The sequence below is a fragment of the Arthrobacter sp. TMT4-20 genome (assembly GCF_054510775.1).
This window is the reverse complement of record NZ_JBTNDW010000007.1, coordinates 111,134-168,804: the sequence shown is the minus strand read 5'-3', so window position 1 is coordinate 168,804 and position 57,671 is coordinate 111,134. Positions and strand designations below refer to the sequence as shown.

Sequence of the window (57,671 nt, the reverse complement as noted above, 5' to 3'; positions counted from 1 at the left end):
GCACGGTTCCCTCCGGACGAGGGTTCCTAGGTTCCACTACTGACCAGGCCTCCCGGCACCACCTGGAACTGGTGTCCAACTAGGGATTCGGGAATATCATCGCTGACAGCAGCAGTAACCAGGACCTGTTCAGCTCCACCGACGATTGCCGCAAGTTTCTTCCGCCTACTGGCGTCCAACTCAGCGAACACATCGTCGAGAATGAGTACGGGGGTTGCTCCGGGGGTGTGGTCATCCTCAATCAAGAGATAATACGACCCCAGTCTGAGGGCGAGAGCCAGCGACCAGGTTTCACCATGTGAGGCATACCCCTTGGCAACGGTCCCACCGAGCACGAGGTCGACATCATCCCGATGGGGTCCAACGAGCGATATCCCGCGGTCAAGCTCCTTCTTCCGGTGGACCAGAAGCACTGCGATAAATTTCTCAGTCAGTTCTTCCACACTTAATGAACTCAAGGTGTCATCTTCGTTGGCACCCCCGCCGTCGTCGTCGGCTCCCGACAGGGACGACCGGTACGTCGCTACCGCAACCTTGGATCCGTCGGTGAGCTGGTGATATGCCCGCTCCAGATGCGGCTTTAGCTGACCCAGCACGACGAGTCGGGCATGCAATAACCTGGCGCCAGCTTCCGCGAGGTGCTGATCCCATACATCGAGCGTCGCTTCATGGGAGGCAGTGAACTTTCCGCTGGCCCGTGCCGATTTCAGCAATGCATTCCGCTGTTTGAGGACCCGCTCATAATCGGCGCTGATTCCCGCCCGGTGTGGGAGCAGAGTCACCATCAGATCATCCAGAAATCGCCGCCGGTTGGAAGGATCACCTTTCACCAGTGCAAGGTCTTCCGGCGCAAAAAGTACAGTACGGAGGATGCCAGCCGCGTCGCTCGCCCTGACCGGGTTCGCACGATTTATCCGTGCGCGGTTACTCCGATCAGCGTTGATCTCAACCTCGACGCTGGTGGTTTGGGTTCCGCGAACCAGTCTTCCCCTGACCAGAGCACGCTCCGCGTTGAACGCGATCAGGGGTTTGTCTGAGCTCACCCGGTGCGAGGAAAGGGAAGCGAGATAGCCGATGGCCTCGACGATATTTGTCTTGCCCACGCCGTTGGGACCTACAAAGACTGTTACTCCCGCTTCCAGCGGCACTTCAACCTGGCTGTAGGTGCGGAAGTCCGTCAGGGACAGATGCTGAACGTACATGATGACCCACTCACGCGGATTCCTTGGGGGTGCGTACTGCATGTCCACCAAATTGGTTTCGGAGTGCAGCCACCATCTTCATCGCGGGGGCATCATCCTGGCGGGAGGAAAATCGTGCAAACAGCGCCGCAGTGATGGCGGGAACCGGAATTTCGCTGGCGATAGCTTCCTCTACAGTCCATCGTCCTTCGCCGGAATCCTCAACATAACCGGCGATCTTACTCAGCTCCGGATCCTCGTCGAGCGCCTTGACCAGCAGGTCAAGCAACCACGATCGGACGACCGTTCCATGTTGCCAGGCCTGGAAGGTGCCATGAACATCCTTGATGATGTCTTTCGCTGCCAACAGTTCATAACCCTCCGCATAAGACTGCATCAGGCCGTATTCGATCCCGTTGTGAACCATTTTTGCGTAGTGCCCAGCGCCTACGTCACCGACGTGCACAAAGCTTTCTTCCCGGAGGCCATCCGGACGTAAGGCGTCGAAGACAGGGAGAGCCCGCTGCACATCGGCGTCGGCTCCGCCCACCATCAGCCCATAGCCATTTTCGAGGCCCCAAACGCCACCGGAAACACCACAGTCGACGAAAGCAATATTCTTTTTCGCAAGCAACGCCGCGTTCTCTTGGTCATCGGTGAAGCGTGAGTTGCCGCCATCAATCACCAGGTCCCCAGGTTCCAGCAGCTCGGCGAGATCGCGGATCACAGATTTGGTGATCTCTCCAGCGGGGACCATCACCCAGATCACGCGCGGTGTCTGGACCGCAGATACCAGACCGTCGAGAGAACCGACGTCTGAAAGATCTGGGTTTCTATCGAATCCGGTAACGGTCAGCCCTTTTCGGCGAAGCCTTTCCCGCATGTTGAAACCCATTTTGCCGAGTCCGATGAGGCCAATGTGCATTTCCGCTTCGCTTCCTGAGGACGGGGACTGGGACCTACCCGACGTTTCTGTGTCGCTGGTGAACTTATCAATTGGCCATTCGGACCGGCATCAGCAGGTATCGGTAGTCCGTACGGTCTTCCCCGGTCGCGTCTTCCTGTGCGGAGATGACCACGGGCTTCGGGGGTGTGGTGAAGGAGAACCGAACAAATTTGCTGTTGAAGGCGCCCAGGCCCTCGCTGAGATAATGCGGGTTGAAAGCGACCGTGATGTCGTCCCCATCCAAGGTGGCCTCGATTGCTTCAGAGGCCTGGGCGTCTTCGCCCGTACCCGCATCGAGCGTCACCTGTCCTGCGCTGAAGGCCATGCGGACAGCGGTATTTCGTTCGGCAACCAGCGAGACCCTGCGAACTGCCTCGACCAGCACACCGGTCTCGACAGTCGCGTGGATGGGTGTGCTTTCCGGGAACAACGCCCGAATCTTGGGGTAGTCGCCATCGACCAAGAGCGATGTAGTTCGGCGTCCCCCGCTTTCAAAGCCGATCAATTCCCGGTCGTTTGAAAGGGCAATGCTCAGATCGCCGGCACTTCCAAGGGTTTTCGCTACTTCGTTGAGTGTTTTGGCCTTTACCAGTGCGCTAGTGGAGATTCCGGGCGTTCTGGGTTTCCAGGACACTTCGCGCAGCGCGAGCCGGTATCGGTCTGTGGCAAGGAGGGTAATCAGGTCATCTTCAATTTCCATCCGCACACCCGTGAGGATGGGCAGTGTGTCATCCCGGCTTGCAGCGATGATGACCTGGGAGACGGCTTGTGAGAAAGCGTCTCCGTCGACAACTCCGCTTACTTCTGGCGGGGTCGGAAGTTCGGGATACTCACCCTCCGGCATTGTTGCCAGGTTGAATCGGCTATTGCGGCAAGTCAACGTCACCTTGGTGCCTTCAGTTTCCACCTCGACAGGGGCCGAAGGAAGGCTACGGCAGATGTCAGCCAAGAGACGCCCGGACACCAGAATGGTCCCCTCTTCAGCTACATCAGCTGGGATCTCGAGCCGCGCAGAAATTTCGTAGTCGAAACTGGCAAGGCTAAGTGTTCCACCGGCTGCCTTAATCAAGAGACCCGACAGCACCGGCACAGGCGGACGGGGGGACAAGGAACGCGCCGTCCAGGTTACGGCCTCAGCTAGAACATCCCGCTCGACTCTGAATTTCACTGAAGGGTGCCGCCTTTCTCAACATAATTCTCGGGAAGATTGCTTGGCCAACGGGGGAAAGGACTCAGCCGGAGGGCAAGGAACTACATTACTCACAGAAAGCTTAGCCTGACTGCCGCCGGGCGGTTTTCGGGAGCTCCGGGTTTGTTTGGCCGGGATCGGAGCGTGGGTGGGTGAGCGGGAAAATGTTATTTGGAAGAACCCTTGGATTTAAGGTTCGTAGTCGTAGTAACACCTGTTGAAACTGTGGATAACTGCCTCACACTACGCAGGTACAGGCAACAGCCTGTTGAGAAGTTGTGTATAGAGAAGCCTTGGAGGCGCGGGGGGTTGTGGGGAAAATCCTTGAAAGTTAGCGGGTCCACAGGCTCTGGGGGGTTGTCCTCATTAACATCGCTGTTGTTCGACCAGTTATCCACAGTTCTATCCACACCTGTTAATACCACTTGTGTAGTTAGGCGTCTTTCCGGCGATGTTTGATCCTGTTGGTCAGTTCGGTGACCTGATTGAAGATTGCGCGGCGTTCGGCCATGAGTTCACGGATCTTCCGGTCGGCGTGGATCACTGTGGTGTGATCGCGACCTCCCAGCTCCTGGCCAATCTTTGGGAGTGACATGTCGGTGAGCTCCCTGCAGAGATACATTGCGATCTGCCGCGCGGTCACGAGAGTCCGGGTACGGGATTTACTGCAGAGCTCCTCCATGCTGATCTGAAAGTAGTCGGCAGTTTGGGCCATGATCACGGCGGAGGTGATCTCTTGAGCGCCGTCGTCGGTGATGAGATCTTTGAGAACCACCTCAGCGAGTGTCACGTCCACTGGTTGACGATTCAGGCTGGCGAAGGCCGTGACGCGAATAAGCGCCCCCTCAAGTTCCCGGATATTGGTGGAGATTTTTGATGCGATGTACTCGAGCACATCGTCTGGAGCGCTCATTCCCTCACTGATCGCCTTCTTTCGGAGAATGGCGATTCTGGTTTCCAACTCCGGTGGCTGAATGTCGGTCAACAGACCCCACTCAAACCGTGATCTCATCCGTTCCTCGAACCCTGAGAGCTGTTTTGGGGGTAGATCTGAGGTGATGACCACTTGCTTGTTGTGATTGTGGAGGGCATTGAAGGTGTGGAAGAACTCTTCCTGGGTGCGGTCCTTACCGGAGAGGAACTGGATGTCGTCAATAAGGAGGATGTCGACGTTCCGGTAAGTCTGTTTGAAGCTTGTGCCCTCGTCATCGCGGATCGAGTTGATGAAGTCGTTGGTGAACTCCTCCGAATTGACGTAGCGCACCCGAATTCCTGTGTAGAGATGCCGGGCGTAATGACCGATGGCATGCAGGAGATGGGTTTTACCGAGCCCTGAGTCGCCGTAGATGAACAAGGGGTTGTAGGCCTTGGCGGGCGCCTCCGCAACAGCTACCGCTGCTGCATGGGCAAACCGGTTGGACGAACCGATCACGAAGGTATCGAAGACATACTTCGGGTTGAGACGACCGAACTCGTGAGAGTTGCTCGGCAGGGTTGGCGCGGGCTTGGCCTCTTCCCTGGCTGGTTCTGCGGTCTGTACTGGCTCGCTCTCGTCAACCTCGACCGGTGTGAGTTCGGGGTCGATAACGAAAGCGCACTGCAAATCCTCACGGAACACTTCCCGCAGCGCCTCGTCCAGGGCAGCCTTCAGGTGAGTCTGGAGAACCTCACGGGTCAGTTCGTTCGGGACTGCGACCAGGAGGGTAGTCCCGATCAACCCTTGAGCCTGGGCCAGTACAACGAATCCTCGCTGTCTGGGCGTGACCCTCTCATCGTGTTCCAGGGTGCGAATGACCTTGCGCCAGGAACTCCCTACATCATTAATCTCGTCCGGGCCCACAAATACCTCTCCACCATGTCCATCGAAAACGGCCCTCATCCACAGAGTTATGCACAGCTGGTGGATAAACGACCCTTGGGCAAGACTAGAGGATGGGTACTGGAGAAGATAGCTGGTCTACGGGGCTGAGCGGGTGTGCTTTAGGGCCCTCGCCGGCCCGTGAGATGGGGCCTTAACCAAGGTTGTCCACAGATTTGTGGATTTAGCCCTCGACCTCTCCCTGCCGCTCGGTTTGACTGGCCTGTGTGCAGTCGCCTAACGTTATGTAGTCCTATATGTCTGCATTCTGCATGCCTGCGAATTGATCGACGATCAAACAAACCCGCTGGCCTCTGCATCAGCCGCAGATATCAAAACGTCGAATCGCCAGTCTGTTCTTCCCCCTTGTAGCAACGGACCGGACGCATCCTAAGATTGTCTTGGAGTAAATACAGTGAGCAAGCGGACCTTTCAGCCGAATAACCGCCGCCGGGCTAAGAAGCACGGTTTTCGCCTTCGGATGCGCACACGCGCCGGCCGAGCCATCCTTTCAGCGCGCCGCGGCAAAGGCCGCACCGAGCTGTCAGCATAAGCAGCCCCAGCTAGCTTGAAGACGTGGGTTCGCCAGGCGATACATAACGCCACGGCAACCCGGCCGGTTCGGACACTTTGACATGTTGACTCGAATCAACAGGGTCCGAACGGCCTCCGACTTCACCTATACCGTACGTTCCGGCTCCCGCTCTGGGCGCCGGAACTTGGTGTTATATGCGGTAACTACCTCCGCAGATGAACCCAGCAGGTTCGGGTTCATCGTCTCAAAGGGCGTGGGGAACGCAGTGACACGAAACCTCGTTAAGAGGAGACTAAGACAAATGGCTGCGTCAGCCTTATCCCGGCATTCCAGTGGATTGGCGGTGGTGGTTCGAGCGCTGCCGCCTGCCGCTGATGCAACCTGGAGTCAGCTCGCTAGTGACTTCGACCGGGCACTTGATTCGGCATCCAGCAGGAAGAGAGGCAGCACATGACCACGGCTGCCTCTGGCGTTTCGCTGCTCCGTGAATTCCCCGGGAACGCGATGATCGCTGTTTTGAAGGCTTATCGGGTGGTTATTTCCCCGCTATATGGCCAGGTCTGTAGATTTTTCCCCTCCTGCTCCGCCTACGCGCTGGAAGCAGTGACGGTCCATGGAGCGGTCAAGGGCGGCAGTCTTGCCGTTCGTCGGATCTGCCGCTGCCATCCCTGGAACGACGGCGGGGTGGATCACGTGCCTGCCGGCGGAAGATCGTTCCCGGACGGAAAAATACCCAAAATTGTTGTGCTGAATCATCCTGTGATTCCCGCTGATGACGAAAGCCGCTCGGCGGCCTGAGGAGCAAATAGCTATGGACTTCTTCAATACGATCCTCTTCCCGTTCCAGTGGTTGGTGTCGTGGATCATGACGTTCTTCCACGACGGCTTCACCTTCCTCGGCATGGACGCGGCGTCTGGCTGGACCTGGACCCTGTCCATCGTGGGTCTCGTGGTGGTGATCCGTGCGGCCCTCATCCCAGTTTTCGTCAAACAGATTAAAGCTCAGCGCGGCATGCAGGCACTCCAGCCTGATCTGAGGAAACTGCAGAAGAAATACAAGGGTAAAACAGACCAGCTGTCGCGGCAGGCGATGACCCAAGAGCAGATGGCGCTGTATAAGAAGCATGGCACCAACCCGTTCGCGGCCTGTCTCCCCATCCTGATCCAGATGCCGTTCTTCTTTGCACTTTTCACGGTGCTCAACGGTGTGTCCAAGGCATCCGAGACTGGGGAAACAATCGGTGCCATGACCACCGAAGAAGTCCGGCAGTTCGATGACGCATCAATATTCGGCGCACCTCTTTCGTCCACGTTCCTGGGCAGCTTTGGGGACAACGCGAACGTCAGCGTGATCATTCTGTCGGTGATCATGATTTTGGCGATGACCGGGTCACAGTTCATAACGCAGAAACAGATCATGGCGAAGAACATGTCTGAAGAGGCAATGCAAAGCCCCTTTATGCGTCAGCAAAAGCTCATGCTGTACATCCTGCCTTTGGTGTTTGGTATTGGCGGTATCAACTTTCCGATTGGCGTGCTTATTTACTGGACCACGACCAACATCTGGACGATGGCTCAGCAGTTCTATGTGATCCGAAAAATGCCCACTCCAGGGTCGCCTGCGGCGAAGGCGCTTGCCGAGCGACGTGCGAAGAAGGGGCTTCCGATGACCCCCCTGCTTGGCGAGAAGAACGCCGATCCAGCGTCTGAAGAGGTCATTGAGACCAAGGGTCAGCGCACACAGCCCCAGCGTAAGAACAGGAAGAAAAAATGACAGCTGAGAGTGCACCGGCGGACGGCGTGGAAGAAGTGGTCGACTCAGCTGGCGAGGCCGGTGATTCATCGGCAACTATCAGTCGGCTCGAGGATGAGGGTGATGTTGCAGCGGATTACCTGGAGGAGCTACTGGACATCGCCGATATCGACGGAGATATCGACATTGAGGTTCGGAACGGGCGTACCTACATCTCGATCGTCTCCGAGGATCCAGACGGTGGCGCACTAAGCGGTTTGGTTGGAAAAGATGGTGAGGTGTTGGAGGCTCTGCAGGAACTGGCTCGGCTCTCGGTTCTCACATCGACGGACAACCGGTCACGACTGGTGCTCGATATTGACGGGTTCCGTGAGGTGCGGGGCAAAGAGCTACGCACCATTGCGGTGGATGCGGTGAACAAGGCCAAGGAATCGGGCGAGGAGGTCGCCCTGGAGCCTATGTCTGCATATGAGCGCAAGATCGTTCATGATGTGGTCGCGGAGCTCGGCTCGATCAGCGAGTCGGAAGGTGAAGGGTCCGGGCGGCATATCGTTGTCTCACCGGCGGATTCCTAGGAATCCGGGAGTCGAGGCATACCTGATGGTGGAAATTAGTGAATCAGAACTTGCAGCTGCCCGATCAATCTTCGGTGACCGCCTCGGCTTGGCTGAGCGCTTCGTAGAGCATCTGGCGACGACCGGTATTGAACGTGGTCTGCTGGGACCGCGAGAGGTTCCACGGTTATGGAGCCGCCACGTCTTGAATTGTGCAGTGACTGCCGAACTGTTCCCAGCAGGGGCTGTGGTGGCAGATGTCGGCAGCGGTGCCGGATTGCCTGGCATAGCGTTGGCTATCGCCCGCCCCGACTTGTCCTTCACCCTTATCGAGCCACTCGAGCGTCGTGTCACCTGGCTCAATGAGGTAGTCGCCGATCTAGGTCTTGACAATGTCAAGGTGTTTCGCGGACGCGCGGAGGAGGCTGTAGGGAAGGTCTCGGCAACCGTCGTTACTGCTCGGGCCGTATCCGCGCTGGGGGGCCTTGCGACAATGACGATTCCCATTCTGGCTGGAAGCGGTCAGGTGTTGGCGATCAAGGGACAAAGTGCTGCTGAGGAAGTCAAAAAGGCCGCGAAACTGATCCGGAAGCTTGGTGGCCGGAATACCTCTGTAGTACAGGTCGGTGCCGGAGTATTGGACCAACCAACTACGGTCGTCCGTATCACCGTTGGGTAGTCTGCTTACAGCCCCTTCGAATCTTCACCAATAGCGCTTGTCCCGAGGTTCGTTCGAGCCAGTGACCGGTACTCTAGAAGTAGGACCGACCCCGGAATGCTGAAAGCGAGTTATCCTGCGTGACAACAAAAGACGCTGCGAAGCGAAGTCAATCCTTGCTATCAGCAGGGTCGCAGTTAGCTGTCACTCTTGGCGAAATACAACCAGAAGTGTTTGCTGATCCGGCAAATATGGGAATTGTTTCACGTGAAACCACTTTTATGGTGTCCAGTTCCCAGGCGGCACCGGTTCCTGCCCAAACGATTACCCCTAGCGCATCACCAAGGAATGTTATGGACGCGATGGACGACAGCACACCCCTGGCACGGGAGTTGGCCAGCGAGAACCGTCGCAGGGAAAAACTGAGCGGGCGTAGCCTTCCCAAACCTAGTGCTACCCGCACGTTGACGGTGAGCAATCAAAAAGGTGGCGTGGGGAAAACCACGACCACTGTCAACATTGCCGCAGCACTCGCGGCAGCGGGCCTGAATGTGCTGGTCATCGATATCGACCCTCAGGGCAATGCATCCACGGCCCTGGGGATTCCGCACCATGCAGAAGTCGACAGTATCTATGACGTGCTCATCGATGACCTCCCCCTCGGGGAAGTCGTAGTCCCGTGTCCTGATGTTCCGAAGCTCCTTTGTGCTCCTGCAACCATCCATCTTGCCGGCGCGGAGATCGAACTGGTATCGCTGGTGGCCAGGGAGCAGCGCCTGCGCCGGGCCATTGACCTCTACTCTCAGGAGCGCGAAGACCGTGGTGACGAACGGTTGGACTATGTCTTTATTGACTGTCCCCCAAGCCTGGGCCTCCTCACGGTAAACGCCTTTGTGGCCGCGAAGGAGGTTCTGATACCAATCCAGTGCGAATATTATGCATTGGAGGGTCTCAGTCAACTGCTGAAGAATATTGAGATGATCCAAAAGCACCTCAATGCTGAGTTAGTGGTATCTACAATCCTGCTGACAATGTATGACGGTAGGACAAACCTTGCAGCGCAGGTGGCTGCGGAGGTGCGAGAGCACTTTCCCAAACAGGTTTTGAAGGCCGTCGTACCGCGTTCGGTCAGGATCTCTGAGGCGCCGAGTTACCAACAGACGGTGATTACTTACGACCCGTCCTCGAGCGGTGCTCTGTCCTACCTTGAAGCAGCTTCGGAAATCGCCCTGCGCGGATAGCTAGCCTCAAGCCGTTTCACCACTTCCCGCAGTAGTGTGGGTATCAATAATCACCCGATGCGGATTGCTCTGCACTTTTGAAGGGACCTTGTCATGGCCGAAAAGCGACGCGGATTGGGACGTGGACTGGGAGCTCTCATTCCAAGCGCCCCGTCGAACGAAGAGACCTCGGGGATAGACTCTGTGACGCCGCGCAGCGGGCGGCCGGCTGATCTGTTTTTCCCATCAGCACCGCCCAGGGAGGAGGCGGAGGATTCCGTCTCGGGGTCTGCGCGTTCACAGCGACCCGCTTCTGGAATCAACAAGGATGCGCTTACGGCCTCTACCCGGGGCTCCAAACGAACGCCTGTGAAGAAAGCCACGCGGGTTCCCAAAAGGGTTGCCAGCGAAAGCGCAGCCGAGGAATCCGGAGAAGATACAGCGGTTGAGGTGCCCCCCGCGGTCGTCGAGTCTACTCCCACCTCGTCTAATCTCACGACCGAAAACATTCCCACTGTCGGTGAACCCTCCGGCCCGCTGGAAGATCAGGTGGTGGAGGTGGAGGACGCTAGCCCTTCTGTAGAGGCGGATTCAGACCGCACTCCGGAGAACGTTTCACGTGAAACAGCACCGCAGCCAGCAGACCCGAATTTGGTCGCGGTGCCTGGCGCGACATTTGCCGAGATCCCCGTGAACCTCATCCACGCGAATCGGAAACAGCCTCGAAGTGTCTTTGACGACGACGAGATGGCCGAACTTGTTAACTCAATTCGCGAAATCGGAGTGCTCCAGCCCATTGTTGTCCGCCCTTCGACGGAGGGTGGGGAACAGCCCTACGAGCTCGTCATGGGTGAACGGCGCTGGCGCGCAACCAGAGAAGCTGGCCTTGCAGTGGTGCCGGCAATCATCCGCTCGACGACCGACGACGATCTCCTCAGGGATGCCCTCCTGGAGAACTTGCACCGTAGTCAACTCAATCCACTTGAAGAAGCCGCAGCATATCAGCAATTGCTGGACGATTTTGGTTGTTCTCATGACGAACTCGCAGAACGCATTGGTCGCTCGCGCCCGCAAATATCGAACACCCTCCGTCTGCTGAAGTTGCCACCGCTAGTCCAGAGGCGCCTTGCTGCTGGCGTTATCTCGGCCGGACATGCGCGGGCCTTGCTTGGATTAGGCGATCAGATTGAGATGGAAAAGCTGGCTCAGAAGATCGTCGCTGAGGGATTGTCAGTGCGCACCACGGAAGAGCTCGTCTCAATGAACGATGGGCTGCGCCGCCCGGTGAAGCCGAACACGCCACGCGCCGGAGCTCGGCATGAACGGCTGGATTATCTAGCATCCTCCCTCTCAGACCGTCTTGACACCAGCGTCAAGATCACCCTGGGCGCCCGTAAGGGGAAGGTCAGCATCGAATTCGCCAGCGTCGACGACCTCAACCGCATTATGGGAGTTCTCGGTACCTCGGGGGCCTCCTAGGCCTAGATATCCGGGCTAGATATGCGCTGTTTCACGTGAAACATGTCAGCAAGGCGGTAAAGGTTGCCCAAAAGAGTTGGATGTTTCGGGTAGTGCCTTGGGAATTGGGTTAGAAATTTCAAGAGATCTCCATCTGGGGGGCAAGACTCTGTGTGTCGGTGCCAATTTGCCCCCGGAATGTAGCCAGGACTTTCAGATATCAGGCGTGACGGGCCCCCTTTTGTGCAGTGAACCTCATGGACGGGGCTGGATACATAGATCCGTAGGGCGGCAGGTTTCACGTGAAACAGGTCAGATAACCATGGTTGCCGTGTGCTGTCCATAACCTTGCTGAATCGGTAGCACTTTGCCCCTATTGTGAGCGCTGTTGTACAACGTTGCTGGTCCGGGGCAGGAATCTTCGGTTTCACGTGAAACAGCCGTCCTTTAGTCACCGATAGGCTGCACATTCGGCAGCTTCTCCCGGACTGAGACACAGAACATGAGGGTGTTCTTGTTGTGTTCGAAGCTGCCCTAGTCCAATTCGATCCACAACCAGCCGAATAGTGGGCAATGGTCGTCATACGACAACTTCACGCCTCATCTCTGGCCGCGTTCGCATTCGCCGACAGTTCTTCCGCCCTGATGCAGCGTCTAGCGTTTCTGAATTGACTCCCGGTCACTTCGCTCCGAGCGCTCTGGAGTACCAAGGCGCCGCACGGTGTCGTTTCACGTGAAACGACCGTCCCCTCCGACGTTTCACGTGGACGGCAGCTAGCGAGAAGTGAGGTCTAGACGAGAAGCCCTAGAGGGTCCTTCCCCAGGGGGGAAACACAACTGTCGTAAGGGTCCCTAATATTGCCCTGCGGTTCTCCCCACACCTGACGGGATTGTTGTACCTACCCGGTGCACTGGGTGCCGCGCAGGCCGAAAGTTGCCTATCAGCGACACCAGGGGTCGCCACGCTAGCGGGAGTTCCACCATGGCTAGGGTTTCTGGCGATTTCTGGCAGCTGGCGCCCCTTTGACTCCTATTTGGCCTGTAGCTGGCAGAGAAGATGTTTCACGTGGAACAAGTGTCTTCCGGCCTGGGATGCGCAGGCTGGGTCACAACTTCGAATACGAACCAACTCAGGGACGACTGGTAGCGAGGTTTCCATGGTCGGAGGTTCTCACCCCGCGTGGGAAGACATACTCGGATCTCATCGGTTCCTTCGTGATCTTTGCAGTCTTAGGAGAGCGGCGAACTCGACTTGAGCGTCCCCGCGTCAGTATCCATCCGTATTCCACCAAAAGACGGTTATTCAGCAACATTCAGTCCACTTGAGGGCGCCGCGCTAGCTATAAAGGTCGATCTACGGGTATCCGGTCGTTGCTGCACTAGCAACGACGCTTTCCGGCGTCCCGTGTGGGCCCGCCTTTCCGATGCACGGGACCGGACTGGATCCTGGCAGCTGGCATCCACTTATGCGGCATGACACGAGGCCTTCCACAGAACCGAACGTTTCATGTGGAACATTGTGGACGCCACCAAAGAATCCCGAGCCGTGACTAGTATCTGTGGTGACCTGAGTGAAGCTAGCAGTCAGCTGAAAGGTCACGGAGTCAGGTTGGAGATGTCACCCCGCGAGGCCGGAGATGTTGTGCAGGAGGCGGGGCCTGAGGTGTTTAGTTCCAGTGCCACGCGCGGGTCTAAGAGACCGGTCGATGCGAACCCGTTTGTCTCCACGGGACGCGGAGTGAGATTTCGCGCGACGGCGCGGCACGGATCCGTTGATAGCATCTTTTGGCTACGAGAAGTCATGGGGTGGAAGGATGCCGGTCTACTTCGCAGCTGCAAGTACATTTCCTACGGGCTGCACCATATTGATTATCACGCAGCGTCCTTCAGGGTCGGCCATGTCAGTCCGACCACGTGGCGTGCCTCGGCTGAAAGTCCTGCCAAGATGAGGCTATGGCTCCGGGGTCCAATTCAGTTTCACGTGAAACAGTCAGCAGGCGTGAAAAGGGCCACCACTTCGTACAGAAGTGATGGCCCCTGGAAAGAGGTGCAGGCTCGAAACGCTTCCTACTTCAGGAAGTCAGCGAATTCCTGCTCCAAAACCTGCTTTGGCTTAGCACCGATGGATTGTGCTGCAACTACGCCGTCCTTGAACACATAGACGGCCGGGATCGAAGTGATTCCATACTTCGCAGCGGTAGCCGGATTATCATCGACGTTGAGTTTGACGACATCAACCTTTTCCGAATGTTCTCCGGCAATTTCGTCGAGAATAGGCGACAACTTACGGCACGGTCCACACCATTCGGCCCAGAAGTCGACGAGCACTGGCTTTGTTGATTTCAATACATCGGCGTCGAAGGACGCGTCGGTGACTTCTCTTGCAGTCATAGCTACTCTCCTTGGGTGGTGCTGGATACGTGGGCATCTTCAGAGACCTGTTCGGCTGGCGGTGTTGGTACTTCCGCCGCCGTCTCAACCGAGTCCCCGAGGTCAGCGAGGTAATGCTCTACGTCAATTGCCGCAACACATCCTGAACCGGAGGCAGTGATGGCTTGGCGGTAGGTAGGGTCGATCACGTCGCCCGCGGCAAATACCCCGGGTATGGAGGTCTTGGATGTGCGGCCCTGGACAGCGATGGTGCCTTCTGTCGTGAGCTCGAGCACTCCCCGTACCAGGTCCACCCTAGGGTCGTTGCCGATAGCAACGAAAACCCCGGTGACCGGGAGATGCTGGGTTGAGTTGTCTACAGTGCTAGCCAGGCGCAAACCCGTTACCTTGGAGTCGCCGTCGATCCCCACAACCTCGGAGTTCCAGATGAAGCGGATCTTCTCGTGGCTCAATGCCCGGTCCTGCATGATCTTGGATGCACGAAGCGAGTCTCGCCTGTGGACCACTGTGACGGAGCGAGCAAATTTCGTCAGGAAAAGGGCTTCCTCCATTGCGGAGTCACCCCCGCCAATCACTGCAATGTCCTGGTCCCTGAAGAAGAACCCGTCACAGGTTGCACACCAGCTGACGCCGTGTCCTGAAAGACGCTTCTCGTCCTCAAGCCCGAGTTCACGATACTCGGAACCGGTAGACACAATGATGGATCGCGCGCTGAAAGTCTCACCTGTGCCGATGGTGACCGTCTTGACCGCGCCGGAGAGCTCAAGCGACGTCACATCTTCGAACAGTATCTCTGTGCCGAACCGTACGGCCTGCTTTTCGAACTGCTCCATCAGATCCGGTCCCATGACACCTTCAGGGAAGCCGGGATAGTTTTCCACATCCGTGGTGTTCATCAGTTCACCGCCGGCTTTGACGGAACTAGCAATCATCAGAGGCGCCAGATTCGCCCGGGCGGTGTACACGGCGGCTGTGTATCCGGCCGGTCCTGAGCCCACAATGATCACATCGTGGATCTTCTGTGGATCGGTGCTGCTGGTTCCGGTTGTGCCGGTTTCTATAGTCACGGGTTTGGTAGACCTTCCTTTGTTGACACCACTACAGGAGCCTGGGGCCCGGCTGAGCGGTCATTTATAAGAACCGCGTCAGGGTCAAGCTTATTCCGTCCGCGAAGCGCACCGCTCAACAAAAGGTGAAGTTTAGGAGACGCTGATCTCCGCTATCCGGACGCCCCAGGGGAAGATGGCCTGAACGTTGGTCAAACGCGGAAGCTGGGTGAGGTTGACAATGACGTACTGAGCGGTGGCGGGCTCGCCCTCCGCGCCTGGTGGGACAGGGATGTTGATTGTCGGCCCGGTGAAGGAGCTCTGCGCAATCTGATCTGCGCCGTCGAGGGTCGGCTCATCATTGAGGAGGACAGTGAAACTGCCACCGGAGCCGTTGAGTTGCTCGATCTGGATCTGGCTGATGGTCGACTCCTCCTCGAGTTCGACGACAAGAGCCATGCTCTGGGCCAAGCCGCCAAAAGTCTCGTTCGCGAAGACGAGGGAGCCCCAGAAACTGCCAGGATTACCATCGATAATCAGGGGAAGGTCCGCGTCAGTCTCGGCGTTCAACTCTGCATTATCGGGGACGAGGCGTGTCACATTCGCGGGGACTGGCTCAACTGCTTCCACCGTTGGTTCTGGAGTTTCCTCAGGGCCTTCGGCAGGGGTGGTTGCGACGTCGTCGGTCGGTTCCTCTTCCACCTGAGCGGTGGTGGTCTCGGCGCCCGCTAGGGGGTCAGGCGAAAAGTAGTTGCTGAGCTGGTTGACGGCCAGGGCAACGACGGTCACCAGGATGATCGCGAGCACCACTCCGACGAGGACCCGGGTGTACTTCGGGTTGTTTCCCTCGTCATCGTCCTCAGCTGTGTCGTATTCGTCGTAATCTTCAGGTGCTCCGCCACCGGAGGCGGCTGCAGCAGGAAAGTGTGACGCGGCCCGGCCGGAATCGTCTGTCCGCTTTGCATCGGCGTCGTAGTCGCTTTCTGACCAGAGGGACACCTTGGGCTGGTCGCTGCCACGGGGCGCAGATGCCGGCGGCGGAGGAACCGCTGACGAAGCGGACGCCGGGTTGGCTGAGGCGGGGGTGGCAGCGTCAGCGCCGGAGGCTCCCGCAGTGACACCCGCAGCGCCAGCAGCCGCGGCACCCTTGCCGAACTTCGGCAGCCGGGCCTTCGGCAGGCGGGACTTCTTTTCGGGCTGGTCGTCGTCGTAGTAGTCGTAATCGTCGTCGTCATCGTAAGTCTCGGGTTCGGTGGAGCGGGGGCCGCCGAAGATTTCCGATCCAAGGGTATCGGTGAAAAATGGTTCGACAAACGGTGCATCCTGAGGGACAACGAGATCCAACAAGTCGGCTGGGGAGGCACGGTTAGTGACCAGATAGGTGCTCTCGTCGGTGACGCCCAGATCAAGGACCTGGATGTTCCCCGCCCGTTCACCAGTGGCCACTTCACGGGCGGTAGCGGCTATTTGGCTGGCGTTGGAAGCTGAAGCGACCAGGATGCTGACTGGCCGATTCAATACCTGGTCCATACCGTCGAGCACGAGGTCCCGGTCAGCAGAAGCCAGTACGTAGGCGGTGACCTTGTAGCGGCCTCCCAATACTGATCCGACGTCTACTGGTTGTGGCACGTGTTCCTCCCGTGGAATGAATGGATTCTCGGGCGACGAACAGCATCCTGTTCAGCGCGTGAAGTCAATTGCAGATGATTCCCACCAATGCTACCGGTCAGTACCGTGGATCCGCGGGTTTTCGGCTCGCATGCCGGTGCCGAGTTCACTTGGTGCGAGTGAATCGGGACAAGAGGGGAGCCAGGAAGTCATCCAGCTCCCTAATGCGCAGAACCTTGAGCATGAGCAGGTAGACAAGCGCCATCAGCGTGCCACAAACGGCGAGCACGCTGAAGGCGGCCAGGACCGATTGCCAGACAAAGCCTTCGATGCTGTAGCCACCGAAAAGCCAGAGCGCCCCGGTACCAACTGCAGCGGACGCCATCCCGGCGAGGACAAGCCGAACATGGACATCGTAGACGCGGCCCGCACCGTAAGAGCCGATCTTGCGCACCAGGAACGTGTGGCTGACGACGACGGCGATGATGTTGCCCAGCGAGTAGCTGACAGCCAGCAGTGGGACAATGTATTCCGGCGCAAAAGTCCCGGATATCAGTGCCAACGCCACCCCGATTACAGACAGGATGAGCTGGATGCGTAGCGGAGTCACGGCGTCCTCGGCCGCGTAGAAGACCCGGTTCAGGAAGAAGTTGGCACTGAGGAAAGGTGCCCCGATGGCCAGCAGGGAAATGAGCACGGCGTTGAGTGCTCCGTCCGGTCGGATCCCACCCGAGAACAGCATCCCCAGTGGTACTGCCAGCGCCAGGAGAACTGCCGCACCGAAAACTGTTGCTACCCCCATAATGCGAAGGCCACGTGACAGTGTCTCCTTGATTAAGGCCAAATCGTTGCGACTATGGGCCGCCGCCAGCTGATTGAACATCACCGTGGCGATAGAGAGGGCGATCACGGAATGGGGCAGGACGTACACCATTGTTCCGATGTCAAGGTTGAAGGGTCCCGCAATCTGCTGCGGCGGCACCCTGGCGAGATAGTCCGGCCGTGCTTCGGCCGCAATTGAGGCAACACGGATGTTGACCAGGTACAAGCCGTTGCCTACCAGCATGGTGATGATGGTGATGGAAGCCAGTTTGCCGGTGCGACCCAATCCCACCCCCCGCCACCCGAATGTTGGCTTGAGGCCCAGCCCGAGCCTCTTCAGCGGCCAGAAGAGAACCAATGCCTGAATGATGATCCCGAGGGTGGTACCTCCCGCGAGCAGCAGTGTCTGGGACGAGGTCCACGAGTCCGGTGTGTGCGAGCTGTCGAGTTGCGAGCCCATCAAAAAAATGAAAGACACCAGCGCAGCAATTGACACGATATTGTTTGCGACCGGTGCCCACATATAGGGGCCAAAGGAGCCATTGGCGTTGAGGACCTGACCGATAATCGCGTAGAGGCCATAGAAAAAAATCTGTGGGAGGCACCAATACGCAAAAATGGTGGCTAGCGCCAGACGCTCACCCGAAAAGTCGGTGACCAGGGTCATGATCAGGGGTGCGGCGAGAGTGACCAAAGCAGTCAGGACCAGGAGGACTATGACAGCGAGGGTAATGAGGCGACTGATGAAGTCGGCTCCCCGATCAGGGTTTTGCGTAGCTTTAATAATCTGCGGCACCAGGACGGCGTTGAACACCCCGCCGGCAACCATGAGATAGATGAAATTCGGCAGGCTATTGGCTATGGAGAATGCATCCACCACCCCGCCGGAGGCGCCGAGCGCCGTCGCAAGGAGGGCCACCCGGACCAGTCCGAGCACTCGGGACACAAGGGTTCCCGCCGCCATGATGGCGCTCGAGCGCGCTGTTGTATCCGGGGCTTCAGTGGAAGAGTGCGCGCCGTCGTCGGCTGAGGTGGCAGCAGTGTCGCCAGATTGACTTGCGCGGCGGCTGGGCAGTACCCCAGCGTCCTGCACGGGGAGGGAGGCTGTGTTTGAGTCCGACATCGTTGTCTATCGTCTCACCACTGGCCCCGTGGCGATAACGCGGACTTACAGGTAGTCCGGGAGGACTTCCCGGGCCAGGTCAGCGATGCGGCGCTCATTGGGGAAGGAGAGCTTCTTTCCCAGCTCAGCCAGGGGAACCCACGCCACATCGACTGCTTCGTGGTCCGGGTCATTCTCGATGGTGAGCCGGCCACCAGTGGAGATCAGGAGATAGTGGTGAACTGTTTTATGAACGCGGTGCCCACTGACGGTGAACCAGTAATCGATACTGCCCAAGGCAGTAAGAATGCGGCCCTTGATGCCGGTTTCTTCCTCGATTTCCCGCACCGCAGCTTCGGAATTGTTTTCTCTACCTTCGGGATGACCTTTCGGAAGGCACCACTCGAGTCGGCCGCCACGGTTCAGCCGGGCAATGATCGCTACGTTGAGCTGGTCATCGGAGGTATCGACCACTATGCCGCCTGCTGACACTTCCTCGACGGTCGGCAGCGACTGGTGGACCTGGGGCGCGCCAGCACTGCCCATTGACACTGTCAACGGGGTCCGCTTGGGTGCGCTTGGAACAGGACGGTCCATGCAGTCCACTCTAACGATCTTTCGCTTCGGTTGATGACGATCCATAAGCTCCGCCGTCCTGCTGGGCCGGTACCCGCGTGTCGGCCGTCCCCGGCCCCGGCCGCCCCCATAGTGGAATTTGCCGTGGCATCTGGCACCCTTTAAGCACTATGGTGCACCTGTTAGACAACTCAACCCTTACCGCTCCGCTCCCCCCGGTTGTTACCGAATTGGGACGGCTCTTCGTTGCCGCCGGACATGAACTGTCGCTGGTGGGCGGGCCTGTCCGCGACCTCTTCCTGCACCGAACCTCCCCGGATCTCGACTTCACCAGTAACGCCACACCGGACCAGACCCTGAATGTCATCCGCGGGTGGGCCGATTCCTACTGGGAGATCGGCAGAGATTTCGGCACTATCGGACTCCGTAAGGGCGGCTTCATGATCGAGGTGACCACCTATCGGGCGGAGGCTTACGACCCCGCGTCCCGTAAACCGGTTGTCGCTTTCGGGGACACTCTGGAGGATGATCTGCTGCGCCGTGACTTCACCATCAACTCCATGGCGCTCCGGCTTCCATCGATGGAGCTGGTGGATCCCTATGGGGGCCTCCGGGACCTGAAGGCGGGGGTGCTGCGGACCCCCGGGGCACCGTCGTCGTCGTTCTCGGATGACCCCCTGCGCATGATGCGGGCCGCACGCTTCGCCTCCCAACTGGGGGTCGAGGTGGCCCCTGAAGTGTCCGAGGCGATGGCTTCCATGGCCCAACGCATCACCATCATCTCCGCCGAGCGGGTCCGCGACGAACTGGTGAAGCTGGTCCTGGGGGACGCACCTCAACGGGGCATTGACCTGATGGTGGAAAGCGGGTTGGCCGACTACGTGCTTCCCGAGGTGGCGGCGTTGCGTCTGGAAATCGATGAGCATCACCGTCACAAGGATGTCTACCAGCACTCGTTGACTGTGCTCGAGCAAGCCTGCCGCCTGGAGACGGGCGCCGACGGGGCCGTCCCCGGGCCTGACTTCGTGCTGCGGTTTGCTGCGTTGATGCACGACGTCGGCAAACCCGCCACCCGTAAATTTGAGCCCTCCGGGGCGGTCAGCTTCCGGCACCATGACATGGTGGGATCCAAGCTCACCGCAAAACGGATGAAAGCCCTGCGGTTCGACAACGACTCGATCAAGGCTGTGTCGCGGCTGGTGGAGCTGCACATGCGGTTCTACGGCTACGGGGAGGCCGGTTGGTCCGACTCCGCGGTGCGCCGGTACGTCAACGATGCGGGGAGTCTGCTGGAACGGCTGCACCGGCTGACGCGTTCGGACGTCACCACCCGGAATCAGCGTAAGGCAGAGCGGTTGGCCTTCGCCTACGACGACCTGGAAGCGCGAATCGAGGCGCTGGCCGAACAGGAGGAACTGGAATCCATTCGCCCGGACCTCGACGGAGCGCAGATCATGGGACTACTGAACATCAAACCCGGCCCGGTGGTTGGCCGGGCGTACCGATTCCTGTTGGAGGAACGAATGGAACATGGACCTCAGTCGGCCGAAGAAGCCGAGGCGTTGCTCCGCACCTGGTGGGCGTCACAACCAGAGTCGGCGACACCATGAGCCTCTCCGGCGCAGCCTCACCAGACCTGACACCAGCAGGAACTCCACTACCGCACCTCTGGCTGATGCGGCACGGGGAAACCGAGTGGTCCCGGGACGGCAACTACACGGGCCTCACCGACCTTCCCTTGACCGCCAGCGGGGAAAAGCAGGCGGTCGACGCTGCACGGCACCTCAAAGGGATCACGTTCGACGCTGTTTTGTCCTCACCGTTGCAGCGCGCGGTCCGGACCGCGCATTTGGCGGGCTTTCCTGATCCGGAGATTCTTCCGCATGCGCACGAGTGGGATTACGGCGACAACGAAGGACGCAACAGCGCCACGGTTCGCGCGGAGAATCCCGGGTACCTGATCTGGAATGACGGAGTGCCGAACGGTGAAACCCTCGCCCAGGTTGCTGGGCGCGCTGACCGGATCATCTCAACGGTCCAGGCCGGCTGCGGCACCCCAGCAGACCAGGATCCTTCCGCGCACCCGGCCCGTAACGTTTTGCTTGTCGCGCACGGGCACTTCCTGCGGGTGGTCGCCGCGCGGTGGCTGGAGATGGATCCCGGCCAGGGCCGACGGTTCGTCCTCGGTACTGCGGCGGTGTGCGCACTGGGATGGGATAAGCGGACACCCGCCATTGTGCACTGGAATCTCTGACACCCGACTCAAGCCGTCCGGTGGGTGAACCTGTCAGGCTGGAGGGTGCCGTTCCTGCGGCGAATAGGTAACGCGTCTCAGCAGCGCCTCCATCGGGCCGATGCCAAACCGCGATAACCAAAGTCGGCTCAGCACCACCTGGGCACCAAACAGGACGACGACGACCATCATCACCCGGGCGGGCGGCAAGGCATTGGTCAGCCCCAGCCCAACACCGGTGAACACGATCACGAGCACCAGCGACTGGCCCAGATAGTTGGTCAACGCCATTCGTCCCGCCGGAGCCAGCGCGCCCAGGACGTTTTGTCCTGGCGGGGAACGAAAGGCCAACAACAACAAACACACGTACCCGGTTGTCTGGAGGGGCGCGGTCAACGTGGTGATGCCGGTCGATACAAGGGAAAAGCGGTCGTGGTCGGCGTAATACAGCAAGGCGGACTGGGCTCCAGCGGCGAGCAGCCCAATCGGCAGACAGACGACGGCAATCCGGCGCAGCGTTGAACTGCTCAGGGGTCGCTCAAGTATCCCTTTCCGGGCGGCGGCGAGACCAAGAAGGAACATCGCCAGGGACAGGGGCCCCTGGAAAAGCATCACTGAGGGAAGGGCGATGAGATAGTTTTCCACATTCGCTGCCAGGGCTGATCCCGGACTTTCCGTGAGGGCCGCAACGCTCGGGGCGGGGATCACGCCGTCGTCGACTGGATTGTTGACAGTAGCGACGAAGGCTCCCACCAGGGTCAACAGCAGTGACATGCCCACGGTAATACCGGCCGCGATCAGGACGGACATCCGCGCGCGGATGGTCCGCAAACTGAACAGCACCACCCCCATCACTGCATAGGTCAACAGGATGTCGCCGAAAAACAGCAGGAAGCCATGAGCCAGCCCGAGCATCGCGAGCCCCGCCAAACGGCGCAGCATGCGAGGCCCCAATGGCACTCCCGCCCGGGCGGCGGCCCGCTCCTGCAGGGCGAAGCCGTACCCGAAGAGAAACGCGAACAGTATGTAGAACTTGCCTTCAAACAGCATCGTCACGAGGAACCGGACTGCAATGTCCGCCGGCGACGAATGGTCGGGGCTGATGTCTCCGGCGAACGCCCAGGGGTCGGCGAAGAACCAGATATTCACTGTCAGTATGCCGAAAAGCGCGAAGGCACGCAGCCCGTCGAGCTCTCGGAGCCTATCCACGACTGCCCCCATCTCACTGGTCAGGACCTGCAGTCGCAGGATGCTGTCAGCCTAGCCCGGGACGCGCCCACCGGGCTGAACACGGGGCTGGCTCCCTGGAAGTTCCGGGGTGGGCAAAACATTTGAGAATTGTCAGTCAAAAGCCTAGGCGATCACCGTCCCGTGCGGTAGCTTTGATTTGTGCCATTGGGAGTTCTCAATCGAGTGATCGCTTGATGAATTTCGGCACTGTCTCTATTGGCGCACTAGATGAAAGGGAGGTGGGAACTGTGAATACAAAGCTACGCCGATCGTTTACCGCGTACACCAGTCCGGCCTCCGTTGCTGCGCATTAGCTAGCTGCTGATTCGGTCGCCCTCCCACCTGGCGGGAGGCGACCCATTTTCGGTACCCCATTTGATGCTCAGGCGGTTTCCGCCGCCCTGCTGCGTGCGCTGTTTGCCCGCCCTCCTCGATTGAGGATTCCCTTTGCACCATCAAATTCAGGAGACCCCTGTGTCCACTTTGCTGACCAGTTCCACTTCCCCTGCCGTCTCACCAGTTACCCCCGGCAACCCCATCCGGGCGCATGGCGAATTCATCATGGCTGGCAATCTCACCGCCACCGGGGATCCGGAAACTGGTATACCCGATTCGCCAATCACAGTCATGCCCAACTATGCCTCTCGAGAGGAGGTGCAAATCATGTTGAAGAAGCTCAGGGACAGTGTGTCCCTGTGGAAACGAATACCCGACCCACCCCCGCCTGTCGCGAGGGACACGGTTGACCGTCTTGTCCTGCCGCAGCACACCATGTACGTCAAGTAGCTGGTTCATCCACGCTGCGAATGGCCCGGTTCTGACCTTGTTGACTACCCGCGAAGGAGGATCTGATGCAAGTCATTAGTCCCACCAATCGAGAAGCCCGCGCTTCCCAGCGCGGGCTTCCGCCTTTAACGCGCGCGAATATTCGGGTCTCTGCAGCCTGACACGGAATGTGCAGCCTGCACGGCACGTTATATGGTCAGTAGCGGCGGCAAAACGTCAGACAATTCAAGCGCTCGACAAGTTCGAGAGCAATCAGGGGAGAGGAGATCTTATGCCTCCGGTAAAGCGTGTGGCGATGCTCTCCCTGCACACCTCCCCGCTGGATCAGCCGGGGGCCGGCGACGCCGGTGGAATGAATGTTTATGTGCGTTCCCTGGCCCTGGAATTGGCTCGTGTCGGAATTGACGTCGAAATCTTCACCCGTGCAGCCTCCGAGGGGCAACCGCACTCCGAGGAATTCGCGCCGGGGGTCATCGTCAGACACCTTCGGGCGGGACCGCAGCGTAAGGTTCCCAAGGAACAACTGCCGGGCCTGTCCGAATCGTTCACCGATGCTATCGCCGAGGTGACCGACCTCCTGGCGGATGGCCACTTCGACGTCATCCACTCCCACTACTGGGTTTCCGGAAGTGTCGGTCTTACCGTCGGGGCCAGTCTCAACCTTCCCCTGGTGCACTCGATGCACACCATGGCACGCGTCAAGAACATTCGCCTGCACGCTGGTGGTACACCCGAGCCGGATGTCCGGGTTGCCGGGGAACAGGCGATTGTCGATGGCGCCTCCCGCCTGATCGCCAACACTTCCACCGAGGCAGCCGAGCTGGAATCCCTGTACGGTGCTGCACCCGAAAGAGTGGACATCGTGGCGCCCGGCGTTGATCTTGAGACGTTCAACCCCGAGTCACGCACCGAATCCCGGGCATCCCTCAATTTCGCGCCTGACGCTTTTCACGTGGTATTCGCGGGACGAATCCAGAAACTGAAGGGACCGCAGGTGCTGGTCGCGGCCGCCGCCGACCTCGCGGCACGTCGCCCGGACATCCCGTTGCAGCTCAGCATTCTGGGCTCGGGCAGCGGCGCGGAGGCACTGCGGTTGCAGCCCCTCATTGACGACGTCGGGCTCCAGGACAGGGTGAGACTCTACCCGCCAGTCCAGGCGAACCAGCTGGCCCATTGGTTCCGAGCGGCGGACCTCGTGGCGATGCCCTCCTTCACTGAATCCTTCGGGCTGGTGGCGCTCGAGGCGCAGGCGTGCGGCACCCCGGTGCTAGCCGCCAATGTGGGGGGCCTGCCGCAGGCCATCAGCGACGGCCGGACCGGCACCCTGGTCAACGGTCACACCCCTGAGCTGTGGTCAGCTGCACTTGAAACCATGTACGACGACGCCGCGACCCGCGCGTCACTTGGCAGGGGCGCCGCTATTCACGCCCTTGCTTTCGGGTGGCAGCGTACCGCGCTCCTGACAGCGCAAAGCTACCGTACCGCCGTCGAGCGGTTCGAAGAAGCCGCAGCGCGCTGATAGTCCCGGCGGCGTTCGCCCGCAAACGAGTTCACCTAGGATGGTTCTGTGAACTCCACCGAACTTGCTGCCTACCTTGACTCTGTCCAAATCACTGGAGCGGTAGCTACCCCGCGTGAAGACAATCTGCGGCACATGCAGCTATTCCTCGAGGGCAGCGAACACCTCGAGTTTGGTGTCCGCACCACCCGCCCATGGAACTTCGATGAGGTTTTCGAGCTGATGAGTGACCGGGTAGGGATCAGCCCGAACCGTAACCACGTGACGGGGCAGGACACCATCGACTCGGCCCGGTGCGTGGCCGCGCTGGACCGGTTTGGGTCCGTTTTCGGAGCCGCTGTGGCGGCCGGGCATCGCATCCTCTTCGCAACCGGGCACCCTGCAGGCCTGCTCCCGGTGCATGCGGCCCTGGCCGCTGCGGCCCGCCGGGCCGGGGCAACGGTGGTCGAGGTACCCGAGGGGCAACAGTTCAGGCAGGGTGACATCCGGCAACTTTTCGGGGTCCTGGTCTGGCATCAGCACGGCGGGCTGGCGCACACTCACTCGCCGGAACCAATGCAGCTTAGCCTCGAACTGCTCGCGGAACTCGGCGAGCCAACCCCGGACCTGGTGGTGGCCGACCACGGCTGGGCTGGGTTCGCCGCCAGCGCAGGAATCCCAGCGGTGGGGTTCGCCGACTGCAACGACCCGGGATTGTTCGTCTCCGAGGCAGAGGGGCAACTCAAAGTAGCGGTTCCCCTTGACGACAACGTGTCCCCAGGGCTCTACGAACCCATGATCGCCTACCTGTTGCGGCGGTCCGGGCTCAGCTGAATCGCGGATGCCGCTGGTAGATTTGACGCTGTGCCCAGACCCGCGGCACCTTATGGGACTCACTCCCGACGCGCCACAAGCCCAGAGGACTGTTGACAATGAAGTCTTTGCCCACCCCAACGAGCGACCTGGAAGTCGCCCGTAACGCAGCCATCCAACCCATAGACGACATTGCTGCCAAAGCTGGCATACCGGCCGCAGCACTCGAACACTACGGTCGGTACAAGGCCAAGATCGATACGGCAAAGCTGCTTCCAAACCCCGGGAAGCCCGCCGGCAAAGTGGTTCTGGTAACCGCAATGAGCCCCACGCCCGCCGGTGAAGGAAAATCGACCTGCACGGTTGGCCTGGCGGACTCTTTGGCACGAAGCGGACGTAATGTCATGATCGCTTTGCGGGAACCATCCCTCGGGCCGATCCTGGGCATGAAGGGCGGCGCCACCGGGGGCGGCTATTCGCAGGTCCTACCGATGGAGGACATCAACCTGCACTTCACTGGTGACTTCCACGCGGTCACCAGCGCCAACAACGCATTGATGGCGCTGGTGGACAACCATATTTACCAGGGCAACCAGCTGAACATCGACCCGCGACGGATCACCTTCAAGCGGGTCCTGGACATGAATGACAGGGCCCTGCGCGAGGTGGTGATTGGATTGGGTGGGCCAACACAGGGCACCCCCCGACAGGACGGCTTCGACATCACGGTTGCGTCAGAGATTATGGCGGTGTTCTGTCTCGCCTCGGATCTGCAGGACCTCAAGCACCGGCTGGCGAAAATCACGTTCGGTTACACCTTCGACCGTAAACCAGTGACGGTGGGGGATCTGGGCGTGGAGGGCGCGTTGACCCTGCTCCTGCGGGATGCGATTAAACCGAACCTCGTCCAGAGCATTGCCGGTACGCCCGCCCTCGTCCACGGTGGCCCGTTCGCCAACATCGCACACGGCTGCAACTCGGTCATCGCCACGAGCACTGCCCGCCAACTTGCCGACATCGTGGTCACTGAGGCTGGGTTTGGAGCCGATCTGGGTGCCGAGAAGTTCATGGACATCAAGGCGCGGTACGCGGACGTGGCGCCGGCCGCCGTCGTCATCGTCGCCACCATCCGTGCCCTGAAGATGCACGGCGGTGTGGCCAAGACCGATCTGCGGAAGCCTGATCCGGCCGCACTGGAGTCGGGGGTCGCCAACCTGCGCCGCCATGTCCACAACGTGGAGAAGTTCGGTATTACCCCGGTGGTGGCAATCAACCGGTTCGCAACCGACCCCGAAGAAGAGTTGGACTGGCTACTCGAGTGGTGCGCTGCTGAAGGAATCGAAGCCGCCGTGGCTGATGTCTGGGGACAGGGCGGCGGTGGATCCGGCGGGGACGAACTCGCGGCGAAGGTGCTGACCGCTTTGGCAGGGCCGCAGAGCTTCCGTCACCTGTACCCGCTTGAGCTTTCGGTGGAGGAAAAAATCAGGACCATCGTGCAGGAAATCTATGGGGCTGACGGCGTCGACTTCTCAGTGCCAGCGCTGCGGAGGCTGGCAGAGATTGAAGCCAACGGTTGGGGTGGGCTGCCGGTCTGCATGGCGAAGACCCAGTACTCCTTCTCCGATGATCCTGCGATGCTCGGAGCCCCGAAGGGATTCACGGTGCACGTCCGCGATCTGATCACCAAGACCGGTGCCGGATTCATTGTGGCGCTGACCGGCACGGTCATGACGATGCCGGGGCTGCCGAAGGAACCGGCCGCGATGCGGATGGACGTCGACGACGACGGCGGCGCGGTCGGCCTGTTCTAGGTCACGGGCCCTCGCGGCGCCCATCTTGTGGTGTGCCCTGGCGGCACCCAGCCACCGGACGCCCGTGGGCGCGGTGGGCATGGGGCGGAAAATTACCACCCCACAGGTCCACCGCGCCCACGCAGGCGGTCGAAGGCTGCGGTAGTTAGACCCGCAGGCTAGCGGTCAAGCTCTCCACGGATGAAGGCTTCAACCTTCTCGTGGGCGATATCGTCGGCGTACTGTTCCGGTGGCGACTTCATGAAGTAGCTCGACGCCGAAAGCAGTGGACCACCAATCCCGCGATCGAGGGCGATCTTCGCCGCACGGATGGCGTCGATGATCACACCGGCAGAGTTCGGCGAATCCCATACCTCGAGCTTGTACTCCAGGGAGACGGGCGCGTCGCCAAAGTTGCGTCCTTCGAGACGGACGAACGCCCATTTGCGGTCATCCAGCCAGGCTACGTAGTCGGACGGACCGATGTGGACGTTCCGCTCGCCCAGATCAGCCTGCACATTGGACGTGACAGCCTGTGTCTTGGAAACTTTCTTGGACTCCAACCGGTCGCGTTCCAGCATGTTCTTGAAGTCCATGTTGCCGCCGACATTGAGCTGGTACGTGCGGTCCAGGGTGACGCCCCGGTCCTCGAAGAGCTTTGCCATGACACGGTGGGTGATCGTTGCACCGATCTGGCTCTTGATGTCGTCGCCAACGATGGGAACACCGGCGGCAGTGAACTTGTCAGCCCACTCCTTGGTGCCGGCAATGAAGACGGGCAGCGCGTTGACAAAGGCCACCTTAGCGTCGATGGCGCACTGTGCGTAGAACCGTGCCGCGTCTTCGGACCCGACGGGCAGGTAGCAAACCATGACGTCGACCTTGTTGGCCTTGAGCTCGGCGACGATGTCGACTGGCTCCGCGTCGGATTCCACGATGGTCTCGCGATAGTACTTGCCCAGACCATCGAGGGTGTGGCCCCGCTGTACCTTGATGCCGGTTGTCGGTACATCGGCGATCTTGATGGTGTTGTTCTCGCTGGCACCGATGGCGTCGGCGAGGTCCAGCCCCACCTTCTTGCCATCGACGTCGAATGCGGCAACGAACTCAACGTCATTGACGTGGTACTTACCGAATTCGACGTGCATCAGGCCTGGTATCGACGCCGTAGCGTCCGCATCCTGGTAATAACGTACGCCCTGCACCAATGACGCCGCGCAGTTGCCGACACCAACGATTGCCACCCTAATGGGGTTAGTTCCCACTGTTCTCCTCTTGAATCACTTCTTATGCCGACCCGCCGGATTTCTCCCGTAACAGATCGAACAGCTAATCCAGTCTACTTCTTATTCCTAACACCCGATCTTCCCGAAGCATTCCAGCATCCTGATATATAGGCCAAATTCGCTGTGAATGACGTACTTGATCGGTAGGCTTCAGGCATGGGAACCGGTCAGTCCCGGCGGCGGCCGGTGCGCATCTCGGCGCCGTCGCGTGCCGATGCACTGTTGCGGGAATTCACTGAACTGATCGGTGGCCCGCTGGGCCGGAAAACCAGCCCGGGCACGATTGATCCCGGGACATTCACGGTGGAACGCGTGCTGATCCTGCTGACGACGACGGCGGCGGTGCTTGCCGCTCTGATTAGGAACCCCTGCCGGGTCGAGGGATGGTTGGGCCCGGACCGCTATTACATGGCCTGCCATTCGCAGTGGCCCGACGCCTTTGCGGATCTCGGTGATGGGGCATCCTTCCTGCAGCTGGGTCACTCCGCGCTGACGGGAGCCTTTGCGGGAGTGACCGCTCACCTCGTTCCCGCAGGAAGCACGTTGAGGTATTACGACCTGCATTCGGTGCTGGCGGTTGCAGCGTGGCTGGTCACCGTCTACGCGACCGTGCGAATGACCAACCGGCGGCCGTGGGATGCGGCGATGGTCGCAGTCGCACCAATGATTGTGTTGACCGGGTTCCTCGGCTGGGATCTCTGGGCGGTGATGTTTGCCGCGCTGGGAATGTTGGGCTTTGCGCGTGGGAGCTTCGTCCTGGCCGGAATCTTCCTCGGTCTCGGAACGGCCGCTGCAGGCTACCCGTTGCTGATCTTCGCCGCAGTCTCACTGCTGGCGTGGCGCACCCGCCTCTTCAGGGGCGCTGCACTGACGGGAACCGTGCTGGCTGCAACCTGGTTGGCGGCCAATCTTCCCTTTGCTTTGTACGATCCGCGGGGGTGGACAACCCACGTCGCGGACGCGTTGACCGCGGAGGCCGGACCTTCATCAGTCTGGTTTGCCTACAATTCGATGATCGCCCGTGTGGGTGGCTGGGAAATGAGTGCTGCCACAACCACGGTGCTGGCGGCCGTGGCGTTCACCCTTCTCGGGGTCGGTATCGCTGCGCTTGCGCTGATGGCGCCCCGGCGGCCACGACTGGCCCAGCTGGCGCTGCTCCTGGTGGGAGCGCTGATTCTGACCGGCAAGGAATACTCGCCCCAGTACGCGCTCTGGCTGGTACCACTGGTGGCGCTTGCCTATCCGAAGTGGCGGACCTTTCTGACCTGGCAACTCTTTGAAGCGGCCCACTGGTGGGCTCTGATGATGTACCTCGCGCGGGAGGCCAGCGGCGGCGACCAGCAGAACAACATTGATTTGCCGTACTACCTACTGGCTGTCATCGGACATATGCTGGCAACGGCATATCTTATGTACCGCGTGATTGAGGGCATTATCGACCCCCGTCAGGATCCCGTACGGCGCCTCGACATTGACGATCCCCAGGGTGGCCCTTTCGATCACGCACCTGACCATCGGCGATCCGGCCGTCGCCACGTCGCATCAATCGGCACTCGGGTACGCTTGAGCCGACCCGCCCCTGAACCGAAAGATCATCCGTGACCGCAGTTGCCCTTCGCTTTGAGAAACTCAGCACGGAAGGCTTCGAAGCCCTGTCGTCGGCCCACCCGGCAGTGCTGATCCCGCTCGAACAGACCCCCCAGTGGGCGGCATTCGAATCCAGCCGCGGGCGCACTCCCTATGGCATCTGGGCCTACTACGACGGCGTTACCCTGGTCGCCGTCGCCAGCTACCTCTGGAGCAGTAGGCGGTTCAGGAAGTCGCTGGTCGCGGTGAATGGGCCAGTCTGGTTCACCGAGCGCACATCTGACACCGAAGCACGCCTGCTGCAGACCGTCAGGGCGCAGTTCGGGGCGGGCCCGGCCGTCAAGCCCCTCTATGTTCGGCTCCAGGTCCAGCATCTGCAGGATCCGGCGACCGGACCAATAGAGCATGGCTGGTACGAGCGGGAGATCGTCGTTGACCTCACCCCCAGCGAAGCCGATATCTACAAGGCGTTCAAACCAAATGCACGCAACAGCATCCGTCGGGCTGAACGGGCCGGCGTCGAGATCCGCAGCATCGAGCGAGCCGACTGGTCGGCTGTCTTCAGCTCCGAGCTGTTCCCCATTTTGGAAGAGACCGCCGCCCGCGATGGCTTCACCAGTTTCGAGTCAGCCTATTACGAGCAACTCCTGGAGCAACTCGGTGATCATCTCCGCCTCATGGTCGCCTACCTCGACGGTCAGGCGATCAGCTGGCTCATCACCACCGAGTACCGTGGCTATTCGGTGTACTACTTCGCGGCGAGCACCCAGGCGGCCCGGAAGTTATTCGCCCCCTATCTCCTCCTGTGGCACGCTTTCAAGGAGCTCAAAGCGGCAGGCAATCGTAGCTGTGGGTTGACTGGCATCGTCAGCGAGAACTACCCGCAGCTCAGCAACGTAACCACCTTTAAACGGAACTTCTCCAAGAACATCGTCGAGGTTCCGACCACCTACGATGTGCCCCTGGACCCGCTTCGCTACCGCGCGGTTGCCCTAGCGCTCAACGTGCGGCGCACGTTGCCGTTAGCCGTACGATCGCTCACCGCATCAGCCAAGACCCGCACCGGGTCCCTGTTGCGACGGCGGCCCAGCGATGACTGACGCAGCAGTAGTCGGGTCGGGCCCCAATGGCCTTGCTGCAGCAGTTGTCCTTGCCCGCGCGGGCCTCAGCGTCACGGTTTACGAGGCAGCGACGACGATTGGCGGTGGAGCCCGCACCGGTGAACTTGAGCCGGGCCACCTGCACGATCTCTGTTCGGCCGTGCATCCAATGGCTCTTGCCTCCCCGTTCTTCTCCCAATTCGAACTGCAGCGGCGGATCGATTTCGCTGTGCCGGATATTTCCTACGCTCACCCACTCGATGGCGGTCGGGCCGGGGTTGCGTTCCGCGACCTTGCGCGTACCACCGACGGGCTGGGGCGCGACGGCCCCGCCTACCGCAGGCTCATGGAGCCCCTCGTACGGAACATCGAAGGCACCCTCGATGTAGCACTGAATCACCTGCTGCGGGTGCCACGCCACCCCATTGCGGCGGTGCGGTTTGGCCTGGCCGCCCTCGATCAAGGGACACCGCTCTGGAACCGGCGGTTCAGCACTGACGCAGCCGCAGCACTGTTCACCGGAGTCGCGGCCCACCCGGTGGGCACCCTGCCGTCCCTCCCCGCTGCCGGAGCCGGACTGACTCTGGGCGCGCTGGCACATGCCGGCGGCTGGCCAATCCCACTGGGTGGGTCCCAGTCAATCGCCAACGCCATGGCCGATGACATTCGGGCGCACGGCGGGAACATTGTTGCCGACCACGCAGTGCGGTCCCTGTCCGAACTGAGGGGCGTTCCGCTGGTCCTGCTGGATGTTGCCCCGCCCGGGCTGCTCGAGCTAGCGGACGGCAGGCTTCCGCGCAGCTACGAACGAGCCCTCGAACGATTCCGGTTCGGTGATGGCGCCTGCAAGGTGGAATACATCCTGTCCGGTCCAGTGCCGTGGAGCAACGAGGATGTTGCACACGCCGGAACCGTTCATCTGGGCGGTACCCGCGACGAAATTGTCGCCTCCGAAGCCCAGGTGGCCGCCGGTAAACACGCCGATAACCCGTACGTTCTGCTCTCCCAGCCGTCGCTGTTTGACCCGTCCCGTGCCCCCAAGGGCCGACATGTCCTGTGGACCTACTGCCACGTCCCCAGTGGTTCCACCCATGACATGGCCGATGCCATTACCGCGCAGATCGAACGCTTCGCACCGGGCTTCCGCGACGTCGTCGTCAGTTCGTTCACGACGACGGCGGCCGAGCTGGCTACGTCAAACGCCAACTATGTGGGGGGCGACTTCGGGGGAGGAGCAGTGACCCTTTCGCAGATGCTGGCGCGGCCGGTGTTGTCTCCCGCTCCCTGGCGGACGCCGCTGGATGGTGTGTTCCTGTGTTCGGCGTCGACACCGCCCGGGCCGGGAGTCCACGGAATGGGCGGCTACCATGCGGCACGGCTGGCCCTGAAGCAGGTGTTCGGGCTGGCGGTTCCGCCGCTCGGCGTGGGTCTCCAAGCGGATCGGCGAACTTTACCGTGAGGATTCTCGGAGCGGCACGTCCTACTCCTGTAGGTACTTTGTGAGAGCTGACCTATCGAGCTATCACCTACCAAGAGAGAAGGATGTCCATGAGCTTCATTGATAAGGCGAAAAACAAGGCCGAAGAACTTACCGGCAAGGCAAAGGAAGCCGTCGGTGATGCCACTGACAACCAGGACCTGTCGCGTGACGGCCAGGTCGATCAGGGGTCGGCCCACACCAAGCAGGCCGGTGAAAACATCAAGGACGTCTTCAAGGGTGACAAGTAGCCTCTTTGGCGCCTAGAACCGTCGGTGGGGTCAATCAGGACATTGGGGGTCAAGATTTCCACCCCCAATCTCCAGATTGACCACCGATTCACCTGACCGGAGTTTTTGGCACTCCTGTCCGCGGCCTAGTAAGCTAGATCACGATTCTCATAATTTCATAGCCCTTGATCTGCAGCGGGAGAGTACTTCCGTAGACACACACTCCGGCAGGCGCCGTAGGAGCAAATCCTCCCCAGGAATCTCTCAGGCCCAGTACCGCTGCGGCTAGGCAACTCTGGAAAGCAGGCGGACGGATCCACGTCCACCTCACCGACGGTGCAAGCAGGCGTGTAGTTCTGCGGAATCTCTCAGGTCCCATACAGAGCGGGGAGGAACTCACCATAATCCGGGCAGACGCCGACGCCCGGACCTCATCAAGGGAGTTCCCATGACCGCTCAGCCCCTCACCGAATCAACCTTCGCCGACCGCCATATCGGCCCACGCTCCACCGACGCCGCCCAGATGCTCAGCCTGCTCGGCTACCCCAGTCTCGACAAACTGGTGGAGGTTGCGGTCCCCGCCAATATCCGCTCGGCCGAGCCGCTGAACCTCCCAGCCGCGCTGAGTGAGTCCCAGGTTCTGGCGCAGCTGCGCGACATCGCCGGTCAGAACACGACTGCCGTCCAGATGATCGGCCAGGGCTACTTCGACACCGTGACGCCACCGGTCATCCGCCGGAACGTCCTCGAGGCCCCCGCCTGGTACACCGCGTACACCCCGTACCAGCCGGAGATTTCCCAGGGCCGGCTGGAAGCCCTGCTGAACTTCCAGACCATGGTGCAGGACCTCACCGCCCTGCCCATCGCCAACGCTTCACTCCTCGACGAAGCCTCAGCCGTCGCCGAAGCTGCGCTCCTGATGCGCCGGTCCGGCAAAAACAAGGGCAAGACGGTACTCGACGCCGACTGCCTGCCGCAGACGATCGCCGTCGTCCGCGGCCGCGCCGAAGCACTCGGCTTCGAGGTGGAGGTGGCGGACCTCAGCCAGGGACTGCCCGACGGTGATATCAACGGCGTCATCCTGCAGCAGCCCGGCGCCTCGGGTGCCCTCCGTGACCACCGGTCAGTGATCGCCGCAGCGCACGACGGCGGCGCCCTCGTCACCGTGGCGGCCGACCTGCTGGCGCTGACCCTGATCACGCCTCCGGGCGAGCAGGACGCCGACATCGCCGTCGGGTCGGCCCAGCGATTCGGTGTACCCCTCTTCTTCGGCGGCCCCCACGCCGCGTATATGGCGGTCCGTAAGGGCCTTGAGCGGATGCTTCCCGGGCGGCTGGTCGGGGTGTCGAAGGACGCCGACGGCGCACCCGCCTACCGCCTCGCGCTGCAGACCCGTGAGCAGCACATCAGGCGGGAGAAGGCGACGTCGAACATCTGCACCGCTCAGGCGCTGCTGGCCATCGTCGCCAGCATGTACGCGGTCTATCACGGCCCCGATGGCCTGAAGGCGATTGCCGCGCGCGTGCACTCACACGCCGCCCGGTTGGCTGCGACGCTCGCCGATACCGTCACAGTTGTCCACGCCGACTTCTTCGACACCATCCTGATCAACGTCCCTGGCAGGGCCAAGGAGTTCCAGGTCAAAGCCGAGGCTGCGGGCATCAACCTTCGCCTGGTAGACGAGGATCACCTCGGCGTCTCCTGCGACGAGACCACCACCGACGAGCACCTCGCCACCCTTGCGGGCGTGTTCGGCGTCGAACAACTTGCCGAGATCCACGGGCACGCCGGGGTCCCAGCCGACCTGGTCCGCACCTCGACCTATCTGACGCACCCGGTCTTCTCCAGCCACCGCTCGGAAACCCAGCTACTGCGGTACCTGCGCCGCCTCTCCGACAAGGACCTGGCGCTGGACCGCACCATGATTCCACTGGGTTCATGCACCATGAAGCTCAACGCCACAGTGGAGATGGAGCCGATCTCCTGGCCTGAATTCGCCACCATCCACCCGTTCGCCCCCGCGCACCAGACCGAAGGCTGGCGGTGGCTGATCGAGGATCTTGAGGACAAGCTCGCCGAAATCACCGGCTACGCCAAGGTGTCCATCCAACCCAACGCCGGCTCGCAGGGCGAACTGGCGGGGCTGCTCGCCATCCGTGGCTACCACCTCTCGCGCGGGGACCAGGACCGCAACGTCTGCCTGATCCCTTCCTCCGCCCACGGCACCAACGCGGCCTCGGCAGTGCTGGCCGGGATGAAGGTTGTGGTGGTCAAGACAGCCAACAACGGCAATATCGACCACGACGACCTCAAGGCGAAGATCGCCCAGCACGCCGAGCAGCTCTCGGCCATCATGATCACCTACCCCTCCACCCACGGTGTGTTTGAGGAAGACGTCAGGTGGGTCTGCTCGCAGGTGCACGACGCCGGCGGCCAGGTCTACATCGACGGCGCCAACCTCAACGCCCTGGTGGGCCTCGCGAAGCCCGGTGAGTTCGGCGGCGACGTGTCGCACCTGAACCTGCACAAGACCTTCTGCATCCCCCACGGTGGCGGCGGACCGGGCGTGGGCCCCGTGGCTGTTGCCGAGCACCTGGCACCGTTCCTGCCCGGCGACGCCGCAGCACCCGAGAGCGGGGATGCGGGGGTTCCGATCTCCGCCTCACGGTACGGTTCCGCCGGGGTGCTACCGATTTCCTGGGCCTATGTGGCTCTGATGGGAGCCGAGGGCCTCACCTCAGCGACCGGGCATGCGCTGCTGGCCGCCAACTATGTTGCGGCTCGCCTGACTGAACACTTCCCCGTGCTCTACTCGGGCGAGAAGGGTCTGGTCGCGCACGAATGCATCCTGGACCTGCGGCCCCTGACCGCTGCCACCGGAGTGACCGCCGAAGACGTCGCCAAGCGGCTCATCGACTACGGATTCCACGCTCCGACCCTGAGCTTCCCCGTGGCCGGAACCCTGATGGTCGAGCCCACGGAGTCCGAGGACATTGGCGAACTGGACCGGTTCATCGACGCCATGATCGCGATCAAGGGTGAGATCGACCAGGTGCAGGCGGGCGAGTACTCGCTGGAGCAGAGCCCGCTCCGGCAGGCACCGCATACGGCATTCGCCCTGATCAGCGACACCTGGGACCAGGCGTACCCCCGGGAGTTGGCCGCGTACCCGGTCCGCGCGCTGAAGCACAACAAGTACTTCCCGCCGGTCCGACGCATTGACGGCGCGCACGGCGACCGCAATCTGGTGTGCTCCTGCCCGCCCATCGAGGACTTCGAAGACTGAAGCTCGTCCCCGCGCAGCCGCCGGCTGTCCGGGTTGACCCACACGCTCGATTGGAAGGATCACCATGACCAAGCAGACAGCCCTGTACGCCGAACATGAATTGCTCGGAGCCAGTTTCACCGACTTCGGTGGCTGGCAGATGCCCCTGAAGTACCGCAGCGAGCTCGAGGAACACCACACGGTCCGGCGCGCCGCAGGACTTTTCGACCTCTCCCACATGGGCGAAATCTGGGTCTCGGGAGCCCAGGCCGCCGAGTTCCTGAACTATGCGCTGGTGGGCAACCTCGCCGCCATCGCCGTCGGCAAAGCCAAGTACTCGCTGATCTGCACCGAGGATGGTGGCGTGATCGATGACCTGATCGTCTACCGTCGGGCAGACGACCGGTACCTCGTGGTTCCCAACGCCAGCAACGCCGACACGGTCGCTGCCGCCCTGCAGGAACGGGCCGCCACCTTCGATGTGACAGTGGAGGACGTTTCCGAGAGCACGGCACTGATTGCCGTTCAGGGTCCCGCAGCCGAAGCAATCCTGCTGGAGATCGCCGCTACTGGGTCACGTCAACTGATCACCGACCTGTTGTATTACGCGGCCGTCGAGGTGGAGCTGGCGGGTCTGCAGGTCCTCCTGGCCCGCACCGGATACACCGGCGAAGACGGCTTCGAACTATTCATCGGCAACCCCGAGGCAGTACAGCTGTGGAAAGCGGTCGCCGCGGCCGGAGCCCAGCATCAGCTGGCACCCTGCGGTCTCGCCTCACGGGATTCGCTACGCCTGGAAGCGGGCATGCCGCTCTACGGCAACGAGCTCGGCCTGGACACCAACCCGTTCGAAGCAGGACTCGGCGGAGTGGTCAGCCTCAAAAAGACCGAGGACTTCGTCGGGAGGTCGGTGCTGGAGCCTCTTAAAGAAGCCACGCTGGAACGGAAACTGGTCGGTCTGCAGGGCGCCGGACGCCGGTCGGCCCGCGCCGGGTACGACGTCGTCGTCGACGGCTCGGTCGTGGGGACCGTGACGTCGGGCCTGCCCAGCCCCACCCTCGGCTACCCTGTGGCGATGGCTTATGTGAAGACCGAACTGGCCGAGCCGGGCACCGAGGTACAGGTTGATCTCCGAGGGAAGCCAGAACCGTTCACGGTGGTTGCCACGCCGTTCTACCGCCGCCAAAAATAGCCAGACTTTACATACCCTGAAAGGTATACACCCACGTGAGCATCATTAAATCAGGCCTCCGCTACTCAGCCGAGCACGAATGGATCGACACCCCAGCAGACGGCGCGGCCACCGTCGGCGTGTCAGCCATCGCCGCCGACGCGCTCGGCGACGTTGTCTATGTCAGCCTCCCCGAGGTGGGGGACACGGTGACCGCCGGCGAAAGTTGCGGCGAGGTTGAGTCGACCAAATCCGTCTCCGACCTTTACGCTCCCGTGACGGGAGAGGTCACCGAGATCAACCAGGACGCCGTGGACAACCCGGGCATCCTGAACGAGGATCCCTACGGAGCTGGCTGGTTGTTCAAGGTCAGCGTCGCCAGCGAGGGCCCCCTGCTGTCCGCCGAGGAATACGCCACGAAGAACGGGATAGACGCATGAGCACCCTGACCGAGCTGGACACCATTGGCCACCTGAACGCGAATCTCGCCGATCTGGATCCGGAGGTGGCGCGCAGCATCGACGCTGAGCTCACCCGGCAGCGCAACGGACTGGAAATGATCGCCTCCGAAAACCACACCTCGGTCGCGGTGATGCAGGCGCAGGGCTCGGTGCTGACCAACAAGTACGCCGAGGGCTACCCGGGCCGTCGCTATTACGGTGGCTGCGAGCACGTCGACGTGCTCGAGCAGCTTGCCATCGACCGGGCAAAGGCCCTCTTCGGCGCGGCATTCGCCAACGTCCAGCCCCACTCCGGAGCACAGGCGAATGCCGCCGTCATGCACGCCCTGATCAAGCCCGGCGACACCATCATGGGCCTGAATCTCGCCCACGGCGGCCACCTGACCCACGGCATGCGGATCAATTTCTCCGGCCGGCTCTACAACGTGGTCCCGTACCAGGTGCAGGCCGATGACTACCGGGTGGACATGGACGACGTCGAACGCCTGGCCCGCGAGCACAAGCCGCAGCTCATTGTGGCCGGCTGGTCCGCCTACGCACGGCAGCTCGACTTTGAACGGTTCAGGAGCATCGCCGACGAGGTGGGCGCCTACCTCATGGTCGACATGGCGCATTTCGCCGGTCTGGTCGCGGCGGGACTCCACCCCAGCCCCGTGCAGCACGCCCACGTCACCACCTCCACCACGCACAAGACCCTCGCTGGCCCGCGCGGTGGAATCATCCTCAGCAACGATGCTGATATTGCGAAGAAGATCAACTCGGCGGTCTTCCCGGGACAGCAGGGCGGACCCCTCGAGCATGTCATCGCGGGTAAGGCCGTCGCCTTCAAGATCGCGGCATCAGCCGAGTTCAAGGAACGCCAGCAGCGCATCCTGGACGGCGCCCGGATCCTTGCCGACCGGCTCACTCAGCCGGACGTCGCCGCGCACGGCATCTCAGTGGTCAGCGGAGGTACCGACGTACACCTGGTGCTCGTGGACCTGCGTGACTGCGAGCTCGACGGCCAGCAGGCCGAAGACCGGTTGGCGCAGATCGACATCACCGTGAACCGCAATGCGGTGCCCTTCGATCCCCGCCCACCCATGGTCACGTCGGGGCTGCGCATCGGCACGCCAGCACTCGCGAGCCGCGGATTTGAGGCCGCAGCGTTCACCGAGGTGGCCAACATCATTGCTGAGGCCCTCATCGCTCCCGCCGATGCCGACCTCACGTCACTCACCCAGCGGGTTCAGGCGCTGGCCGCCCAACACCCGCTGTATGCCGACGTCGTGCCTTTCGGTGCGGGCACTCAGAATCACAGCTAAGGAACCCCATGCCTATTAGCGCCTTTGACCTGTTCAAAATTGGAATCGGCCCCTCCAGCTCCCACACCGGGGGGCCGATGACGGCTGCGTTCCTTTACACGGAGCTGGTGGAGCAGCGGGGCCTGGTGGATGCGGTGCAGCGGGTCGAGGTGGAACTGTTCGGGTCGCTGGGGGTAACCGGTCACGGGCACGGCACCGTCAAGGCGGTAATCCTGGGCCTGGAGGGTGAGCAGCCGCAACTGGTTGACCCCATCACGGCCGGTCCACGCGTGGATGAGGTGGGTGAGACCCGCCGGCTGCGGTTCGCTGGGCGGCGTGAGATTGACTTCGATCCGGAAGTCGACCTGATCATGCATCGCCGGAAGCGGCTGGACTTCCACACCAATGGCATGCGGTTCCACGCCTACGGAGCTGATGGGTCGGAACTGCTGGTCCGGGACTACTTCTCGGTGGGCGGCGGGTTTGTGCTGGACGAGGACCAGATCGGCGCGGACCCCGCCGCCGAGGCGACCGCCCCGGTGCAGCACCCCTTTGATACCGGCGAACAGCTCCTTGAAGTCTGCGCCGCGACCGGCAAATCGTTCTCCGAGATCGTGATGGCCAACGAGTTGTCCTGGCGCACCGAAGCCGAGGTGCGTGCCGGCCTGCTCGAAATCTGGGACGTCATGCAGGACACCATCCGCCGCGGATCCACCACCGACGGAATCCTGCCCGGCGGGTTGAACGTCCGACGTCGGGCAGCCACCCAGCTCAAGCTGCAGCAAAAGGCCGAGGATCCCAACGACAAGTTGAGCACCATGGAGTGGGTCACGCTCTTTGCACTCGCCGTCAATGAGGAAAACGCGGCCGGTGGCCGTGTGGTCACGGCACCGACCAACGGTGCCGCGGGGATCATCCCTGCGGTCCTGAAATATTATGTGGACTTCGTTCCGGGAGCCAACGACGACGGCGTCGTCCGGTTCCTGCTCGCGGCGACAGCCGTTGGTGCCCTGTTCAAGCGGAACGCCTCCATTTCCGGTGCCGAGGTCGGCTGTCAGGGCGAAGTGGGGTCGGCTTGCGCGATGGCTGCCGGCGCACTGGCTGAGGCGCTCGGCGGGACCCCTGAGCAGGTGGAGAACGCTGCCGAGATTGGCATCGAACACAACCTGGGCCTGACCTGCGACCCGGTGGGCGGTCTGGTGCAGATCCCGTGCATTGAACGCAATGCGGTCGGCGCCATGAAGGCCATCACTGCGGCCCGGATGGCGGTCCGCGGCGACGGCAAGCACCACGTTTCGCTCGACGTCGCGATCAAGACGATGCGGGACACCGGCGCCGACATGATGGACAAGTACAAGGAAACAGCCCGCGGGGGCCTGGCGCTGAACGTGGTGGAGTGCTGAACCATGGTTGACCACCCTGGGGGTCTTCCGCTCCGGGTGGAAATCATCCCGGGTAGCGGGGTCGTTGAGGCGCTCAAGGAACACCTGCCGCCGCCCGCGGTGGTGACGATCACCTGCCTCCCGCACCACGGGGCCGAGGAAACTGTAGATCTTGCCGTGCGCCTGGCCGGCCTCGGGTATCAGGCCGTCCCGCACCTGGCGGCCCGATCCATCGCGTCGCGCGGGCAGCTCACTGGCTTCCTGGGCCGGCTGCAGGCGGCCGGCGTTTCTGACATCTTCGTGATAGCGGGCGACGGCGGCTCCGCCGCGGGCCCCTATGCCTGGAGCGGGGCCCTGATGGAGGACATCACCTCGATCGGCGGCGGGTCCTTCGTCCTGGGAGCTGCCGCCTACCCGGAGGGCCGGCCGGGAGCATCGGCCGGGGAGCTCACCGATTTGCTGCTGGCCAAACAGGAGCTATGTTCCTGGGCGGTCACTCAGCTCTGCTTCTCCGGACCAGTACTCGCAGCCTATGTGGCCGAGCTGCGCACCGCTGGAATTACCCTGCCTCTCTGGGCTGGGGTGCCGGGCGCCGTTGGCCGTGCCAGGCTGATCTCACTCGCCGCACGCATCGGTGTAGGTCCATCGCTGAAGTTTGCCAGGCGGTCCCTGACCGGCACCGGGGGTGGGTCGCTCGTGCGCAGCGTGCTGGCGCCGTCGTCGTACGACCCCTCGCCGCTGGTCCGGTCAGTCCTCGACTCGGGTGGTTTCGCGGGCCTCCACGTTTACAGCTTCAACAACCTTGCGCCGATCAGTCGGATCTTCACCGTCGGCTGACCACTGCCTATCCCGCCGGGAGGCGGTCCGCCAGCGACCTGACCCACGGCTGATCACCGGTGACCCGATCCAGAAAAGGCCCTCGGCGTCAGGATGGCCGATTGCAACCGGCCAACCTGACTCGCGGGGCCGTTCCTGACCGGAAAACGGCAGGTGGATGGGGTGCGCCTCACCCGGTGGGTTTGGGTGGGGCCTCGCTCGATCGGCAGGGGCCGGTTTGCCTCCGGGTGACAAACTTAAAGTGTGGCTCATCTAGACGTTTCCAACATTGACTACTTCCTCTCCGACGGGCGGCAGTTGCTCAACGCCGTCAGCTTCAAGGTCGGCGACGGGCACAAGACGGCCCTGATCGGCCCCAATGGCACGGGCAAAACCACACTGCTGCGCATCATCGCCGGCGATGTCACCGCCGATGAAGGCGCCGTCACCCGCTCCGGCAACATGGGAATCATGCGCCAGTTCGTCGGCCAGGTCAGGGATGAGACGACGGTCCGGGACCTGTTGGTCTCCGCCGCGCCGCCAGCCCTCGCCAAGGCCGCGAAAGCGGTCGACGACGCCGAGCTCGCCATGATGGAGAACGACGACGAACCCACCCAAATGCGCTACGCCCACGCGATTACCGAGTGGGGTGACGCCGGTGGATACGAACTGGAAACCACGTGGGACGAAGTCACCATGGCTGCACTCGGGGTGCCTTACGCCCGGGCACAGTATCGGGCGTCGTCGTCGTTGTCCGGCGGCGAACAGAAACGGCTGGTCCTGGAGGCACTGTTCTCCGGCCCGGACGAGCTGCTGCTCCTCGACGAACCCGACAACTACCTCGACGTCCCCGGCAAGCGCTGGCTGGAGGCGAAGCTGAACGAGTCCAAGAAATCGGTGCTGTTCGTCAGCCACGACCGGGAACTGCTCGCCAACGCCGCCACCCGCATCATCACCCTTGAACCGGGAGCGCTCGGCGCGTCCAGCTGGATCCACGGTGGCGGCTTCGAAACCTACCTGCAGGCCCGCACCGACCGGAACCTGAGGTTCGAAGAACTGCGGCGCCGGTGGGACGAGGAGCACCTCAAGCTCAAAGAGCTGGTCAACATGTACAAGAACAAGGCGGCGTTCCGGTCCGACATGGCCAACCGGTACCACGCCGCCCAGACCCGGCTCGCGAAGTTCCTTGAGGCCGGGCCGCCGGAAGCGATCCCGATAGAGCAGAACGTCACCATGCGGCTCAAGGGTGGTCGCACGGCCAAGCGGGCAGTCGTCGCCCAGAAACTCGAACTCACTGGGCTGATGAAGCCGTTCAGCACCGAGATCTGGTTCGGCGACCGGGTAGGAGTGCTGGGCTCCAACGGTTCCGGCAAGTCCCACTTCCTACGACTGCTTGCCAGTGGCGGCACCGATCCGGAGAAGGAACACGAACCGGTCTCCGAGGTCAGCATCCAGCCCGTCCCACACGAGGGAACAGTGAAGCTCGGTGCGCGGATCCGACCCGGCTTCTTCGCGCAGACCCACGTGCGACCCGACCTCCTGGGACGCACCCTGCTCGACATTCTGCACCGCGGCGATGATCACCGGTCGGGATTGCCGCGCGAAGCGGCGTCAGGAGTCCTTGACCGTTACGGTCTGGCGGGTCAGGCGGAACAACTGTACGACTCCCTCTCGGGTGGGCAGCAGGCACGGCTGCAGATCCTGTTGCTGGAACTCTCGGGTGCCACGCTCCTGCTGCTCGATGAGCCCACCGACAACCTCGACCTGCACTCGGCCGAGGCGCTGGAGAAGGCCATCGACGCGTTCGAGGGTACCGTGCTGGCTGTCACCCACGACCGATGGTTCGCGCGCAGTTTTGACCGGTTCATGGTTTTCGGGTCGGACGGCTTGGTGTACGAAACTGAGGAGCCGGTCTGGGATGAGGGCCGGGTGCAGCGCGACCGCTGACCCAAACGGTCGGCTGAGGCAGTAGACCGGCTCCGAAAATTGCGCATACGGTTTACTGGTGCAAACAAATGTCTTGTCGGCCATGTGGGCGACGTTCGCCGTCTTCGGCCTTAACGGCCTGGTCTTCGCGAGTTGGGCTGCCCGGATCCCGTCCGCGTCCTCGGTGCTGGGCCTCGGCTCGGGGGAGACGGGCGCCCTGTTGTTGGCTGCTGCCGCCGGATCGGTGATTGCCCTCCCCCTCGCGGGCGGGATCTCAGGCCGGGTGGGGGTCGCCAATACGGTCAGGATCGGTGGCGTAGTGTCTGCCCTCGCGGCGGTGACCATTGCCGGCGGATTGACGACGACGTCGGTCTCCCTCACCGCGATCGGACTATTTCTCTTCGGCGTGGGCGTTGCCCTCTGGGATGTGGCCCAAAACATTGAGGGTGCCGACGTCGAGCACCGCCTCCGCCGCACCATCATGCCCAAGTTCCACGCGGCGTTCAGCGGCGGCGCCTTCGTTGGTGCAATGGTCGGCGCCGGTCTGTCACACCTCGACGTCGACCTGTCCTACCACCTGCTGGGGGTTGCCGCCGTCGTCCTCGTGGTTTCCCTCTGGGTGCCCCGCTACTTCCTGCCGGACATCTCCCACGCCGACGCGTACCCGGATACTCCCCAGCCCAGCCGGTTCGCTGCCTGGCTGGAGCCAAGGACACTGCTCATTGGGTTGGTGGTGCTGGGCGCTGCCCTGACCGAGGGTGCGGCCAACGACTGGGTGGCCAAAGCCACCGTCGACGGCTTGGGGGCCAGCGAAGCGACTGGCGCGCTCATGTTCGGCGTGTTTGTGGCTGCGATGACCCTGTTTCGGTTTGTGGGCGGCGGATTGATTGACCGGTATGGCCGGGTCAGGGTGCTGCAGATCAGCCTCGGGTCGTCGCTGGTGGGGCTCATCATCTTCGTTTTTGCGCCCACCGTGCCGCTTGCGGGGGTGGGAGCGGTGCTCTGGGGTGCCGGCGCAGCGCTGGGCTTCCCGATGGGAATGTCGGCGGCCGCCGACGAACCGCGTCATGCGGCGGCCCGGGTATCTGTGGTTTCCACCATCGGCTACCTGGCGTTCCTGGCCGGACCGCCCCTCCTTGGATTCCTCGGCGATGTGGTCGGCATCCGCAACGCACTGCTCGTCGTGGGGGTGGCGGTCCTCGCCTCATTCCTGGTCGCACCCGCTGCCGCCGAACGCCGGACCGACGCCGATCCCCTGGGCACACCCGTCCCCCAGAAGCTGGATCAACCGGGCCCACTCTGACCGCTTCCCTCGCGGACAAAAACTGTCCTCAATGATTACCTGCGGGCTGCTCCGAACCTTAAGATTGGACGCATGACAATTATTGAGGCCAGAGGTCTGAAAAAGACCTACAAATCGAAGAGTGGCCCCGTTCACGCGCTGGACGGGTTGGACTTGCTGGTGCCCCAGGGCACCGTCAAGGCGCTGCTCGGTCCCAACGGTGCGGGCAAGACCACCGTTGTGAAGGTCTTGACAACGCTGATCCAGCCCACGGAGGGCACGGCGTTCGTTGACGGCATCGATGTGCTCTCGAACCCCCGGGCAGCCCGTCGGATCATCGGGGCGTCCGGACAGTATGCGGCAGTTGACGAGAACCTGACCGGGTTCGAAAACCTGGAAATGGTGGGCCGTCTTTACCATCTCGGAGCCAAGACGGCGAGGCGTCGTGCCCAGGAGCTGATCGACCAGTTCGAGCTCACCGAGGCCGGCAACCGCCCGGTGAAGGGTTTTTCCGGCGGTATGCGCCGCAGGATCGACCTTGCCGGGGCGCTCGTCATCAACCCGAAGATCCTGTTCCTTGACGAGCCCACCACGGGCCTTGACCCGCGGAGCCGGCTGGCCCTGTGGCAGATCATCAAGAACCTGGTCCATGACGGCACTACGTTGCTGCTCACCACCCAGTATCTTGAGGAGGCAGACCACCTGGCCGACGACATCGCGGTGATCGACGGCGGCAAGGTGATAGCCGAGGGCACCTCCGACCAACTGAAAGCCCGAATTGGCGGGCATCGCGTGGTCGTGGCCCTCGTCGACGAGTCCGACGCCGGCGCGGCCAGTGAGATCCTCGCCCGCCATGGCGAGGGTGAGGCAAGGGTTTCCAGTGACCGGCGCAGCGTCGAGGTGGCTGTCACCGAAGGACCACGCGCGTTGCAATACATCCTCGCGGACCTGGGGCAGGCCAACGTCGGGTTGCACGACGCCGGTATGCGCCGCCCCACCCTCGATGATGTGTTCCTCAAGCTCACCGGCCACACCGCGGAAAACGAGCAGGACACCGAGAAATCCGAAATGGAGCAAGCCAAATGAGTGTCCTCACCAAGCAGACGACCTACGAGAGTGTCGGCACCCCCGCGGGGCAGCTCCTCTCGGATGGATGGATCGCGACCCGCCGGAACCTGATCAAGATCAAACGGGTGCCGGAGATCCTGGTCTTCACTATCCTGCAGCCGATCATGTTCGTGTTGCTGTTCAGCCAGGTCTACGGCGGGGCGATGAACGTCTCCGACTACACCAACTTCCTGATGGCTGGAATCTTCGCCCAGACGGTGATCTTCGGGTCGACCTTCTCCGGCGCCGCTATGGCCCAGGACCTCAAGGACGGCATCATTGACCGGTTCCGCACCCTGCCGATGAACCCCGCGGCGGTGCTGATTGGTCGCACCAACGGGGACCTGGTCATCAACAGTATTTCGATGCTGATCATGATGGGCACCGGCTGGATCGTCGGCTGGCGCGTCACCACCTCCGTCTGGGGATTCCTGGGCGGCGTGGCCATCCTGCTGCTGTTCAGCTACTCCTTCAGCTGGGTGATGGCGTTGCTGGGTATGAGCGTCAGGAGCCCGGAGGTCATCAATAACGCGTCCTTCATGATCCTGTTCCCGCTGACCTTCATCTCCAACGCCTTCGTGCCAATCCACACCATGCCCGAGGTGCTGAAGAACATCGCCGAGTGGAATCCGGTTTCGGCCCTGGTCGAATCGGCCCGGCAGTTGTTCGGCAACACCAATCCGGACTTCCCGGAACCCACGGCGTGGACCCTTCAGAACCCGTTCATCACGATCTTCGTGGGGATCGCGCTGATGCTGCTCATCTTCGTGCCGCTTTGCATCAGGAAGTTTGAGTCCATCAGCTCACGGTAGACCCACGTCGGATACCCAGAAACGGCTCTTGGGGTCAGGAGTGCCGGCTGCACCCGGCAATCCTGACCCCGGGGGCCGTTTCTGCGTCAGGAGGTCCGGGGGTACGCTGCCTACTCATCCGAAAGGTGTAGGCGAAGGCCGCCAAACATCATCCCAAGGAGCGGCGACCGGGCGAGGGACAATCCGTAGGGTAGAGGTAGGCCCAGCACCGTGGGCACCACAGCAATCTTAAGGACGCAGCCATGATTGAGGCACAAGGCCTGGCGAAGCGCTATGGCTCCAAGACAGCAGTGGATAACGTGTCATTCACGGTCCACCCCGGTAAGGTCACCGGCTTCCTCGGCCCCAATGGCGCCGGCAAGTCCACTACGATGCGGATGATCGTCGGGTTGGATAACCCATCCTCCGGCAACGTGACAGTCAACGGCCGGCGTTACGCCGAGCACCGGGCGCCCCTCCGCGAGGTCGGCGCCCTCCTGGACGCGAAAGCAGTCCACACCAAGCGCAGCGCCTACAACCACCTGCGAGCCATGGCAGCGACCCACGGCATCCCCAATAGCAGGGTCAAGGAAGTCATCGAAATGACCGGGCTGGGCCCCGTTGCCAAGAAGCGGGTCGGCGGCTTCTCCCTCGGCATGGGCCAGCGCCTCGGCATCGCCGCAGCGCTCCTGGGTGATCCCCACACTGTCATCCTCGATGAGCCAGTCAACGGACTGGACCCCGAGGGCGTCCAGTGGGTGCGCCACCTTGCCAAGGGGCTCGCCGCTGAAGGGCGCACAGTTTTCCTGTCCTCCCACTTGATGTCGGAGATGGCATTGACCGCCGACCACCTGATTGTGATTGGCCGCGGACGGATTATTGCCGACGCCCCCATCGAGCAAATCATCTCGGATCAGGGACAGGCGCGCACCCGGGTACGCACCGACAACCCAAGCGAACTCATCCGGGCGCTTGCCGGTGACGGTGTCACCTCGAAGCAGCTGGAGCCCGAGATGCTCGAGATCACCGGCGCCGACTCTCACCGGATCGCCCGCACCGCCCTGGACAACCGGGTGCTGGTCTACGAGCTCACACCGCTGCAGGCGTCCCTTGAAGAGGCGTACATGCAGCTCACCAACGATTCGGTCGAATACCACTCGGCCGATCTCCCGCAGGCAACCCAGGCCGCCGGCGTCGGGGAAGGAAACTAGCCATGTCTCACACAGCAGTCGCAGCGCCTACGCGCGGCACCACCCAGGGTAGTGGCGTGAACTTCATGCGGATCCTGAAGTCCGAATGGATCAAGTTGATCACGGTGCCCTCCACCGTGATCATGCTGTCGATCACGGTCATCGTGATGATTGGTCTGGCAGCTCTCTTTGCGTGGCAAACGACGGTTTTGCTCGATCTACAGGGAGACCCGGAGATGGCCGCCCAGATGCAGGGCGCCCCGGACGCCACCTCCATCACCAACACCATCCCGGGTTCGGGACTGATCTTTGGCCAACTGCTGATTGGGTCGCTGGGAGTTGTCCTGATCGCGTCTGAATGGGGCACCGGGATGATCCGCTCCACGATGGTGGCAGTGCCAAAACGTATTCCAGCACTCCTCGCCAAGCAGGCCGTGTTCGCAGTGGTGGCCTTCGTTGTTGGCGCCGGCTCAGCCCTGGTCAGCTACCTCATCGCACAACCTATCCTGACCCCGTCGGAACTCGAATTCGGACTCGGTGACGAGGGGGTGCTGATGCACATCATCAACACCGGTTCGGTGCTCGCCCTAATGGCTATCATCGCGATGTCGATTGGTACCCTACTGCGCAACACGGCCGGAGGCGTGGTCACCACGATCGGCCTACTCCTGATCCTGCCAATCCTGGTAGCCACGTTGCTGGCAGGGATCGCCGACTGGGTTCCCGACGCTGCTCGTTTCCTTCCCAGCAGCGCGGGGGAGCAGATGGTGGCCATCACCATCGCCGACGGCGCACTGAACCAGTGGCAGGGCGCGCTGGTACTGGGCGCCTGGGCCCTCGTACTGCTGGTTGCCTCCTTGCTGGTCACCAAGAAGCGGGACGTGTAACCCAGCGGGTCAACAGCGGATCGATAAGCTCACTCAATGAGTGAAAAAGCCTCGGTGGAGGGGGCGGCGGAGCGAACGGCCGCCGCCTCCTTCACTGAGCTCAATGCACGACGGCTAGGCCCGTTCCGGCGCTATTTCAGGAGCCACCCGCGGGTAACCGACGCGCTGATAGTAGTCCTCTACCTCGCCGCGAGCCTGCCACAGGCGATCGTCGGAACCGTGCTGGCCGATCGATGGTTGGCCTTGATCCCCGTCGTTGCAGCAGGGATCGTCCTCTTCTGGCGCCGGGACCGCCCACTGATTGTCCTTGGCATTTTGATGGCACTCGAATGGGCGAGCCTCATGGCCTCCGACGGTGAGGCGAGTGTTGGGTTCGGCGTCTGGTTTGCTCTGTACGCTGTGGCCGTCCAGCATCCCTTCCGCAGCGCCCTCTGGGCGCTCGCCGGAGCAGCACTGCTGACGATCACCCCCCTCTGGTTTGTCGACGCACTGTTTGTCGATGAGGCGCCATACCTCATCTGGATCGTGACCGGCTTTGTCCTCATGTGGTATTTCCTTGCCGTCGGATTTGGGGTTACCACCCGCAAGGATCGGGAGCATGAAACAGCCCTCCGCGACTGGGCCATCCGCAACGCCGAACTGGCGTCCGCCACCGAGCGCAACCGCATTGCCCGGGAGATGCACGACGTCGTCGCGCACTCCCTGTCGGTGATGATCGCCCTCTCCGACGGCGCCGCCGTCGTGATGAAGCGGGACCAGGACCGTGCCCGAGAGGTCCTCGATGAGCTCTCGACCAGCGGACGCACGGCCCTGGCCGACATGCGCCGGGTGCTCGGCGTCCTGCGGGAAAACCCCGACGCCGCACCCCGCGAACCCCTGCCAGCGGCCGGCTCGCTTTCCACACTGCTTGACGGCTTCCGGGCGGCGGGACTCTCCATCCGACTGGGACTCTCGGGTCCGGGATTGCCTGAGGACCCAGCCTTCCAGCTGACCATCTACCGGATTATTCAGGAATCCCTGACCAACGTCCTGCGGTACGGCAAGAGCGTCACGACTGTTGATGTAGCTATTGCGCGCACCGGAACCCTGGTCCGGGTGAGGGTGTCCGACGACGGCCGCGGCAGTATGGGGCCGGTGGTGTCGGTGGGTTCCGGGCAGGGGATCGCTGGAATGCAGGAGCGCGCCGCCATCTATTCGGGGACGGTTGATTGCGGTCCGGGCCCGGACGGTGGCTGGGTCGTGGACGCTCGACTGGTCATCCCCGAGGAGCAACAATCCACCAACAGGGGAGCACCAAGTGTCCGAAGTGCCTGAGGGGTTAGCGCTCAACGAGACAGCCGTGCCCGAAACGCTGGCCGGGGAGACCATCAGGGTCCTACTGGTTGACGACCAGCCGCTGCTGCGGATGGGGTTCCGGCTCATCCTCGAGGGTGAGGACGGGGTGGTCATCGTCGGTGAAGCGTCCAACGGCGCCGAAGGAGTGCGGATGGCGGCCGCCCTGAAGCCGGACGTCGTGTTGATGGACGTCAGAATGCCGATCATGGACGGGATCGAGGCAACCCGCCTGATCACCCAGTCTGGATCGTGTTCACGCATCATCATCCTGACCACCTTTGACCTGGACGAGTACGCCTTCGCAGGCCTCCAGGCTGGAGCGTCTGCTTTCCTCCTGAAGGATGTGGGACCCGATGAGCTGGTGAATGCCGTCCGGGTGGTTGCCAGCGGAGACGCGGTTGTCGCTCCGCGGGTGACCCGCCGGCTCCTTGAAACCTACGTGCGATCGCTGCCACCCCTTGCGACCCCACGGCCCGTCGATCCATTGCTGGAGGACCTGACCCCCCGTGAACGGGAGGTTTTGGAGGCCATCGCCGAGGGACTCTCCAATGCGGAACTGGCCCACAAGTTCTTTCTCTCCGAAGCCACCGTGAAAACCCATGTGCGGCGGATTTTCACCAAGCTTCACCTCAGGGACCGGGTGCAGGCAGTTGTCTACGCCTACGAGTCGGGTCTGGTGGTCCCCAGCCAGGGACAGGACTACTGAGCTTGGTAGGCTCACTTCCATGACCGCCCTCCAGCACATCACCGATCTCGGCGCCTACATTGGTGCCTCACCCTCCAGCTTCCACGCCGCAGCTGAGGGCGCAGCCCGGCTGGAGGCCGCCGGGTTTGTCCGGTTGCAGGAAGCCGACGCGTGGACAGCACGGGAGGGCAAATTCCTGGTGGTCCGTGATGGTGCCCTGATCGCCTGGGTAACCCCGGCCAACGCCACCCCCGTCACCGGGTTCCGCATCCTGGGCGCCCACACCGATTCGCCGGGCTTCAAACTGAAACCCAAGCCCACCACCGGTCGGCACGGCTGGCTTCAGGCGGGCGTCGAAGTCTACGGTGGCCCGCTGCTCAACTCCTGGCTGGATCGCGAGCTGGCGCTCGCGGGCAGGCTCGTCACCCACGACGGCGTCGAGCACCTGGTGTCCACGGCCCCCCTGCTGCGGTTCCCCCAACTCGCGATCCACCTCGATCGGGCAGTCAACGACGGACTCGCGCTGGACAAGCAACAGCATATGAATCCGGTCTGGGGAGTTGGCGACCCACGCGACGCCGACCTCCTCGAGCTTCTGGCCGACTCAGCAGGGATTGCCCCGGTGGACGTTGGCGGGTACGACGTCGTCGTCGCGGACACCCAGCCAGGCAGCGTCTTCGGCGCGGACGGTGCGTTCTTCGCCGCCGGTCGGCTGGATAACCTTTCCTCGGTGCACGCCGGACTGGTTGCCCTGATCGCGGCGGGTGCCACAGCGGCCCCGGATGGGCCGATCGCCGTTCTCGCCGCCTTTGACCACGAGGAGGTGGGCAGCGCCTCCCGCTCCGGGGCGAGTGGGCCCTTCCTTGAGGATGTACTGCACCGCATTTCGGGTGGGCTGGGAGCGGAGTCCGAGGAACGCCGGCGCGCGCTGGCCGCCTCGTTCTGCGTTTCAGCGGATGCCGGTCACGCGGTGCACCCCAACTATGCCGAACGCCACGATCCCGTGAACCGCCCCATCCTCGGTGGTGGCCCGCTGCTGAAAATCAACGCCAACCAGCGTTACACCACCGATGCCCCAGGCGCCGCATATTGGGCCCGGCTGTGCCGCGAAGCGCGGGTACCGTATCAGGAGTTTGTCTCCAACAACGTGATGCCCTGCGGCTCAACCATTGGTCCGCTGACCGCCACCCGGCTCGGGATCCGGACGATCGACGTCGGGACCCCACTGTTGTCCATGCACTCCGCCCGGGAACTGTGCGGCGTTGAAGATCCGCACCACCTGGCCACAGCCACCGAACTGTTCTTCACCTCCATCAGGTAGCGACGAAGCCGGGGACCGGTTATCCACACGCGGTTCGGTGGGCCGGCGAATCTCCGGTAACATTGGTAAGTCTGCGCTGGCACCGGCCCGAACTGGGAATCAGGTGTCAGGCAGGCCAACGCAAATAGAACCTCCTGTTACGGAAAGACCGTGACCGTTTAGCCCAGAGGAGGTGGGTTCACAAATGCGTGCATATGAATTGATGGTAATCATCGACCCCGATGTCGAGGAACGTACCGTTGAGCCTTCGCTCGAGAAGTTCCTGAATGTCGTCCGCAACGGCGGCGGCACCGTAGACAAGGTAGACCTGTGGGGACGTCGTCGCCTGGCCTACGAAATCAAGAAAAAGGCTGAGGGTTTCTACGCTGTAGTCAACTTCACCGCCACTCCAGCAATCGCTGCCGAGCTTGACCGCCAGCTGAGCCTCAACGAGACGATCATGCGTACCAAGATCATCCGTCCCGAGGAGCAGAAGGTCTCAGCCGAATAATTTCGGCTTAGCTTCACAGATTAGGACAGGCCCACCACAGTGGGCTGTGACAGTAGGAGGCACCATGGCAGGCGAGACACTAATTACGGTCGTCGGTAATCTCACCAGCGATCCCGAACTTCGTTTCACCCCGTCAGGCTCAGCAGTGGCAAATTTCACCATTGCGTCGACGCCGCGGACCTTCGACCGCCAGTCCAACGAGTGGAAGGACGGCGAAACGCTGTTCCTCCGTGCGTCGGTATGGCGTGAAGCGGCAGAGAACGTTGCGGAGACCCTGACCAAGGGAACCCGCGTCGTCGCTCAGGGCCGCCTCAAGTCACGCTCGTACGACACCAAAGAAGGCGAAAAGCGCACCGTCATGGAACTTGAGGTGGACGAGATTGGTCCATCCCTGCGCTACGCGTCAGCCAAGGTCACCCGCACCCAGCGCTCAGGCGGTGGCGGCGGTGGTGGTTTCGGCGGCAACAGCGGCGGGAACAGTGGCGGCGGAAACAACTCCAACTCAGGTTGGGGCGGCGGCCAGCAGGGTGGTCAGCAGGCGCAACAGCCAGCTGACGACCCATGGGGCGCACCCGCTGGGGGCAACTCCTCCGGAGGTAACTCCTCCGGTTGGGGCAACGGCCCGGATTCGTCCGAGCCTCCCTTCTAACCCTTCTTTACCGGCAGGACCGCTCCGCTGTTGGCAGCGGCCACCCGCCAAGTAGTTCCCATCCCGCAGAATCGTTCTGCGGGCTCCACCAGACATAAGGAGCACCACGATGGCAAAGGCTGAACTTCGTAAGCCCAAACCAAAGTCCAATCCCTTGAAGGCCGCTGACGTCACCGTCATCGACTACAAGGACGTAGCCTTGCTGCGTAAGTTCATTTCCGACCGCGGAAAGATCCGTGCACGCCGCGTTACCGGCGTCACCGTTCAGGAGCAGCGCAAAATTGCGCAGGCAATCAAGAATGCCCGTGAAGTTGCCCTCCTGCCGTACTCCGGCGCAGGCCGCGGTTAAGGAAAGGAACCCAACCCAATGGCAAAGCTCATTTTGACCCATGAAGTAACCGGTCTTGGTGCTGCAGGCGACATTGTCGAGGTAAAGAACGGTTACGCACGTAACTTTCTTCTGCCCCGCGGCTTCGCCCTCACCTGGACCAAGGGCGGCGAGAAGCAGGTCGAGTCGATCAAGGCTGCCCGCCTCGCTCGCGAGCACTCCACGCTCGAGGACGCCCAGAAGCAGGCAGCTGCTCTCTCCGCCAAGCCGGTCAAGCTGACCGTGAAGGCCGGTGAGTCCGGACGCTTGTTCGGCACCGTCAAGGCTGACGACGTTGCGAAGGCAGTCGAGGCCGCAGGCCTTGGCACCATCGACAAGCGCAAGGTAGAACTGCCCGCCCACATCAAGTCGGTTGGCACCTACCAGGCGAACGTCCGCCTGCATGACGATGTCGCAGCAGTTATCGACCTGAACGTTGTCGCCAGCTAGTTCCGGCACGCATCATTCAGGACGGCTCCAGGGGCTCCCGCTTACCGCGGGGGTCCCTTTTGTCGTCCTCGGTCGGCCCACCGGGTGACACTCCGGCCTGTTCCAGCCCCAGGCCCTGCAGGTGCAGGGCGAAGGCGGGGCTGCTCATCAGCGCCTGCACCCGGTCCAGGGTGCTGACGCGTGGATCGCTCATGGCCGCCTGGTTGGCAGCGAGAGCCTGCCGGGTAGCCAGCACGCCGTCATCCTCATTCCCCGACTGCCCGGGCCCCAGCGGGGCGGCGACGACCGTTGGGTGGAGCCCTGGCGCGTCGTGGGCCTGGCGGGTTTTCGAATCGGTAGGAAGTGATGCGGTCCGTTGCCCAGTCCCCGGCCGCGGCGCGGGATAGTCAATGTCAGCCGGACGGCGGTGCGATTCACCAGACGATCCGGGCGCCGGGCCGGAGGCCGGGTCCGCCCCTCGATCACGGCGACCCACGTAACTGATCAACCCGCCGGTCAGGAGGAGCGCTGCGAGCAGCACTGCGCTGATCAGCTGTAGTTCCATCGACCTGTTCCCTTCGCCCCGGGGTGGTGTCCACTCAAAGTATCGCACCGCTCGGGGTACATCGCTGGTGGAAGTATGCCGGAAAGGTCATATTTCAGGTGGGGTGCGCGGCATGCGGGTGCGGTGACCGGTATATAGGCCGGTGGGACGTCGTTTTAACTGTGGTCCGACTCACACTGATAACCCACAAAGCTGTGGATAGCTGGTGAATAACTCGCCCCGTAGGCGCTGTGGGAGCATCTGTCAACACGCAAGTAGTGGATGAACGTTGGGTGACTGAAACATTTACTCCACAGGTCCTGGAGGGTGTTTGGCCTTGTCAGAGACATATTGGGTGGATAAGTATTTAGTTATCCACACTGTTGTCCCCATCCTGTGCACAAGACACGCCGCGTAATCCACAGTCAATCCACAGGGCCTGTGGATTACTCGCTTGGCAGGATGGTGCTTCGGCACTACCGTTGCGGAGTATCCCAGACGCTAAAACTGTCCGTACCGGGTGATAAGACTCAGTTATCAGACCGGATACGACCACCCCCGACGATCCGTCGGAGTGGTTCCCGGGGTAGGTAACTGGAAGAGAGAGTGCAGCGGTGTCCCTCACGCGCGTTGATTCATCAGAGGACACCCGGTCCCCGGAGTTCACCCGAACCCCGCCTCAGGACCTGGTTGCTGAGCAGTCAGTTCTCGGCGGAATGATGCTGTCCAAGGACGCCATCGCCGACTGCGTCGAGGTACTGCGCGGGGTGGACTTCTATCGTCCGGCCCACGAAAGCATCTACGAGGCCGTGATTGATCTCTATGGCCGCGGGGAACCCGCCGACGCCGTCACCGTCTCCGATGAGCTGACAAAACGCGGCGAAATTTCCCGCATCGGAGGACCCGCCTACCTTCACACGCTGATCCAGTCAGTCCCGACGGCCGCGAACGCCGGATTCTACGCGGAGATTGTGCGGGAACGCGCAGTGCTGCGACGGCTCGTGAATGCCGGGACCAAAATTGTGCAGCTGGGTTACTCCAACGACGGCGAGGTGGATGACATTGTCAACGCCGCCCAGGCCGAGGTGTATGCGGTGGCCGAGCGGCGAAGTGCCGAGGACTATGTCGCGCTGAAAGACATCATCGAAAGCACCGTCGACGAGATTGAATCGGCCGGACACCGCGGTGAGGGTATGACCGGGGTCCCGACCGGTTTTTTTGAACTGGATGAACTAACCCAGGGACTCCATGGCGGACAGATGATTGTGGTGGCGGCGCGGCCCGCGATGGGTAAGTCGACCTTCGCCCTGGATTGGGCTCGCTCCGCAGCGATCAAGCACAACATGACCACCGTCTTCTTTTCCCTGGAAATGGGGCGCAACGAGATTGCCATGCGCCTGTTGTCAGCCGAAGCCACCATCGGGCTGCAGGACCTGCGCAAGGGCACGATCAAGGACGAACAGTGGGGCAAGATCGCCACCACGATGGGGCGGATGAACGATGCGCCGCTCTTCATCGATGACAGCCCCAATATGTCCCTGATGGAAATCAGGGCGAAGTGCCGGCGGCTGAAGCAGCGCCATGACCTGAAACTGGTGGTCCTCGACTACCTGCAGCTGATGTCATCGGGCAAGCGGGTCGAGTCGCGTCAGCAGGAGGTCTCCGAGTTCTCCCGTGCGCTGAAGCTGCTTGCCAAGGAGCTGAACGTACCGGTGGTGGCACTCTCCCAGCTGAACCGTGGCTCCGAGCAGCGCACCGACAAGCGCCCGATGGTTTCCGACCTTCGCGAGAGTGGTTCGATCGAGCAGGACGCCGACATGGTGATCCTCCTGCATCGCGATGACGTCTACGACAAGGAATCCCCCCGGGCCGGTGAGGCCGACGTGATCGTCGCCAAGCACCGTAACGGCCCCACCAAAACCATAGTGGTCGGGTTTCAGGGCCACTATTCCCGGTTCAACAACATGGCTGTGGACGGTGGCGGCGGCGGGTTCTGACCGGGTTACCGGACCCTGGTGGTCAGACCCGGCCGCCTGCCACCGGGCCGCGTGGTGACCAGACGCCGTCAAGGGCCTGATTCACCTCGTCCAGCCGGCCCTGCAGGTGTTCCTGCACTGCCGGCGGGTGCGATTCCTGCCGGATAGCTGCAGCGACTCGCTGTAGCTGTTCGCGGACCGCCGGCTTGTCCTCATCAGCCGCGTGCCAGGCGACCTCCTGCAGCAGACTCAGGACCCGATCAACCACCGCCGGGTCGGAACTCCCGTAAAGCACTGGCTGGTCGAGGGTGATGTTCAGGAACGCGGCGAAGTCGGGGCGGTGGAGAATGACCCGAACCAACCCGTCGTCGTCGTGCAGTACGCGCTCTCCCAGCTCCCGCTGCGTGAGATCACACAACAACGCTGAAGTGTGCCCAAGCACGTGGATCGCGGTTGTTGGGTCGTTGATGCCGGGCGATAGCGCCTTGGCCGCCACATCAATAAGCTGTCGGAACCCGAAGGCGACATCCTGCACCGCGGTCCGTTCGAATCCGTAGTTGAAAGCGGCTACCACGTCGTGGCGGAATGCCTTCAGTGCTTCATCATCCATACTCGGCTCCCCGCTGCGCGCCCAGCCGACGGCCATGGGTACGCCTTTCACAAGGGACGAACCGACGCGGCAATCAACTCTCACGATCGCATGGTGCTTCACCGCTGCGGCAAGGATCCGTTCCTCATCAACCCCGGTCAGGAACCCGGACTTCGCCGCGACTATCAGGACCGCCGAGTCTGGCGCTACCGGCAGCACCGGGCTTGCTGAACCCCGTCGATCGGGGAATACCCGTTCAACGGTCGCCGCCGTTTCGCCGTGGACCTTACGCATAATCGTTTCCACTCTGATTTCCCGGGCCAGATGGGCCAGGAAAAACACCAGCCCGATGACGCTGGCAATCGCAAGCAGGAAGGCGAAAGTCACCGCAATGTGTGGAACAAACGCTTCCTCGCCGTCCTCACCGGAACGAACTGTCCGCAGGACGGTCAGCGCATAGGCGAAGGTGCCCAGGAACAGGGCCAACGTCGCGTGCACCACCCGGTCCCCGGTGAAGGTTCTCAGGAGCCGCGGAGAAAACTGGCTGCTGGCCAGTTGCAGCGTTACGACCGTCAGGGAGAAGGTCAATGACGTCGCAGTGATCAGCGAACCGGCCGTCGCCTCAAGGATGGCACGGCCAGCATCGGGACCACCGTTGATGAGGAGATAGGAAACCGCCGACGGCATGTCCTCGCCAATCGCGGCATCCAGGAGAGGGAGCCACACGCCCAGTCCGATTGCCACCAGTACGGCAAAGACCGGCAGCGGCCAGAGCTGCGTGCGCAGGGCATCGCCCGC

General features: G+C 61.9%; 52 protein-coding genes and 1 riboswitch (2 of these 53 running past the window's edge). Of the genes, 38 read left to right on the top strand and 14 right to left on the bottom strand.

Annotation, left to right across the window (positions count from 1 at the left end):
• The 5 genes from ACX80Z_RS08970 to dnaA form a co-directional block, all read right to left on the bottom strand.
• Positions 1-4: the start of a DciA family protein gene (locus ACX80Z_RS08970; RefSeq protein ID WP_024475661.1), read on the bottom strand. Its footprint begins 536 nt before the window's first position; 4 of the gene's 540 nt are visible here — the first part of the coding sequence; its start codon is at positions 2-4; the stop codon falls past the left edge of the window.
• 22 nt (positions 5-26) lie between these two features.
• On the bottom strand, positions 27-1,202 hold the full coding sequence (gene recF, locus ACX80Z_RS08965; RefSeq protein ID WP_459315602.1) for a DNA replication/repair protein RecF: 1,176 nt from the start codon (positions 1,200-1,202) through the stop codon (positions 27-29).
• Positions 1,203-1,212: 10 nt separating this feature from the next.
• Positions 1,213-2,178, bottom strand: coding sequence for a phosphogluconate dehydrogenase (NAD(+)-dependent, decarboxylating) (gnd, locus tag ACX80Z_RS08960; protein WP_347693137.1), 966 nt, complete (start codon positions 2,176-2,178; stop codon positions 1,213-1,215).
• Positions 2,174-3,295, bottom strand: a complete 1,122-nt coding sequence (dnaN, locus tag ACX80Z_RS08955) for a DNA polymerase III subunit beta (RefSeq protein ID WP_024475659.1) — start codon at positions 3,293-3,295, stop codon at positions 2,174-2,176. The genes gnd and dnaN overlap by 5 nt, the downstream gene beginning before the upstream one ends.
• Positions 3,296-3,749: 454 nt before the next feature.
• Positions 3,750-5,195, bottom strand: coding sequence for a chromosomal replication initiator protein DnaA (gene dnaA / locus ACX80Z_RS08950; protein ID WP_051317584.1), 1,446 nt, complete (start codon positions 5,193-5,195; stop codon positions 3,750-3,752).
• A gap of 394 nt (positions 5,196-5,589) precedes the next feature.
• Here dnaA and rpmH point away from each other — a divergent pair, with 394 nt between their 5' ends.
• The 8 genes from rpmH to ACX80Z_RS08910 all read left to right on the top strand — a co-directional run bounded on the left by rpmH (position 5,590) and on the right by ACX80Z_RS08910 (position 11,373).
• Complete coding sequence (rpmH, locus tag ACX80Z_RS08945; protein ID WP_022892375.1) at positions 5,590-5,727, top strand: 50S ribosomal protein L34; 138 nt, start codon at positions 5,590-5,592, stop codon at positions 5,725-5,727.
• A gap of 82 nt (positions 5,728-5,809) precedes the next feature.
• Entirely contained in the window at positions 5,810-6,163 is a 354-nt protein-coding gene (gene rnpA / locus ACX80Z_RS08940; RefSeq protein ID WP_083850837.1) for a ribonuclease P protein component, read from the top strand.
• The gene (yidD, locus tag ACX80Z_RS08935) at positions 6,160-6,507 is read left to right on the top strand and encodes a membrane protein insertion efficiency factor YidD (protein WP_024475657.1); all 348 of its coding nucleotides are present in this window, start codon (positions 6,160-6,162) and stop codon (positions 6,505-6,507) included. The genes rnpA and yidD overlap by 4 nt, the downstream gene beginning before the upstream one ends.
• A gap of 13 nt (positions 6,508-6,520) precedes the next feature.
• The gene (gene yidC / locus ACX80Z_RS08930) at positions 6,521-7,483 is read left to right on the top strand and encodes a membrane protein insertase YidC (protein ID WP_019482052.1); all 963 of its coding nucleotides are present in this window, start codon (positions 6,521-6,523) and stop codon (positions 7,481-7,483) included.
• Positions 7,480-8,037 carry a Jag family protein gene (locus ACX80Z_RS08925; protein ID WP_024475656.1) on the top strand — a complete coding sequence of 186 codons (558 nt, stop codon included), beginning with the start codon at positions 7,480-7,482 and terminating at the stop codon, positions 8,035-8,037. The genes yidC and ACX80Z_RS08925 overlap by 4 nt, the downstream gene beginning before the upstream one ends.
• Before the next feature lie 25 nt (positions 8,038-8,062).
• Positions 8,063-8,695 (top strand): 16S rRNA (guanine(527)-N(7))-methyltransferase RsmG, encoded by a 633-nt coding sequence (gene rsmG / locus ACX80Z_RS08920; RefSeq protein ID WP_024475655.1) that lies wholly within the window; start codon positions 8,063-8,065, stop codon positions 8,693-8,695.
• 260 nt (positions 8,696-8,955) lie between these two features.
• Positions 8,956-9,915 carry a ParA family protein gene (locus tag ACX80Z_RS08915; protein ID WP_192813065.1) on the top strand — a complete coding sequence of 320 codons (960 nt, stop codon included), beginning with the start codon at positions 8,956-8,958 and terminating at the stop codon, positions 9,913-9,915.
• A 348-nt stretch (positions 9,916-10,263) separates the two neighbouring features.
• On the top strand, positions 10,264-11,373 hold the full coding sequence (locus tag ACX80Z_RS08910; protein ID WP_459315613.1) for a ParB/RepB/Spo0J family partition protein: 1,110 nt from the start codon (positions 10,264-10,266) through the stop codon (positions 11,371-11,373).
• 2,046 nt (positions 11,374-13,419) lie between these two features.
• Here the strand turns inward: ACX80Z_RS08910 and trxA are convergent.
• The 5 genes from trxA to ACX80Z_RS08885 form a co-directional block, all read right to left on the bottom strand.
• Entirely contained in the window at positions 13,420-13,743 is a 324-nt protein-coding gene (gene trxA, locus ACX80Z_RS08905; RefSeq protein ID WP_019482057.1) for a thioredoxin, read from the bottom strand.
• 2 nt (positions 13,744-13,745) lie between these two features.
• Positions 13,746-14,810: a thioredoxin-disulfide reductase gene (gene trxB / locus ACX80Z_RS08900; protein WP_459315601.1), complete on the bottom strand. Its 1,065-nt coding sequence runs from the start codon at positions 14,808-14,810 to the stop codon at positions 13,746-13,748.
• 132 nt (positions 14,811-14,942) lie between these two features.
• Complete coding sequence (locus ACX80Z_RS08895; protein WP_024475651.1) at positions 14,943-16,418, bottom strand: hypothetical protein; 1,476 nt, start codon at positions 16,416-16,418, stop codon at positions 14,943-14,945.
• 145 nt (positions 16,419-16,563) lie between these two features.
• Positions 16,564-18,342: a murein biosynthesis integral membrane protein MurJ gene (murJ, locus tag ACX80Z_RS08890; protein WP_459315599.1), complete on the bottom strand. Its 1,779-nt coding sequence runs from the start codon at positions 18,340-18,342 to the stop codon at positions 16,564-16,566.
• 45 nt (positions 18,343-18,387) lie between these two features.
• On the bottom strand, positions 18,388-18,918 hold the full coding sequence (locus ACX80Z_RS08885) for an NUDIX hydrolase (protein WP_024475650.1): 531 nt from the start codon (positions 18,916-18,918) through the stop codon (positions 18,388-18,390).
• Positions 18,919-19,067: 149 nt separating this feature from the next.
• On the opposite strand from ACX80Z_RS08885, the gene ACX80Z_RS08880 reads away from it, so the two are divergent.
• A complete protein-coding gene (locus ACX80Z_RS08880) occupies positions 19,068-20,507 on the top strand; it encodes a CCA tRNA nucleotidyltransferase (RefSeq protein WP_459315598.1) in 1,440 nt (479 codons plus the stop codon).
• A complete protein-coding gene (locus ACX80Z_RS08875; RefSeq protein ID WP_050994851.1) occupies positions 20,504-21,151 on the top strand; it encodes a histidine phosphatase family protein in 648 nt (215 codons plus the stop codon). Before ACX80Z_RS08880 ends, ACX80Z_RS08875 begins: the two co-directional genes overlap by 4 nt.
• Positions 21,152-21,184: 33 nt before the next feature.
• Here ACX80Z_RS08875 and ACX80Z_RS08870 read toward each other — a convergent pair whose 3' ends face one another.
• Positions 21,185-22,339: a DUF418 domain-containing protein gene (locus ACX80Z_RS08870; RefSeq protein ID WP_459315597.1), complete on the bottom strand. Its 1,155-nt coding sequence runs from the start codon at positions 22,337-22,339 to the stop codon at positions 21,185-21,187.
• A 495-nt stretch (positions 22,340-22,834) separates the two neighbouring features.
• Between ACX80Z_RS08870 and ACX80Z_RS08865 the strand changes: the two genes are divergently transcribed.
• The 4 genes from ACX80Z_RS08865 (at position 22,835) to ACX80Z_RS08850 (ending at position 27,268) form a co-directional block, all read left to right on the top strand.
• On the top strand, positions 22,835-23,146 hold the full coding sequence (locus ACX80Z_RS08865; protein ID WP_459315596.1) for a hypothetical protein: 312 nt from the start codon (positions 22,835-22,837) through the stop codon (positions 23,144-23,146).
• 271 nt (positions 23,147-23,417) lie between these two features.
• On the top strand, positions 23,418-24,665 hold the full coding sequence (mshA, locus tag ACX80Z_RS08860) for a D-inositol-3-phosphate glycosyltransferase (protein WP_024475647.1): 1,248 nt from the start codon (positions 23,418-23,420) through the stop codon (positions 24,663-24,665).
• Between the two features lie 48 nt (positions 24,666-24,713).
• Positions 24,714-25,478 carry a phosphatase gene (locus ACX80Z_RS08855; RefSeq protein ID WP_459315595.1) on the top strand — a complete coding sequence of 255 codons (765 nt, stop codon included), beginning with the start codon at positions 24,714-24,716 and terminating at the stop codon, positions 25,476-25,478.
• A 98-nt stretch (positions 25,479-25,576) separates the two neighbouring features.
• Positions 25,577-27,268, top strand: a complete 1,692-nt coding sequence (locus ACX80Z_RS08850) for a formate--tetrahydrofolate ligase (RefSeq protein WP_019482068.1) — start codon at positions 25,577-25,579, stop codon at positions 27,266-27,268.
• A 158-nt stretch (positions 27,269-27,426) separates the two neighbouring features.
• On the opposite strand, the gene ACX80Z_RS08845 is transcribed toward ACX80Z_RS08850, so the two are convergent.
• Complete coding sequence (locus ACX80Z_RS08845) at positions 27,427-28,512, bottom strand: inositol-3-phosphate synthase (protein WP_024475646.1); 1,086 nt, start codon at positions 28,510-28,512, stop codon at positions 27,427-27,429.
• A 177-nt stretch (positions 28,513-28,689) separates the two neighbouring features.
• On the opposite strand from ACX80Z_RS08845, the gene ACX80Z_RS08840 reads away from it, so the two are divergent.
• The 23 genes from ACX80Z_RS08840 (at position 28,690) to rplI (ending at position 53,785) form a co-directional block, all read left to right on the top strand.
• The gene (locus ACX80Z_RS08840) at positions 28,690-30,135 is read left to right on the top strand and encodes a glycosyltransferase family 87 protein (protein ID WP_459315594.1); all 1,446 of its coding nucleotides are present in this window, start codon (positions 28,690-28,692) and stop codon (positions 30,133-30,135) included.
• Positions 30,132-31,220 (top strand): lipid II:glycine glycyltransferase FemX, encoded by a 1,089-nt coding sequence (locus ACX80Z_RS08835; RefSeq protein WP_459315593.1) that lies wholly within the window; start codon positions 30,132-30,134, stop codon positions 31,218-31,220. Before ACX80Z_RS08840 ends, ACX80Z_RS08835 begins: the two co-directional genes overlap by 4 nt.
• On the top strand, positions 31,213-32,679 hold the full coding sequence (locus ACX80Z_RS08830) for a phytoene desaturase family protein (protein WP_459315592.1): 1,467 nt from the start codon (positions 31,213-31,215) through the stop codon (positions 32,677-32,679). The genes ACX80Z_RS08835 and ACX80Z_RS08830 overlap by 8 nt, the downstream gene beginning before the upstream one ends.
• An 89-nt stretch (positions 32,680-32,768) precedes the next feature.
• Positions 32,769-32,948: a CsbD family protein gene (locus ACX80Z_RS08825; RefSeq protein ID WP_019482073.1), complete on the top strand. Its 180-nt coding sequence runs from the start codon at positions 32,769-32,771 to the stop codon at positions 32,946-32,948.
• Positions 32,949-33,113: 165 nt separating this feature from the next.
• Positions 33,114-33,216, top strand: a riboswitch (glycine riboswitch).
• A 159-nt stretch (positions 33,217-33,375) separates the two neighbouring features.
• The gene (gcvP, locus tag ACX80Z_RS08820) at positions 33,376-36,213 is read left to right on the top strand and encodes an aminomethyl-transferring glycine dehydrogenase (protein WP_459315591.1); all 2,838 of its coding nucleotides are present in this window, start codon (positions 33,376-33,378) and stop codon (positions 36,211-36,213) included.
• Positions 36,214-36,277: 64 nt separating this feature from the next.
• Positions 36,278-37,384: a glycine cleavage system aminomethyltransferase GcvT gene (gene gcvT, locus ACX80Z_RS08815; protein WP_459303534.1), complete on the top strand. Its 1,107-nt coding sequence runs from the start codon at positions 36,278-36,280 to the stop codon at positions 37,382-37,384.
• Positions 37,385-37,419: 35 nt separating this feature from the next.
• Entirely contained in the window at positions 37,420-37,803 is a 384-nt protein-coding gene (gene gcvH / locus ACX80Z_RS08810; RefSeq protein WP_459315590.1) for a glycine cleavage system protein GcvH, read from the top strand.
• A complete protein-coding gene (gene glyA / locus ACX80Z_RS08805) occupies positions 37,800-39,128 on the top strand; it encodes a serine hydroxymethyltransferase (RefSeq protein ID WP_459315589.1) in 1,329 nt (442 codons plus the stop codon). The genes gcvH and glyA overlap by 4 nt, the downstream gene beginning before the upstream one ends.
• A gap of 8 nt (positions 39,129-39,136) precedes the next feature.
• Positions 39,137-40,510 (top strand): L-serine ammonia-lyase, encoded by a 1,374-nt coding sequence (locus ACX80Z_RS08800; protein ID WP_459315588.1) that lies wholly within the window; start codon positions 39,137-39,139, stop codon positions 40,508-40,510.
• 3 nt (positions 40,511-40,513) lie between these two features.
• Positions 40,514-41,326 (top strand): methylenetetrahydrofolate reductase, encoded by an 813-nt coding sequence (locus ACX80Z_RS08795; protein WP_459315587.1) that lies wholly within the window; start codon positions 40,514-40,516, stop codon positions 41,324-41,326.
• 243 nt (positions 41,327-41,569) lie between these two features.
• Positions 41,570-43,252 carry an ABC-F family ATP-binding cassette domain-containing protein gene (locus tag ACX80Z_RS08790; RefSeq protein ID WP_459303540.1) on the top strand — a complete coding sequence of 561 codons (1,683 nt, stop codon included), beginning with the start codon at positions 41,570-41,572 and terminating at the stop codon, positions 43,250-43,252.
• Positions 43,253-43,334: 82 nt separating this feature from the next.
• Positions 43,335-44,534 carry an MFS transporter gene (locus ACX80Z_RS08785; RefSeq protein WP_459315612.1) on the top strand — a complete coding sequence of 400 codons (1,200 nt, stop codon included), beginning with the start codon at positions 43,335-43,337 and terminating at the stop codon, positions 44,532-44,534.
• Between the two features lie 72 nt (positions 44,535-44,606).
• Entirely contained in the window at positions 44,607-45,599 is a 993-nt protein-coding gene (locus ACX80Z_RS08780) for a daunorubicin resistance protein DrrA family ABC transporter ATP-binding protein (protein WP_019482088.1), read from the top strand.
• The gene (locus ACX80Z_RS08775; protein ID WP_019482089.1) at positions 45,596-46,432 is read left to right on the top strand and encodes an ABC transporter permease; all 837 of its coding nucleotides are present in this window, start codon (positions 45,596-45,598) and stop codon (positions 46,430-46,432) included. Before ACX80Z_RS08780 ends, ACX80Z_RS08775 begins: the two co-directional genes overlap by 4 nt.
• A 242-nt stretch (positions 46,433-46,674) precedes the next feature.
• A complete protein-coding gene (locus tag ACX80Z_RS08770; RefSeq protein ID WP_019482090.1) occupies positions 46,675-47,622 on the top strand; it encodes an ABC transporter ATP-binding protein in 948 nt (315 codons plus the stop codon).
• A 2-nt stretch (positions 47,623-47,624) separates the two neighbouring features.
• Positions 47,625-48,488, top strand: a complete 864-nt coding sequence (locus tag ACX80Z_RS08765; RefSeq protein ID WP_019482091.1) for an ABC transporter permease subunit — start codon at positions 47,625-47,627, stop codon at positions 48,486-48,488.
• 36 nt (positions 48,489-48,524) lie between these two features.
• The gene (locus ACX80Z_RS08760; protein WP_024475641.1) at positions 48,525-49,802 is read left to right on the top strand and encodes a sensor histidine kinase; all 1,278 of its coding nucleotides are present in this window, start codon (positions 48,525-48,527) and stop codon (positions 49,800-49,802) included.
• Positions 49,795-50,529: a response regulator gene (locus ACX80Z_RS08755; protein WP_443110901.1), complete on the top strand. Its 735-nt coding sequence runs from the start codon at positions 49,795-49,797 to the stop codon at positions 50,527-50,529. Before ACX80Z_RS08760 ends, ACX80Z_RS08755 begins: the two co-directional genes overlap by 8 nt.
• Before the next feature lie 19 nt (positions 50,530-50,548).
• Entirely contained in the window at positions 50,549-51,829 is a 1,281-nt protein-coding gene (locus ACX80Z_RS08750) for a M18 family aminopeptidase (protein WP_459315586.1), read from the top strand.
• Between the two features lie 184 nt (positions 51,830-52,013).
• On the top strand, positions 52,014-52,319 hold the full coding sequence (gene rpsF, locus ACX80Z_RS08745; RefSeq protein WP_019482095.1) for a 30S ribosomal protein S6: 306 nt from the start codon (positions 52,014-52,016) through the stop codon (positions 52,317-52,319).
• Between the two features lie 64 nt (positions 52,320-52,383).
• Positions 52,384-52,968 carry a single-stranded DNA-binding protein gene (locus tag ACX80Z_RS08740; RefSeq protein ID WP_019482096.1) on the top strand — a complete coding sequence of 195 codons (585 nt, stop codon included), beginning with the start codon at positions 52,384-52,386 and terminating at the stop codon, positions 52,966-52,968.
• A gap of 109 nt (positions 52,969-53,077) precedes the next feature.
• Positions 53,078-53,317: a 30S ribosomal protein S18 gene (gene rpsR / locus ACX80Z_RS08735; RefSeq protein WP_005273147.1), complete on the top strand. Its 240-nt coding sequence runs from the start codon at positions 53,078-53,080 to the stop codon at positions 53,315-53,317.
• Between the two features lie 18 nt (positions 53,318-53,335).
• Complete coding sequence (gene rplI / locus ACX80Z_RS08730; RefSeq protein WP_019482097.1) at positions 53,336-53,785, top strand: 50S ribosomal protein L9; 450 nt, start codon at positions 53,336-53,338, stop codon at positions 53,783-53,785.
• A gap of 16 nt (positions 53,786-53,801) precedes the next feature.
• On the opposite strand, the gene ACX80Z_RS08725 is transcribed toward rplI, so the two are convergent.
• Positions 53,802-54,329, bottom strand: coding sequence for a hypothetical protein (locus ACX80Z_RS08725; protein ID WP_459315585.1), 528 nt, complete (start codon positions 54,327-54,329; stop codon positions 53,802-53,804).
• Positions 54,330-54,922: 593 nt separating this feature from the next.
• Here ACX80Z_RS08725 and dnaB point away from each other — a divergent pair.
• On the top strand, positions 54,923-56,305 hold the full coding sequence (gene dnaB, locus ACX80Z_RS08720; RefSeq protein WP_019482099.1) for a replicative DNA helicase: 1,383 nt from the start codon (positions 54,923-54,925) through the stop codon (positions 56,303-56,305).
• A 22-nt stretch (positions 56,306-56,327) separates the two neighbouring features.
• Here dnaB and ACX80Z_RS08715 read toward each other — a convergent pair whose 3' ends face one another.
• Positions 56,328-57,671, bottom strand: partial view of a DUF2254 domain-containing protein gene (locus tag ACX80Z_RS08715; protein WP_459315584.1) — the 3' portion only. The gene runs 51 nt beyond the window's last position; the window shows 1,344 of its 1,395 coding nt (coding positions 52-1,395); its start codon lies beyond the right edge, outside the window — the gene reads right to left on this strand; the stop codon is at positions 56,328-56,330.

Bases quoted from the DNA above. Each gene is read 5' to 3' on its own strand.
- murJ (WP_459315599.1), bottom strand. From the start codon at position 18,342: ATGTCGGACTCAAACACAGCCTCCCTCCCCGTGCAGGACGCTGGGGTA.
- glyA (WP_459315589.1), top strand. From the start codon at position 37,800: ATGAGCACCCTGACCGAGCTGGACACCATTGGCCACCTGAACGCGAAT.
- ACX80Z_RS08750 (WP_459315586.1), top strand. From the start codon at position 50,549: ATGACCGCCCTCCAGCACATCACCGATCTCGGCGCCTACATTGGTGCC.
- rpsR (WP_005273147.1), top strand. From the start codon at position 53,078: ATGGCAAAGGCTGAACTTCGTAAGCCCAAACCAAAGTCCAATCCCTTG.
- yidD (WP_024475657.1), top strand. From the start codon at position 6,160: ATGACCACGGCTGCCTCTGGCGTTTCGCTGCTCCGTGAATTCCCCGGG.
- ACX80Z_RS08875 (WP_050994851.1), top strand. From the start codon at position 20,504: ATGAGCCTCTCCGGCGCAGCCTCACCAGACCTGACACCAGCAGGAACT.
- ACX80Z_RS08780 (WP_019482088.1), top strand. From the start codon at position 44,607: ATGACAATTATTGAGGCCAGAGGTCTGAAAAAGACCTACAAATCGAAG.
- recF (WP_459315602.1), bottom strand. From the start codon at position 1,202: ATGTACGTTCAGCATCTGTCCCTGACGGACTTCCGCACCTACAGCCAG.
- gcvT (WP_459303534.1), top strand. From the start codon at position 36,278: ATGACCAAGCAGACAGCCCTGTACGCCGAACATGAATTGCTCGGAGCC.
- ACX80Z_RS08840 (WP_459315594.1), top strand. From the start codon at position 28,690: ATGGGAACCGGTCAGTCCCGGCGGCGGCCGGTGCGCATCTCGGCGCCG.
- gcvP (WP_459315591.1), top strand. From the start codon at position 33,376: ATGACCGCTCAGCCCCTCACCGAATCAACCTTCGCCGACCGCCATATC.
- ACX80Z_RS08880 (WP_459315598.1), top strand. From the start codon at position 19,068: ATGGTGCACCTGTTAGACAACTCAACCCTTACCGCTCCGCTCCCCCCG.
- ACX80Z_RS08770 (WP_019482090.1), top strand. From the start codon at position 46,675: ATGATTGAGGCACAAGGCCTGGCGAAGCGCTATGGCTCCAAGACAGCA.
- ACX80Z_RS08775 (WP_019482089.1), top strand. From the start codon at position 45,596: ATGAGTGTCCTCACCAAGCAGACGACCTACGAGAGTGTCGGCACCCCC.
- ACX80Z_RS08785 (WP_459315612.1), top strand. From the start codon at position 43,335: ATGTGGGCGACGTTCGCCGTCTTCGGCCTTAACGGCCTGGTCTTCGCG.
- trxA (WP_019482057.1), bottom strand. From the start codon at position 13,743: ATGACTGCAAGAGAAGTCACCGACGCGTCCTTCGACGCCGATGTATTG.
- ACX80Z_RS08830 (WP_459315592.1), top strand. From the start codon at position 31,213: ATGACTGACGCAGCAGTAGTCGGGTCGGGCCCCAATGGCCTTGCTGCA.
- ACX80Z_RS08825 (WP_019482073.1), top strand. From the start codon at position 32,769: ATGAGCTTCATTGATAAGGCGAAAAACAAGGCCGAAGAACTTACCGGC.
- dnaA (WP_051317584.1), bottom strand. From the start codon at position 5,195: ATGAGGGCCGTTTTCGATGGACATGGTGGAGAGGTATTTGTGGGCCCG.
- mshA (WP_024475647.1), top strand. From the start codon at position 23,418: ATGCCTCCGGTAAAGCGTGTGGCGATGCTCTCCCTGCACACCTCCCCG.
- ACX80Z_RS08800 (WP_459315588.1), top strand. From the start codon at position 39,137: ATGCCTATTAGCGCCTTTGACCTGTTCAAAATTGGAATCGGCCCCTCC.
- ACX80Z_RS08795 (WP_459315587.1), top strand. From the start codon at position 40,514: ATGGTTGACCACCCTGGGGGTCTTCCGCTCCGGGTGGAAATCATCCCG.
- rnpA (WP_083850837.1), top strand. From the start codon at position 5,810: ATGTTGACTCGAATCAACAGGGTCCGAACGGCCTCCGACTTCACCTAT.
- ACX80Z_RS08740 (WP_019482096.1), top strand. From the start codon at position 52,384: ATGGCAGGCGAGACACTAATTACGGTCGTCGGTAATCTCACCAGCGAT.
- ACX80Z_RS08915 (WP_192813065.1), top strand. From the start codon at position 8,956: ATGGTGTCCAGTTCCCAGGCGGCACCGGTTCCTGCCCAAACGATTACC.
- ACX80Z_RS08850 (WP_019482068.1), top strand. From the start codon at position 25,577: ATGAAGTCTTTGCCCACCCCAACGAGCGACCTGGAAGTCGCCCGTAAC.
- yidC (WP_019482052.1), top strand. From the start codon at position 6,521: ATGGACTTCTTCAATACGATCCTCTTCCCGTTCCAGTGGTTGGTGTCG.
- ACX80Z_RS08885 (WP_024475650.1), bottom strand. From the start codon at position 18,918: ATGGACCGTCCTGTTCCAAGCGCACCCAAGCGGACCCCGTTGACAGTG.
- rsmG (WP_024475655.1), top strand. From the start codon at position 8,063: ATGGTGGAAATTAGTGAATCAGAACTTGCAGCTGCCCGATCAATCTTC.
- ACX80Z_RS08760 (WP_024475641.1), top strand. From the start codon at position 48,525: ATGAGTGAAAAAGCCTCGGTGGAGGGGGCGGCGGAGCGAACGGCCGCC.
- ACX80Z_RS08925 (WP_024475656.1), top strand. From the start codon at position 7,480: ATGACAGCTGAGAGTGCACCGGCGGACGGCGTGGAAGAAGTGGTCGAC.
- rplI (WP_019482097.1), top strand. From the start codon at position 53,336: ATGGCAAAGCTCATTTTGACCCATGAAGTAACCGGTCTTGGTGCTGCA.
- rpsF (WP_019482095.1), top strand. From the start codon at position 52,014: ATGCGTGCATATGAATTGATGGTAATCATCGACCCCGATGTCGAGGAA.
- ACX80Z_RS08725 (WP_459315585.1), bottom strand. From the start codon at position 54,329: ATGGAACTACAGCTGATCAGCGCAGTGCTGCTCGCAGCGCTCCTCCTG.
- ACX80Z_RS08765 (WP_019482091.1), top strand. From the start codon at position 47,625: ATGTCTCACACAGCAGTCGCAGCGCCTACGCGCGGCACCACCCAGGGT.